Raw genomic sequence first — 55,846 nt, forward strand, 5'->3', positions numbered from 1 at the left:
CGAGTGCTTCGGCCAGCTTCATGATGGCTTCTTCGCCCAGAGGACCCTTGTCGCCTTCCATGGCCAGCTTAGCCGAGCCGTGGATGATGGGGGTGGAGTCGCCAGGGAAATCGTATTTGTCGAGCAGCTCGCGGACTTCCATTTCAACGAGTTCGAGCAGTTCGGCGTCGTCGACCATGTCGCACTTGTTCAGGAACACGATGATGTAAGGCACGCCAACTTGGCGGGCCAACAGGATGTGTTCGCGGGTTTGTGGCATAGGGCCGTCAGCAGCGGAACACACCAGAATAGCGCCGTCCATTTGGGCTGCGCCGGTGATCATGTTCTTTACATAGTCGGCGTGGCCTGGGCAGTCCACGTGGGCATAGTGGCGGTTGGCGGTTTCGTATTCGACGTGGGCGGTATTGATGGTAATACCGCGGGCCTTTTCTTCAGGTGCCGCGTCGATTTGGTCGTAGGCCTTGGCCGAACCGCCGAACTTGGCTGCCAGCACGGTGGTGATGGCGGCGGTCAGCGTGGTCTTGCCATGGTCAACGTGGCCGATCGTGCCCACATTGACGTGGGGCTTGGTACGTGTGAACTTTTCTTTTCCCATTTTTCAATTCTCCAAAGAGCTATTTCCCGTGTCAGGTTTAATGTCTGCACAGTGTTGCTGGATCACCTCGCACGGGCACAAGGTGGCACACCATCGCAGACAGGGGGAACATGAGAGCAGACCCGGCCGCTTACGCAACCGAGCCCGCTTTGCAAACTTTTACTTGGCGCGGGAAGCCATGATGGCTTCGGACACGTTACGTGGCGCTTCCGAGTAGTGCTTGAACTCCATCGTGTACGTTGCACGTCCTTGGGACATGGAACGCAGCGTGGTGGAGTAGCCAAACATTTCCGACAGCGGCACTTCGGCCTTGATGGCCTTGCCGCCACCAACCATGTCTTCCATACCCTGGACCATGCCGCGGCGGCTGGACAAGTCGCCCATCACGCTACCGGCGTAGTCTTCGGGGGTTTCGACTTCCACGGCCATCATGGGCTCCAGAATCACGGGACCGGCCTTGCGGCAGCCTTCCTTGAAACCGAAGATCGCAGCCATCTTGAACGCCAATTCGTTCGAGTCCACATCGTGGTACGAACCGAAGTGCAGGGTGACCTTGACGTCGACGACGGGGTACCCAGCCAGCACGCCTTGCGTGACGGCTTCATGGATGCCCTTTTCAACCGCAGGGATGTATTCGCGAGGAACCACACCGCCCTTGATAGCGTCGACGAATTCGATGCCCTTGCCCATTTCATTGGGTTCGATCTTCAGCACCACATGGCCGTACTGGCCCTTACCGCCGGATTGACGCACGAACTTGCCTTCGGCATCTTCGATGGTCTTGCGGATGGTTTCGCGGTACGCAACCTGGGGCTTGCCCACGTTGGCTTCCACGCCAAACTCGCGCTTCATGCGGTCGACAATAATTTCCAGATGCAACTCGCCCATACCGGCGATCAGGGTCTGGCCTGATTCTTCGTCGGTCTTGACGCGGAACGAAGGATCTTCCTGGGCCAGACGCTGCAAAGCGATACCCATTTTTTCCTGGTCGGCCTTGGTCTTGGGTTCCACGGCCTGGGTAATCACAGGCTCAGGGAACACCATGCGCTCCAGGGTCACCACGGCGGAAGGATCGCACAGGGTTTCGCCCGTGGTCACGTCTTTCAGGCCCACGCAAGCAGCGATGTCGCCGGCGCGGATTTCGCTGACTTCTTCGCGATTGTTGGCGTGCATTTGCACGATACGGCCGATACGCTCTTTCTTGCCGCGGATCGGGTTGAACACGCTGTCACCCTTTTGCAGCACGCCGGAATAGACGCGCACAAAGGTCAGTTGGCCCACAAACGGGTCGGTCATCAGCTTGAATGCCAGAGCCGAGAACTTCTCGCTGTCGTCCGCTTTACGCACAACGGGAGCATCATCTTCGTCCAGGCCGCCCACCGGTGGGATGTCCACGGGCGATGGCATGAATTCGATCACGGCGTCCAACATACGCTGCACGCCCTTGTTCTTGAAGGCGGAACCGCAGTACATAGGCTGAATTTCGCTGGCGATGGTACGCGTGCGGATGCCCAGCTTGATTTCTTCTTCGGACAAGTCGCCTTCTTCGAGGTACTTGTTCATGAACTCTTCGGATGCTTCAGCAGCCGCTTCGACCATCTTCTCGCGCCATTCCTTGGCCAATTCGACCAGTTCAGCGGGGATTTCACGGTAGTCGAACTTCATGCCTTGCGAAGCTTCGTCCCAGATGATGGCTTTCATCTTGAGCAAGTCGACCACGCCGGTGAAGTTTTCTTCGGCACCGATTGGGATCACCATCGGCACGGGGCTGGCCTTCAGGCGCAGCTTCATCTGGTCCACGACCTTGAAGAAGTTGGCACCGGTACGGTCCATCTTGTTCACAAAGGCCAAACGTGGCACTTTGTACTTGTTGGCCTGGCGCCACACGGTTTCGGACTGGGGCTGCACGCCACCCACAGCGCAGTACACCATGCACGCACCGTCCAGCACGCGCATCGAGCGCTCGACTTCAATCGTGAAGTCCACGTGGCCGGGGGTATCAATGATGTTGATGCGGTGTTCAGGCAAGGACGTGTCCATACCCTTCCAGAAGCAGGTGGTAGCCGCCGAGGTGATCGTGATGCCACGCTCTTGCTCTTGCTCCATCCAGTCCATGGTGGCAGCACCGTCGTGCACTTCACCAATCTTGTGGTTCACGCCGGTGTAAAACAGAATGCGCTCGGTCGTGGTGGTCTTGCCGGCATCGATGTGCGCGGAGATACCAATATTGCGATAGCGCTCAATGGGGGTATGGCGAGCCATAGTTCTCTTTCGTTAAAGCCACAAGCCCGCCATCCGCCAAAAGGGTGGAGCGGGCTTGTGAACTTGAGGGGCCTAGGGGGATTAGGACGGTTCTTAGAAACGGAAGTGCGAGAAGGCCTTGTTGGCTTCAGCCATACGGTGCACTTCGTCACGCTTCTTCATCGCGCCGCCACGGCCTTCGGTGGCTTCCATCAACTCATTGGCCAAACGCAGGGACATGGACTTTTCGCCACGTTTACGAGCGGCTTCCTTCAACCAGCGCATGGACAGCGCCAGGCGACGCACAGGGCGCACTTCGACAGGCACTTGGTAGTTGGCACCACCGACGCGGCGGGACTTCACTTCGACCATGGGCTTGACGTTGTTGATCGCCAGGGTGAAGGCTTCCAGCGGGTCTTTGCCTGGGTTCTTCTTTTCGATGAAATCGAGAGCGCCATAAATGATGCGCTCAGCGATCGCTTTCTTGCCGCCTTCCATGATCACGTTCATGAATTTGGACAGCTCAACATTGCCGTACTTGGGATCCGGCAGGATTTCACGTTTAGGGACTTCGCGACGACGTGGCATTTTTCACCTCTTAATTGCTTCAGTTGGCGTCTTGGCAGACACCGCAAAAACCATTTTGGTTTTCACTTACTCGACCCACAGCGGGTCACTACGCTGCATCACCGCGCCACGCGGGAAACAGCACCGATATATCCTAAAAACCGAGGGCTTACTTAGCCTTTGGCTTCTTCGCACCGTACTTGGAACGCGATTGCTTGCGGTCTTTCACGCCTTGCAAATCGAGCGAACCGCGCACGATGTGGTAACGCACACCGGGCAAATCCTTGACCCGGCCGCCGCGAACCAGCACAACACTGTGTTCTTGCAGGTTGTGGCCTTCGCCGCCGATGTAGGAAATGACCTCAAAACCGTTGGTCAGGCGCACTTTGGCAACCTTACGCAAAGCGGAGTTAGGCTTTTTAGGCGTCGTGGTGTAGACGCGGGTGCAAACGCCACGGCGTTGCGGAGAATTTTGCATCGCAGGGCTCTTGGACTTGATCGTTTCGACCTCGCGTCCCTGACGTACTAGCTGGTTAATGGTTGGCACTAAAGCCTCCTTGACAAAGAAAACGTCCCTAAACGTTTAAAACTAACAGAAAACGTGAATCCCTTCGGAAATTTCCGAAAAGCCTTCAAGTATAGCTTTTTGGTTAGGTGCTTGCAAACATTAAACGATGTGTCGATGTTTGCAGGCACTCACTTCTTGAAATTACTTGATCCACAAACGGATGGAATCCCAGGCCCGGCCCAGGATGCCGGCTTGTTCGACACCGTCCAGCGCCACCAGGGGCACGGTCAGCAGGGTTTGTTCGCCCAAAGTGACCTTCAAAGCACCCACAGCCTGGCCTTTGGTGAAGGGTGCGACCAGGGGATCGGGGCGCTGGATTTCGGTCTTGACCTTGGCTGCATTGCCGGCCGGCACCGCCACCACGATGGCATCGGGGCGACCCAGCTTCATGGTGGGAGTCGTGCCCTTCCAGACATTCGGCGTGACCACCGCTTGGTTGGCATCGAACAGTTTCACGCCTTCGTAGGCGGTATAGCCCCAGTTCAGCAGCTTCTGCGATTCGTTCAGGCGGGCGTTCTCGCTGGCGGCGCCGAGCAGGATGGTCAGGATGCGGCGGCTGCCGACATTCGGAAAGTCGCGCTTGGCGGTGGCGATCAGGCAGTAGCCGGCGGCGTCCGTATGGCCGGTCTTCAGGCCGTCGACCGTAGGGTCGCGGAACAGCAGACCGTTGCGGTTGTTTTCATTGCTGACCGGGGTACCGGGGTAGTGGTACTTCTTCATGCCGTCGTAGTGCGCGTACTCGGGGAAGTCGCGCATCAAACGGGTGGCCAGGATGCTCAGGTCGCGCGCCGTGGTGGTGTGACCGGCTTCGGTCAGGCCTTCGGGGTTGCGGTAGCCGGTGGACTTCATGCCCAGGGCCTTGGCCTGCGCGTTCATCATTTCCACAAAGCGCTCGGACGTGCCGCCCACGCCTTCGGCCAGGGCCATGGTGGCGTCGTTGCCCGACTGGACGATCATGCCCTTGATCAGGTCTTCCACCGGCACCTGCATCTTGGGGTCGATGAACATGCGCGAACCCGGCATCTTCCAGGCCTTGAGGCTCACCGGCAGGGTTTGCGTCAGGGTGATCTTCTTGCTGCGCAGCGCGTCGAACACCAGGTAGGCGGTCATCAGCTTGGTTAGCGATGCAGGTTCGACGGCCATGTCGATGTCTTTTTCCAGCAAGACCTGGTTGGCCGTCACGTCCACCACCATATAGGCTTTGGCGGCGATTTCAGGGCCGGCGACGGGCTGGGCAGCGGCGATCAGGGAGACGGAAGCCAGCAAAGGTGCGGCAACAGCCTGCAAAAAGTATTTCATGGATGGGATAACGAGGTAAAGAGAGAAAACAAGGCAGAGGGTGCGGCTGCCGTACAGGACAGCTGGGAGAGCGCTATGCGACCCCTGGCGAGGCCGCAAAGTTTCATGCCCCCAGGTGGCGCAGCACCAGATTCTTCAACAGTGGCAATTGTCCGTGAAAGAAGTGTCCGCCCGCCGGTACGACGGTAACAGGAAGTACCTGGGGCCGTGCCCAGTCCATCACCGAGGCCAGCGGCACGGTGTCGTCCAGCTCGCCATGGACCACCAGGGTGCGCCCGTGCGCCTCGGGCGGCAAGACGGCGGCCGGCGCGCGGGCGGTCGAGGTGCCGACCAGCACCAACTGCTCCATCGGGCGGCTGGCCCACAGCGCCTGCACCGCATGGGTGGTCACGAAGGCGCCAAACGAAAAGCCGGCCAGTGCCAGCGGCTGGCCGGCGGCCGCCGTCTGCGCCACCACGGCCAGCAGGTCTTCGCACTCGCCCCGGCCTTCATCGTGCACGCCGGCGCTGGCGCCGACACCACGGAAGTTGAAGCGCACCGCGGTCCAGCCCGACTGCACAAAGGCCCGCGCCAGGGTCTGCACCACCTTGTTGTCCATGGTGCCGGCAAACAGCGGATGCGGATGGGCGATCACGGCCACGCCGCGCGGCGTGCCGCTGGGCTGGTCGAGCGCGGCTTCGATGTTGCCCGCCGCGCCGGTCAGGCTCAGTTTCTGGGTCGATGCATTCACGGAATTACTACCAAATTGATAGCTGCCTGCGCAGACGGAATATGCGCAGGCAGCCTAAAAAGCTTGAAAAATCAACGACCCAGGTGGGCCGGCGTCACCAGGCGCTCTACCACCTGGCCGTTCTTCAAATGCGACTCGACGATCTCATCGATATCGCTTTCGTCGACAAAGCTATACCAGACAGCCTCGGGGTACACCACGGCCACCGGGCCGGCGGCGCAGCGGTCCAGGCAACCGGCCTTGTTGACCCGTACCTGTCCAGGGCCGGACAAGCCGGCCTTCTTGACCAGCGCCTTGCAGCGGTCAAAGCCAGCCTGGGCGTTGTGGTGGGCGCAGCTGTCTTCGCCGTTGGTGCGGTCGTTCAGGCAGAAGAAGATGTGGCGCCCGTAGTAAGAACCGGTAGGCGCAGCGGTTGGGGTGGTGTCGGTCATGCCGGTATTTTAGTTTTCTGGCGTCGGCCGGGCGGTGCGCCCCACCACCACGGCCAGCGCCGCGTAGGGCCAGAGCCAGCCCAGCCACTGCACCAGGCCGTGGAAACGGATGAAGCGGCCCTGCTCCCAGGTTTGCAAAGTTTGCGCAAAGTAGGCGCTGGCCGGCGCCTGGTTCAGCAGGCCCACATGCAGCGCCAGCGCCACCAGCAACAGCGCCGCGCAGACCCGGCGCGGCACCCAGACCAGCAACACCACCAGCGGCAAGGCGGCCCACAGGCCGACCCGCACCGGCAGGCTCAGCCAGTCCAGCGCATGCTGGGGCCCATAGCTCAGGCCGGCCGACAAGGCGGCGGCGCCCAGGCCGGCGGCCAGCATCACCGCAGCCAGCAGCACCCGTTGGTATTTGCGGCGCACCACACAGTAGCCCAGCAGGCAGGGAATCAGCGCGCCCAGCAGCACGCACAGCATTTCGGTGCCGGGCACCAGCGGCTGCAGCTCTACATCGCGCACCGGCAGCCAGTCGAGAAACGGGGTATCGGCCAGGGCCTCGGCCAGCCCCGCCTCGACCCGTTCCATCACCTGGCCCAAGCCCAGCGGCACGGCAGCAGGGAACAGCAAGGCCACCGGCCACAGCGCCAGCAGCACCAGCACACCGCGCGCATCGGCCACAAACCAGCGCTCGCGGAATTGGCTCCAGCGGTCGATAGCCCCCAGCCGCTCCAGCAAGGCGGCGATCACGGCACCCAGCAAGCCGCCGGCGGTGTTCAAGGCCCAATCGACGTTCGACGGCACGCGCACCGGCAGATAGCTTTGCAAGGTCTCCATGCACAGCGACAGCAGGCCGGCCACCAGCGTAGCCGCCAACACCGGCACCCGGGTCCGCCCCGAGCGCAGGCCGCTCAGGGCGAGCAAGAAGCCCAGCGGCGCGTAGCCTGCCAGGTTGGTGGCCACGTCGAAACCGGTCCAGTACTTGGGCCAGGGCGCGGTGACAAAGAACCAAGGCTCGATGCCCTGGTCGCGCCAGCCGTCGAACGGGTACAGGCTGGCATACACCACCAGCCCCGCATACAGCAGAGCCAAGGGCCAGGCCGAGGTTTTATGCATCCGTCAGACCCGCAGCCGGGCGTTAAAACGGCTTGACGACCACCAGCACCACGGCCGCCAGCAGCAGCAGAACCGGCACTTCGTTGAACCAGCGGTACCAGGTATGGCTGCGCATGGGCGCGCCGGCGCGCATCTTGCGCAGCAGCACGCCGCAGCCGTGGTGGTAGCCAATCACCAGCAGCACCACGCCCAGCTTGGCGTGCATCCAGCCGTTGCCCGGGCCGCGGCCTATGCCGTAGCCCAGCCACAGCCAGGCGCCCAAGGCGATGGCCGGCACGGCCAGGATGGTGGTGAAGCGCAGCAGCTTGCCCGCCATCAGCATCAGACGCTCGCGTTCGGCCAGCGAGCCCGGCGACACCATCGCCAGATTGACGAAGATGCGCGGCAGATAGAACAGCCCGGCGAACCAGCTGGCGACGAAGACGATGTGGAGGGATTTGATCCAGAGCATGCAGGGAGTTTAAGGCTCACCCCCGTTGCCCGCACCGCCCCGTGGGGAACACCCAAAAAAATGCCCCGGCCATCGGCCGAGGCTTTAAGCCCGCGGGTTATTAAACCGTGAGGCCCCGCTCAGGGAGGTAAAGCGGGAGAGCGGCAAGCCGCCCCGAAGCCAATCTAACAAAGCTGCAGAGCGGATTCAAGAGGGCTTATCTGGATCGGGCACAATTTTGCCCATGACCTCTTCCACACCCTACGCCCCCTACCCCGCCGGCCGGCCACGCCGTTTGCGCCGCGATGCGTTCAACCGCAACCTGGTGCGGGAAAACACCTTGACCGCGCACGACCTGATCTATCCGGTGTTTGTGCACGAGGGAGCCAACCGCCGCGAAGCCGTGGCCTCCATGCCCGGGGTGGAGCGCCTGAGCCTGGACCTGCTGCTGCCGGTGGCCGAGGAATGCGTACGCCTGCAGATCCCGGCGATGGCGCTGTTCCCGGTGATCGACCAGTCGCTGAAAACCTATGGCGGCGAAGAAGCCTTCAACCCCGACGGCCTGGTGCCGCGGGTGGTGCGCGAGCTGAAGAAACGCTTCCCGGACCTCGGCGTGATGACCGACGTGGCGCTCGACCCCTACACCAGCCACGGCCAGGACGGCCTGCCGGATGAGAACGGCTACATCGTCAACGAGCTGACGATTGAGGCCCTGGTGAAGCAGGCGCTGGCCCAGGCCGATGCCGGCGTCGACATCGTGGCGCCCAGCGACATGATGGACGGGCGCATAGGCGCGATCCGCACGGCACTGGAGGCCCACGGCCACATCCACACCCGCATCATGGCCTACAGCGCCAAGTACGCCAGCGCCTTCTACGGCCCGTTCCGCGACGCCGTGGGCTCGGCCGCCAACCTGGGCAAGAGCGACAAAAAGACCTACCAGATGGACCCGGCGAACAGCGACGAGGCGCTGCGCGAAGTGGCCATGGACATCGCCGAAGGCGCCGACATGGTGATGGTCAAGCCCGGCATGCCCTACCTGGACGTGGTGCGCCGCGTGAAAGACGAATTCCGCGTGCCGACCTTCGCCTACCAGGTATCGGGCGAATACGCGATGCTGAAAGCCGCGGCGCAAAATGGCTGGCTGGACCACGACCGTGTGATGCTGGAAAGCCTGATGGCCTTCAAGCGCGCCGGAGCCGATGGGGTGCTGACCTATTTCGCCATCGACGCCGCCCGGCTGCTGAACGCCTGACGCCCATTCACTACAAAAATAATAGCTGCTTGCGCAATATCTACCTGCGCTAACGGCATATTTTTTATACATATCCACACCCATGCGCATCTTCACCATCGTCGGCAGCAGCGTGGTGGAAACCACGGAATTGCCCACCACGCCGGTGCCCGGCGGCTACGTCTGGATCGCCTGCGCGCGGCGCGAGTTTGAAGTCCAGCAGCCGCAGCTGCAGTCCACGCTGCAACAGCTCTGCGGCCACCAGCTGGTGGACCTGCATGTGTCGGACCTGCTGAACAACCAGCTGCCATCGCACTACGACTACACCTCGCAGTACGACCTGCTGGTGTTCCGCCGCCTGGCCCCCGGCGCTGCGGAAGCCGGACCGGACGCACCGGTCGTGCCCACCGTGCCGCTAGGCCAGCCGATGAAGCGCGGCGGCCCGCCCATCCTGCACCGCATCAACACCAACCCGGTGGGCTTTGCGGTGTTCGACCAGGTGCTGCTGACCGTACACCCCGCCGACTGCGCGGTGCGCGACAGCTACGCCGAAAAGCTGCTGGCCGCCACCTCTACCGAGCTGCGGGCCACGGGCGCCCGCGTGCCCGCCAGCCCGGCGGACCTGATGCTGCGCATCGTCAACACCATGGTCGATGGCTACCTGGACCTGCGCCGCGAACTGACACGCCAGCTCGACCACTGGCAGGGCGAGCTGCTCAAGCCGGGCGCGCGCTTCAGCAACTGGAGCGCGCTGCTGGATGCGCGGCTGACCTTGCACCAACTGGACGACGTGTGCGAAGAACAGCGCTCCGCCATCCAGGACTGGATCGAGGCGGTCAAGACCTGGCCGGATGCCCAAGGCATGGCCGAGCTGCGCGAACGCGAGCTGCTGCAGGTGCGCAGCCGCGACGTGCTGGAACATATTGAACGCGTGGTGCACCACGTGCGGCGGCTGGAGCAAAGCGTCGAGACCGCGGTGCAGATGCACTTCAGCGTGCAAGGCAACCAGGCGAACAACATCATGCTGACGCTGACGGTGCTGACCGCCATCTTCCTGCCGCTGAACCTGATTGCCGGCATCTTCGGCATGAACTTCGAGGTGATCCCGCTGCTGCACCGCCAAGGCGGTTTCTGGTGGGCGCTGGGCGCGATGGTGGTCATCGCGCTGGGCATGGTGCTGCTGTTCTGGCGCAACCGGTATCTGGCCCGCACAGGCCGCTGAAGGCCATCCCCACGGTGGCCGGCTAGCGCAGCTTCAGCGCTTCCTTCGGCACCGGCCGGGAGAAGTAATAGCCCTGCGCCTGGCCGGCGCCCATGTCGCGCAGCAAGGCCAGGGTTTCGGCGTCTTCCACCCCTTCGGCCACCACGCTCAGGTCCAGCGACTCGGCCATGCGCACGATGGCCCGCACGATGGCGCGGCTGCGCGGGCTGGTGGTCAGCTCCAGAATGAAAGACTTGTCGATCTTCAAACCGCTGAAGTGGTACTGGTGCACATAGCTCAGCGATGAGAAGCCGGCGCCGAAATCGTCCAGCACCACCGACACGCCGTTGTCCGCCAGGTGCTTCATGGCCTGGCGCGCCAGCTCGGGTTCGGCCACCAGCGCACCTTCGGTGAGCTCCAGGCAAATGCGCGATGGCGCCACGCCATACTCTTCCAACAGGCTGAGCACTTCGCTGGCGAATTCGGTGCGGGTGATGCTGTAGCTGGAGCAGTTCACATGCACGGTGGGCCAGTGCGCATGCTCGGGCTGGGCCAGGATCGCCACCACGCTTTGCAGCATGTAGAAGTCCAGCCGACCGATCAGCCGAAAACCTTCCAGTGCCGGCAGGAACTGGCCCGGTGCAACAACATTGCCGTCCGGCTGGTGCCAGCGTATCAAGGCCTCCAGCGCCAGGATGGCACCGCTCTCCACGTCGATGATGGGCTGGAAATACGGCAGCAGTTCATCGTTGCGCTTGAGCGCATTGCGCAGCGCGTTCTCCTGCTCCATCTGGTCGGACACTTCGCGCCGCACTTCCTGGCTGAACAGCGCATAGCTGTCGCGCCCGGCGTTCTTCACCCGGTACATGGCGGTGTCGGCATCTCGCAGCAGGTCGGCCGGCTCCTGGTGGAACTGGCTGTCGGCACCGACCACGCCGACGCTGCAGGATGAAAACACGGTGTGCCCATCGATCTGGAACGGGAGGTCGAAGGCCTCCAGAATCCGCTCGGCGATGGCCTCCGTCACGTCCGGCGGCGCACCAAAGGCCAGCACCGCGAATTCGTCGCCGCCCAGGCGGGCCAGCAGATCGCTGTCGCGCATGCAGCGGCGCAGGCGGTCGGCAACCTGGACCAGCAGCAAATCGCCGAAGTGGTGGCCCAGGCTGTCGTTGACCATCTTGAAGCGGTCGAGGTCGATGAACATCACCACCAGCTCCTGGCCATGGGTGCAGAAAGCCTGCCAGGCGCTGTGAAGGCGTTGCTGCAGGTGCGCGCGGTTCGGCAGGCCGGTCAGCGAGTCATGGGCGTTCTCGTGTTGCAGCTGGGCGTTGGCGTAGTCCAGCGCGCGGGTGCGGTCCTGCACCCTGGCTTCCAGCTGCATATTGGCGGCGTGGATGGCTTCGGCGGCGCTGCGCCGCGACAAGGCCGTGTCGATATGCCGGGACACAAAGGTCAGCAGTTCCTGGTCGCGCAGCGAATAGTGGATGTCGGCCGAATAGCTTTGCACCGCCAGCACGCCACGCACCACGTCGCCGTCGAACAGCGGAATGCCCAGCCAGGAATACGAGGGGTTGGCGGCCCGGTGAATGGAAATCTCGCCAAGGCCTTCCAGTCGCAAGGCTTCCTCGCGGCTGATCAGGCAAGGCCGGCGCTGGCGGATGACGTATTCGGTCACGCCCCGCTCGCCGCGCCGGGACTTGGGCGCGTTGTCCAGAAATTCGTCCACGTAGTAGGGAAAGGTCACCTCGGTGGTCGCATCGTCGAACAGCGCGATATAGAAGTTATGGGCAAACAGCAGCTCGCCCACGATGCCGTGCAGGCCGCGGAACAGCTCGGCCATGTCGCCCGGCTGGCTGGCCAGCTCGGTGATCTGGAACAAGGCGCGCTGTAGGTGCTCGGCACGCTCGCGGTCGCCCACCTCGTGCCGCAGCGCGTCGTTGAGGGTAGACAGCTCCAGGGTGCGCCGGGCCACGGTTTCTTCGAGGTGGGCGCGGTGCAGAATCCGGTCCAGCGCCATGGCCACGTGGCGCGCCACCACCATGAACAGCTCGCGGTCCTCGACGCTGTAGATACGCGACGCGTCGTAGACCTGCATGGCCAGCATGCCGAACACTTCGTCGGAGGCGTTTTTCAGCGGCACCCCCATCCAGAATTCCGGGCGATGGCCCACGCAGTAAAAGCGCGCTTCGTCCTGGGCTGCGGCAATGTCCGCGGCGTTGACGAACAAGGCCTGGCCGGTGGTCAGCACATAGTGGGTCATGGACATGCGCTGGCGGTCGATGATCTCGTATTCCTCGGTCTCAAACGCATCGGCGTTGTCGATGTAGTACGGATAGGCGACCTTGTCGGTCTGGCTGTCGTACAGCGCCAGATAGAAGTTTTCGGCATCGATCAGGGTCGACAGGTGGCGGTGCACACCTTGCAGGAAGGCCCGACGCTCGCGGGTGGAACTGGCCAGGTAGGTGATCTCGAACAGCACGCGCTGGCTGGCCTGGGCCCGGGCCAGGGCGTCGATCTGCAGGCGCAGGCCCAGTTTGCGCGCTAGATCGGCCACCACCGGGTTGCCGGCTTCGCTCTGCGGCGCCAGCACCCAACCCAGCGCGCTTTCGCCCTGGCCAGAAGCCCAACGGTGCAGACCCTGCGCGCGGCAGAACGCTGCAAATGCGTCTTTGGCAATGGCGACAGGCCAGCTTCCAGCCGCGCCGCCCTGGCCGATCAGATGCAGTTTTTCACCGGCCCGGTAAGCCGCCCATGGCAGGGCTGGCGCATTCTGCGCAACCTCGGCCAGCAAGGCTTGCAGGCTGTCCTGCGGAAAAGCGGTTTCCTCCAGAGGGGCATGCGCGGGCGCGCCCCCATCCACAGCGGGGCTAGCTTCGTGCGCTGGCGCTGGGTAGGGAAGGGGGAAACGGGAAGACATCGGCGCTCCATGGCAGCTAGCAACCCGCTATCTTCGGTGCTGGCGACTGCGCATTGCAAGTGCCCGTGGTGTTTTTTCGCGCCCGAAACGTTGGAAATCGTGGTTTTCCAACGTTTTGCAAGGGGGACGGAGGTATGCAAGCCCTCAGACTCGAATACTCCTAAATTTGCAGCTACTTGTGCAGGATGTATATGCGCTGGTGGCCAGTTTTATGCATGGACTCAGCGCTGCTGCACATCTTCACTGCCGGGAGCGCAGCGGGATCTGGCCCGCTGCGTCCTGCGTAGACCATGGATTAACCGTGGTAGTCGCCGCGGATGTCCAGGGTGCCGGCCTTGGCGGCAGCAGCCACTTCGGCGCGCACTTCGGCACGGGTCTTGGCCGGGCCGGTGCTTTGGACGACCGGGTAGTTGTTGTCACTGATCGCAGCCAAGCTGCCATCTTTTTCAGCCTGGATCAGCTCGGCCCGGACTTGGGCGCGGGTGACCGTGCTGCTACCGGCAGTCGCGGCGATCACCGGATAGTTGTGGTCGTAACCGTCTTCGGCAAAAGCACTACTGGCAGCCACGGAAGCCAGGGCGATCAGGGAAGTGGCGAAAAGTTTGCGCGTGTTCATGATGAGCTCCTTCAATGAATAAGGGGAACATGCCGGGCACATGCCCGGCAAAGTGATGGATTAGCTACGGACAACCGGAATGCTGCCGTCCTTGATGGCCTGGACCAGCTCGGCCTGCACTTCAGCACGGGTCTTGGGCGTGCCGACGGGGGCGATTACCGGGTAGTTCTGGTCGTCGTTGTAGGCAGCCAAACTGCCGTCTTGGCGGGCCTGGGCCAGCTCGGCCTGCACTTGCGCGCGGGTCAAGCCGGTGGAGCCGGGGGCCGCTACCACGACCGGGTAGTTGCGGTCGTAAGAGTCGGCAAAGGCGCTAGTAGCGGCCACGGAGGCCAGGGCGATCAGGCTGGAGGCGAGGAGTTTCGACGTCTTCATATTATTTTTCCTTCAAAGTTAGTAACAGTTCTACGGAACCAGGAACCCTGGACGGAGCAAACCACTCTTGTAGGGCTTGCTGCGCCGGATTCGCAGTTCACAGGGTTTGTGACCTTGCACTACCTGTGAATAGCAGATAGGCGTTAAGTTGCAGCTTTAAACAGGTCAAAGCGGAACAAGTCTGTTTCGACCATGGAAACAATGGACACACTCGAACTCATACGCACCTTCCGAGAAGTCGCCGCCCGCGGCGGTTTCTCACGCGCCGCCAAGTCTCTGGACGTGTCCAAAGCCAATGTCAGCAAGTACATCGCGGAACTGGAGAGCCGGCTCGGCACCCGCCTGCTGAACCGCAGCACCCGCACCATCAGCCTGACCGACGCGGGCGACCTGCTGCTGGAACGCAGCACGCCCTTGTTGGAAATGATGGCGCTGACCCAGGAAGAGCTGCTGCACCGCTCCCAGGAACCCAGTGGCCGCCTGCGCATGACAGCGCCGCAAGGCATTGGCAGCGTCGAGCTACCCGGCCTGCTGGCCGATTTCATGCGCCGCTACCCCGAGGTGCACGTCAGCCTGGACCTGAGCAACCGCGTGCTCGACATGGTGGAAGAAGGCCTGGACCTGTCGCTGCGCGTGGGCGTCGCGGCCGACCCGAACCTCATCGTGCGCAAGCTGCGGCGCATCGACCTGGTGGTCTGTGCCACGCCCACCTACTGGCAGCAACGCGGCATTCCCCAGCACCCGGACGACCTGGCCGGGCATGACGCGCTGACGCTGTCCTTGTCGGGCACCAGCCCCTCGTGGCGCTTCAAGGTCAACGGCAAGTCGCACAGCGTCGCCCTGCGCAGCCGCATGGACGCCAGCGATCCCGTGCCCTTGATGCACATGGCCTTGCTCGGCATGGGAGTGGCGCGTTTGCCGCGTTTGCTGGTGCGCAACCTGCTGGAGCAAGGCAGCTTGCAGGCGGTACTGCCCGAATACAGCCCCGACGACCTGTGGCTGTTTGCCGGCTACGTGCACCGCAGGCACAACAGCGCGGCTTTGAAGGCTTTGCTGGCCTTCATGGAAGAGCGTTGGAAGGTGGAATAAGCCGGCCGCAGCCTCACACCAGCGGCTGGCCGATCTTTTCGGTGGCAAATACGCGCTGCACGGCGGGGCGCGCCAGCATGCGCTGCAGATAAACCCCTAGTTGCGGCAGGCTGCGTGCGGGCCGGGCGAAGCCGCGGGTCCAGCGGCACAACATCAACGCATAGGCGTCAACCGCGCTGTACTGCGTGCCCAGCATCCAGGGGCCGCCGTGGCGCGCCAGCTCGGCTTCCAGCTGGTCCAGCAAGCTGCCGACGCGGGCCTCGGCATGGGCTTTGACGCTGGCCGTACCGGCGGTATCGTCGGCCCAGCGGTCCGGGTAGAAGTACAGGATCAAACTCGCCTGCAAGGTATTGGTCAGCCAGACCATCCATTTGTAATACTGCGCGCGTTCGGCCGTGCCCAGCGGTGGTGCCAGCCCGGCCTGCGGATGCGCGTCCGCCAGGTGCAGGCAGATAGCGGCGGCCTCGTATAGCACCGCCTCGCCATCGGCCAGCACCGGGATCAGGCCGTTAGGGTTTAGCTGCAGGTAGGCGGCCGACTTGTGGCCGTCGTGCTCGCGGTCCACCCAGACCAGCTCGAACGGCAGGCCCAGCTCTTCCAGCAGGATATGCGGCGCCATGCTGGCGGTGCCGGGAAAGTAGTGCAGTTGGAGCATGCTCAGGCCAGGTGCTGCGCAAAGAATGCCAGCGAACGCTCGCGCGCCAGCGCGGCCGATGGGCCGTCGTAGGCACCGCGTTGGTCGCAGTTGAAGCCATGGTCAGCCGGGTACAAGCGCGCATCCACCTCGGGGTGCGCCAGGCCGAAGTTGGTCACCGAATCCAGCACGATGCTGTGGTCGCGCTCGCCGAAGTGCGACAGCACCGGCGCACGCGGCTTGCGCGCCACCTCGGCGGCCACCGTCATGCCGCCGCCGTAGTAAGTGACCGCCGCGTCCAGGCCGTCGACCAGGCTGGCCGCGCGCCAGGTCAGCAGGCCGCCCCAGCAGTAGCCCACCATGCCAACCTTGCCCGCCTGGTGGGCGTAGTCCACCGCAGCCTGCAGGCTTTGCATCAGTGTGGGCACACCCAGCGCCTCGGCGGCCGCCTTCAGCGCCACACCGGCCTGGATGTCGTCGGGCGTATAGCCCAGGTTCACGCCGGGCTGCAGGCGGTGGAACATGTCCGGCGCCACCGCCAGATAGCCATCGGCCGCGTAGCCGTCGGCCACCGAACGGATATGGCTGTTCACGCCAAAAATCTCCTGCACCACCACCACGGCGCCCTTGGGCTTGCCAGCAGGTTGGGCTACATAGGCAGGGAACACGAAGCCGTCGGCGGCGGTGAGGTCAACATATGAAGACATACGGGCAGCTCCTGAGAATGGGGAAATGGATTCGGAGCGCATGGTACTGGTATCGTTTCATTTCCACCTACACGCTCTTCTATGACCCCTACTTCCGATCATCCTGTATTGCTGGTCACCGGCGGCGGCCGCGGCATCGGCGCCGCCACCGCGCAGCTGGCGGCCCAGCGCGGCTATGCGGTAGCAATCAACTACGCGCACAACGCCGGCGCCGCCGAGCAGCTGGTGGCCGAGATCCAGGCCCAGGGCGGCCAGGCCATCGCGCTGCAGGCCGATATTGCCGACGAAGCCCAGGTGCTGCGCCTGTTTGCCGCGGTGGACGCGCAGCTGGGCCCGCTGTACGGCCTGGTCAACAACGCCGGCGTGGTGGACGCGCCGTGCCGGGTTGAGCACATGGACCTGGCGCGGCTGCAGCGCATGTTCAACATCAATGTGATCGGCAGCTTTCTGTGCGCGCGCGAAGCCGTGCGGCGCATGGGCACAAGCCAGGGCGAACGCAACTTTGGCGCCGGCTACGGCCGCGGCGGCGCCATCGTCAATGTGTCCAGCGCGGCCTCGCGCCTGGGCTCGCCCGGCCAGTATGTGGACTACGCGGCCGCCAAGGGCGCGATCGACAGCATGACACTGGGCCTGGCCAAGGAGGTGGCGGCCGACGGCATCCGCGTCAACGCCGTGCGCCCCGGCCTGATCGAGACCGACATCCATGCCTCGGGCGGCCTGCCCGACCGGGTGCGCGACCTGGCCAGCAGCGTGCCCCTGCAGCGCGGCGGCACGGCCGAAGAAGTGGCCCATGCCATCCTCTGGCTGCTGAGCCCCGAAGCCAGCTATACGACGGCGGCACTGGTGGATGTCAGCGGCGGGCGTTAAGCTCCGGCGTTATGGATTTCAAACCCCTCATCACCCTGCTGGCCATCGTCAACCCGCTGGCTATCGTGCCGTTCTTCATCCACTACACGCAAAGCTTTTCTGAAGCGCAGCGCCGGCGCACGATCATGGTGTCGTCGTTCAGCGCGTTTGTGGTGATCGCCATCAGCGCCTTGCTGGGCCTGCAGATCCTGGACTTCTTCAACATCTCGCTGGCCAGCTTCCAGGTCGGCGGCGGCCTGCTGCTGATGACCTCGTCGCTGAACATGCTGAACGCCCAGCCGGCCGAATCCAAATCCACCTCGGTGGAACTGCAGGACGCATCGGAACGCGCCGCCGTCGGCTCCAGCATCGCCGTGGTGCCGCTGGCCATCCCTTTGCTGACCGGCCCGGCCAGCATGTCCACCGTGGTGATTTATGCGGACAAGGCCAAGACCCTCTTGCAGCTGGTGACCCTGGTGGGCTACGGCGTGGTCATCGGCCTGGCCACCGCGCTGTGCTTTTCGCTGGCCGGCCCCATCGCCCGGGTGCTGGGCAAGACCGGCATCAATGTGATGACCCGGCTGATGGGCCTGATCCTGGCCGCGCTGTCGGTCGAAGTGATGGCCGACGGCCTGCACAAGCTGTTCCCGGTGCTGGGCGGTTGATGCTTCCATAAACATAGCAGCTTGCGCTGGTAGAACCTGCGCTACAGCCACTTTCTATATAAATTCATCCCATGCCCCTAGCCCCCCTTTCCCGACGCAGCGTGGTACTGGCCGGCGTACTGGCGCTGGCCGGCTGCTCCACCGCCGTGCCCGAGGGCATCACCGCCGTCACCCCGTTCGATGCCACCCGCTACGCGGGCAAGTGGTTCGAGATCGCCCGGCTCGACCATTCCTTCGAACGCGGCCTGGGCAACGTCAGCGCCACCTACACGCTGCAAGCCGACGGCAGCGTCCAAGTGCTGAACCGCGGCTACAACAATGAGAAGAAGGAATGGAAGCAGGCCGAGGGCCGCGCCCTGTTCACCGGCAGCCCGCAGGTGGCCTCGCTGAAGGTGTCGTTCTTCGGTCCGTTCTACGGCGGCTACCACGTGGTGCAGCTGGACGCCGACTACCGCTGGGCCCTGGTGGTCGGCGCCGACCGCAGCTACGCCTGGATTCTGGCGCGCGACAAGCAATTGCCCGCCGCCGTGCGCAGCCAGTTGCTGGCCAAGGCCCAGGAGATTGGCATTGCGGTGGACCAGCTGGTCTGGGTGGACCAATCGCGCAGCGATTCCTAGACTTTAGCCCCCATCCGCCCGACCAGGCGGAACGCCACCAGCATCGCCAGCGAGCCAAAGATGGCGCTGCCCACCGCCGCCCCGGCCAGCACGCCCACCGGGCCATACTGCGCGCCCCACCAGGCGAACGGAATCGTACCCAGGGTGGCGCGCGCCCAGTTGAAGCCGGTGGACCACAGCGGCCGGCCCAGGTTGTTGAAGGCCGCGTTGGCCACGAACAGCGCGCCGGCAAACAAGAAGCTGGCCGCCAGCCACGAACAGAACATGCGGATCAGGTGCGCCGCATCGCCCTCGGCGCTGAAGGCCTGCACCAGCAGATGCTGGCCCAGCGCCAGCAGCAGCCAGGCGCTGCCGACCGCGATCAGCATGAACAGCAGGCTGGCGCGCAGGCCCTCGCGCACCCGGTCGAACTGGCCGGCACCCAGGTTCTGCGCCAGGATGGGGCCGACCGCGCCGCTCAGCGCGTAGATGGTGCCGAAGGCCACCGGCGTGACCCGGTCGATGATGGCCTGGCCGGCCACGGCCGAGGCGCCGAACTGGGCGATCGCATGGGTGACGAAAGCCGCTCCCACCGGCGTGGCCAGGTTGGTCAGTACCGCCGGGCCGGCCACCACGGCCAGCAGCTTGGCGTCGGGCCACAGGCTGGCGCGGTCCAGCCGGCCCAGCATGCGGTGCCGCAGCACGCCGCGCAGGCCCACATAGGCCATCAGGCTGCGCGACACCACGGCGGTGGCGGCCGCACCGTCCAGCCCCATGTGCAGGCCGAAGATCAGGATCGGGTCCAGCACCGCGGTCACCAGCGCGGCGCCCAGGGTCACGGCCATGGCGCCGCGCGCATCGCCGACCGAACGCAGCAGCGCCGAGCTGGCCATGCCGATGCCCAGCAGCGGCAGCGCATGCACCGTCACCGCCAGGTAGCGCGCGGCCAGGCGCTCGGTTTCGCCGGTGGCGCCCAGGGCGCGCAGCAAGGGGTGGAGAAACGGCGCCGTGCCGCTGCCGATCAGCATCGCCAGCAGCAGCATCCAGAACAGGCTGGACATGGCCAGGCGCTGCGCGTCCAGCACCCGGCCCGCGCCCACGGTGCGCGCCACAACGGCGGTGATGCCGATGGTCAAACCTATGCATAGCGAGGTATGGAAGAAGCCCACCACGCCGGCAAAGCCGACGGCCGCGGCAATCGACTGCTCGCCCAGGCGCGAGATGTAGAACAGGTTGATCAGGTCCACCACGAACACCGCCACCAGACCGATGGCCGAGGTGGTGGACATCACCGCCACATGGCGGAACAATGGGCCGGTGACGAAGCGGGGCGTGGAGGGTGTGGGCATGGGGCGGACCGAGGAACAGTGCGCGATGGTACAGCCCGAGTTACTATTAAATAGATAGCTGCTTGCGCTCTAACTGTCTGCGCAAAGTGGCAATTCAACTTATAAAAAGGCAAGCGGTATGCAAGACAGCCCCCCAGAACTTCTGGTCGAAACCCGTGGCCCGGTGCTCTGGCTCACGCTGCAGCGCGAGGCCCGGCGCAACGCCCTGACCCACGGCCTGCTGGCGGCGCTGGACCAAGCGATAGACGCGGCGCAAAGCCAGGACGGCATCCGCGCCATCGTGCTCACCGGCGCCGGCCAAAAAGCCTTTTGCGCGGGCATGGACCTGCAGTCCGGCCCGGCCTTCACCACCAACTACGCCGACCCGCACGGCCACCTGGCCCAGCTGCTGCGCCGCGCCCGCGCCAGCCAGCTGCCGCTGATCGCCCGGGTCAACGGTGCCTGCATGGCCGGCGGCATGGGCCTGCTGGCGATGTGCGACATGGCGGTGGCCAGCCCGCAAGCCATCTTCGGCCTGCCCGAGGTCAAGGTCGGCGTGTTCCCGGCCCAGGTGCTGAGCGTGCTGCAGCCGCTGGTGCCGCGCCGCATCCTCAACGAGATGTGCCTGACCGGCGAACCCATCAACGCCGCCCAGGCGCTGGAGATCGGCCTGCTGAACTACGTGGACGCGGACCTGGACGGCCGGCTGGATTGGCTGCTGCAGCGCCTGCTGGACAAATCGCCGGCCGCCATCCGCCGCGGCCTGTACACGCTGAAGACGGTGGAGCCCATGCCGTTTGACCAGGCAGTAGCGTTTACCGAGAGCCAGATCGCCCTGTTCGCGCTGACCGAAGACGCCCGCGAAGGCCAAAAAGCCTTCCAGGAAAAGCGCCCACCGCAGTGGCTGGGCCGCTGAGCTTGTTCAACACCTTATCGGCCTCCAGCGCTTATTCCATCAGCGCCAACAGCTACATAAAGAGTAGCGCCGCATGAGTACGGCCCGGATCCGCCAGCAATCCCAGGACGCTTTGCTGCAGCGGCACCTGCACGCCTTCTTCGGCGCGCTCGAACACGGCGCCATGGACATGCTGCGCGACAGCCTGCAGTGGCAGGAGATCAGCGGCGGCGAGACCCTGATGGCCCAGGGCGACGCGGGCGACGCCATGTACCTGGTGGTCAGCGGCAGGTTGCGCGCCTATGTGCAGGCCCCCGACGGCAGCCTGCGCAAGGTGGCCGAGATCACCCGCGGCCAGGTGGTGGGCGAAATGAGCCTGTACACCGGCGCACCCCGCGCAGCCACGGTGGTGGCGGTGCGCGACACGGTGCTGGCCCGGCTCGACCAGCCGGCCTTTCGCCGGCTGCTGGCGCGCAGCGCCCAGGTGTCGCTGGCGCTGACCCGGCAGATCATCCGCCAGCTGAAGGACGACCAGCCCCAGGCGTCGAAGGACACCCTGGTCACCATGGGCCTGCTGCCGATCACCAGCGACCTGGGCGGCGTGGCACTCGCCGACTTTGCCGAACGGCTGGCCGCCCAGCTGGCGCCCAAGGGCCGGGTTTGCGTGGTCAGCCGGCACGACATCGACCAGCAGCTGGAAGCCATAGGCCTGGGCCCCAGCGACAACACCGACAAGGAAACCCAGCGCCGCATCGCCATGCTGCTGGACGCCATCGAGGCCGAGCATGACTTCGTGCTGCTGCTGGCCGACGCCGGCCCCACGGCCTGGACCCAGCGCTGCTGCCGCCACTGCGACGAGCTGCTGCTGCTGGCCGATGCCACCCAGCCGCCGGCGCTGCACCCCATCGAAACCCAGTTCCTGATGCGCCGCCCGGCGCTGACCGAGGCCGCCGAAATCCTGGTGCTGCTGCACCCGGCCGACCAGCATGCGCCGCGCGGCACCCGGGACTGGCTGGCCCGCCGCCCGCTGGCCGGGCACTTCCACATCCGCCCGGCGCTGGAGCGCGACATGGCGCGGCTGGCCCGCATCCAGAGCCGCACCGCGGTAGGCTTGGTACTGGCCGGCGGCGGCGCGCGCGGCCTGGCGCACCTGGGCGTGTACCGCGCGCTGCTGGAGCGCAAAACCGAGATCGACTGGGTCGGCGGCACCAGCATAGGCGCGGTGATGGCCACCTATGTGGCCTCCGACCAGCCGCTGGACAGCATCATGGCAAACGCCCGGCGCGCGTTTGCCACCAACCCCACGGGCGACTTCAACCTGTTCCCGGTACTGTCGCTGATCAAGGGCCTGCGGCTGCACCGCATCCTTTCGCGCGCGGTAGAGGAGCTGCTGGGCTTCGATGCCGACGTGGAAGACCTGTGGAAGAACTTCTACTGCGTGGCGACCAATTTCTCCACCGCCAGCGAACAGCGCATCGCCAGCGGCAACCTGGTGCACGCCCTGCTGGCCAGCACCTCGATCCCCGGCGCGCTGCCGCCGGTGATCCACGGCAACGACTTGCTGTGCGACGGCGGCAGCTTCAACAACTTCCCGGTGAACGTGATGCGCGGCATGCGCGGCGTGGGCCGAGTGATCGGCGTAGACCTGAACATCCGCACCCCGGTGCGGGTCGACCACGCCGAGATGCCGGGCACCTGGGCCCTGCTGCGCGACCGGCTGCGCCCGCACAGCCAGCGCCGCTACCGCCTGCCCTCCCTGCCCTCGTACCTGATGACGGTGACCATTCTGTACAGCATGTCGCGCCAGGCCAGCGCCCAGCAGCAGTGCGACCTGTACTTCAACCCGCCGCTGACCCGAGTCGGCATCCTGCAGTGGCGGCGCTTCGAGAACATCGTCCAGCGCGGCTATGCGCATGCGGTGCAGGTGCTGGGCAAGGCCTAGCACACCCCCTAGCAAAAACCCGCTGCCATCTGAGCGGCATCGGCCTATAGTGGGCTGATCTGCAGCACCCCGGGGAACCGCACCATGCGTATGACCGACGAAGAGTACTTCCGCAGCTGTGTCGCAAAAGAGCGGCAACTGGCCCATCTGCTGGGCCACCACCAGATCGAAGAATGCTACGAATCCGCCGGCACGCTGTGGGAAGGCCGAGACAAGCTGCCGCAGTGGACCCGCCAGTGGAGCGCCTGCGGGCCGCTGCTGGTGCAGCACCGCATCGGCCTGGTGTTCGGCTCGGATGCGGCGGGCGGCTTCGTGGTCGCCGGCCACACCACCCAGCACTTCGCCGACCACCCGAACCCCGACCGCGCAGTGATGCTGGCGGTGGTGAAGGAAGTGATTCACCGGCTCGAACACCCGAAGGCCGTGCGCGCCGCCTGAAGACGTGTTCAGTGAGCGGTTTTGGAAGGCGCTAATTGCTATGGTTTTCAGCCGCTTAGCGGGGCTTCATTCGGGGGGCAATGGCTAGAATTTCTAGCCATGAACCTCCCTCAATTGCGCCTGGATACACCGTGGAATACCGAGTTCATGCTGCCTCGGGTAACCGACAACGCCCAGCTGCTGGAACTGCAAATCCTGCTCGGCGGCCTGCAGCTGGTGCTGAGCCGGGTGCACCCGGCTTTTGCGGCCAGCCGCTTCACCGCTACCCGGCAACTGGCGGCGCGGATTACCCGGGCGATTGAATACCAGGACGCGCACAAAGCCCACATGGGCAGCGCCGACCTGCAGCGCTCGCTGAACGAAACCGAGCGTGCGCTCGACCCCGGCAGCCTGATGGTGCTGCGCAAGCTGCTGACCCAGACCCTGAAGGAAGAGCAGGAACAAGCCGATACTGGCCATGCCGAGTTCACCTACAGCGACTTCATCGCCGAAGAACGCCTGGCCGGGCAGCAGCTGGCCGCGCATTGAACTTTGTGCGGCGGGCGCACCAAGTAAGGGCGCGGACAAACCCCAAAAGGGTTAATCCCAATACGGATTGGCAGACGAAGGGATAAAGTCTCGCCAACTTGCAAAGAGGCCCAGCGCTTCTTTCCGCGAGGGTCCGGGGAGACACCCAGCCAGAATGATCACAATATTTAATTAGGCATCCGAACGAGATGTTTTTTGAAAAGCGCCGCTAACCCCGGCGCTTTTTTCTTTTCTGGCTCACCCCCAGGCTCCACACTTCGTGTTTCCGCCAACCCCCTTGCAGGGGGCGATACCAGTGGCCCGGCAGAGCCGGTCCCACGGTATCTCTGGAAGGGGTGTCATTGCGCCGGGTATAGACGTTTTTGGCTGCTGGCGCTTATATAGCTTACGCTAGCCGCTACTCAATCTATAGCATTTTCGGATGCGACAATCTTGGCCATGGAACTCTTGTTTGTGTCGCTGGCCTCGCTGCTGGCCGGTTTTGTCGATGCGATTGTGGGCGGCGGCGGCTTGATCATGGTGCCCGCTTTGTTCACGGCCTTTCCCACCACCCACCCGGCAACGCTGTTTGGCGTGAACAAGGGCGCCTCAATTTGGGGCACGGGCTTTGCCACCTGGCAGTACAGCCGGCGGGTGCAGCTGCGTTGGCAGTCGCTGCTGCCGGCGGCCGGTGCGGGCTTTGCCGGGGCCTTTGCCGGCGCCTGGCTGGTAACGGTAGTGCCGAGCGACTTTCTGCGCAAGCTGCTGCCGGTGGTGCTGCTGGCGGTGCTGGTCTACACCCTTGTGAAGAAAGACCTGGGCCGGGTGCATGCGCCACGCTTCAACGGCCTGCAGGAGACCCTGATCGCCAGCGCTGTCGGCCTGACCATCGGCTTCTACGACGGCTTCTTCGGCCCGGGCACGGGCAGCTTCTTCGTGTTTCTACTGGTGCGCTGGCTGGGCTACGACTTCCTGCACGCCTCGGCCTCGGCCAAGCTGCTGAACACCGCCACCAACCTGGCAGCGCTGATCCTGTTTGTCTCCACCGGCCACATCTGGTGGCATTTCGTGCTGCCCATGGCGATTGCCAATGTACTGGGCAGCGTGCTGGGCTCGCGCCTGGCGCTGAAGCACGGCACGGGCTTTGTGCGCGGCGTGTTCATCGTGGTGGTGGGTGCGCTGATCCTGAAGACCAGCTACGCCGCCTTCGCGGCCTGACGGCTCAGGGGCGGCGGGCCGCAGACGCCGCCGAAACCGGTACAGCCGAGGCCGCAGCCACCGGCCGGGACGCCGCCGCCACGGGCGCCGATGCCGCCAGCGCGGCGGCAGACAGGCTGGGCAGGCCCGGCACATCGGCCACCGCCCGCGGCTGGCCGATGGGGGTTTGCGCCTGGCCCTGGCGCACCGCGGCCAGGTCTTGCTCGCTCGGGTATTGCTGCAGCAGCCAGTAGTCGAACACCCGGCGGGCGATAGGCGCGGCCGCGGCGCCGCCGAAGCCAGCGTTTTCCACCACCATGGCCAGGGCGATCTTCGGGTCGTCGGCCGGTGCAAAGGCCATGTACAGGGCGTGGTCGCGGAAGCGTTCGGGCGTGGTGGCGGCGTTGTACTTCTCGTTCTTGCCGATCGACACCACCTGGGCGGTACCGGTCTTGCCAGCTGCCACATAGGGCGCGCCGCGGAACGCCGTGGCGCCCGTGCCCTCGATATTCACGCCGACCAGGGCCCTCTTGATGACCTGGATGTTCTCCGGCTTGGCGCTGATCTCGGCCTTGATCTCGCGCAGGGTCTGCTGCGAGGTATGGGTCACCACGTCGGTGATTTCCTTCACCAGGTGCGGCTTCATCTTCACGCCGTCATTGGCGATCACGCCGGTGGCCAGGGCCAGCTGCAGCATGGTGAAATTGTTGTAGCCCTGGCCAATGCCCAGCGAAATGGTTTCGCCCGCGTACCACTTCTGCTGCTCGGGGCGCTTGTAGGCGCGGCGCTTCCAGGCGGTGGACGGCAGCACGCCGCGCACCTCGCCAAAGATGTCGATGCCGGTGAGCGCGCCAAAGCCGAACTTGCTGATCTCGTCGTGCATCAGGTCCACGCCCATGTCGTTGGCCAGGATGTAGTAGTAGGTGTCGCAGGACTGGACGATGGATTTGTACATGTCGACCACGCCGTGGCCGCCTTCCTTGTCGTCGCGGAAGCGGTGGTTGCCGAGTACGAAGAAGCCGGGGTCCAGAATGGTTTGCTGCGGCGTGCGCTTGCCGGTTTCCAGCGCAGCCAGCGCCATGAAGGGCTTATAGGTGGAGCCCGGCGGGTAGGTGCCGCGCAGCGCCCGGTTCAGCAGCGGCTTGTCGGGCGACTCGTTCAGCGCCTGCCAGTTTTCGGCATCGATGCCTTCAACAAACAGATTCGGGTCAAAGGTGGGCTTGCTGACGAAGGCCAGCACCTCGCCGGTCTTAGGGTCCAGCGCCACCATGGCGCCGCGGCGGTCGCCGTACAGGTCTTCGATCAGCTTTTGCAGCTTGATGTCGATGGACATGACCACGGTGTTGCCCGGCGTGGCAGGGTTGCTGGCCAGGCGGCGCACGGCACGGCCGCCGGCCGAGGTTTCGATTTCTTCCACTCCGGTCAGGCCGTGCAGCTGGCTCTCGTAGCTTTGCTCCACGCCGAGCTTGCCTATGTATTCGGTGCCACGGTAGTTGTCGGCGTCGTCAGACTCGTCGATGCGGGCTTTTTCCGCCTGGTTGATGCGGCCGATGTAGCCGATCACATGGCTGGCCAGCTCGCCATACGGGTAGGTGCGGAACAGCCGGGCCTTGATGTCCACGCCAGGAAAGCGGTAGCGCTGGGCGGCGAAGCGGGCCACCTCGACATCGGTCAAACGGGTGCGGATCGGCAGGGATTCGAAGTTGCGCGACTCTTCGACCAGCTTCTTGAAGCGGCGCCGGTCGCGCAGTTGGATGTCCACCACCTCGGCCAGCTCGTCTATGGTCTGGGCCAGATCCGGCACCTTGCTGGGGGTGATCTCCAGGGTGTAGGCCGAGTAGTTACTGGCCAGCACCACACCATTGCGGTCCAGGATCAGGCCGCGGTTCGGTACCACCGGCACGATGGCGGTGCGGTTGTTTTCGGCGCGCTCCAGCAAGTCGTCATGCCGCACGATCTGCAGATAGGCCAGGCGCGTCGCCAGCCCGCAGAAAGCCAGCACCACCACCACACCCGCCGCCAGCAGCCGCATCCGAAAACGCGAGACCTCGACCCCTACATCGCGGAGTTCGGTCATAGAGGACGGGTCTTGTCGGGGTCAGGCGCCATCCGTTGTGGGGCTAGCAGGACAATGCTGACCAGCGGCCACAGCGCAGATTCCAGCAGCGGCGCAACCAGCAGCGACCAGCCCGGGAAGGTGCCGCCACCGGCCATGCGCAGCAGCAGCTCGATCAAATGGGCGGCGCCAAACAGCGGCAGCACCTGCATGGCCTGCGAGGGCACGGTAAACCACAGCAGGCGCCGGTGCATGGCGATGGCCAGAAAGCTCAACACCGAATAACCCAGCGCATGCTGGCCGAGCAGGCTGGTCTGGTGCACGTCCATGCACAGACCGAACACAAAGGCAGTGCCAATGGCCACGCGCTGCGGCTGGTGCACGCTCCAGAACACCAGCAGCACCGCCAGCAGGTCCGGCACCCAGGGCGCGCGGCCCCACAGCCCGATGTTCTCGGCCATGTTGACCAGCAGCGCCAGCACCAGGCTGGCGCCAATGAACACCGGGTTCGCAGGCAGCAGCAGCTGCTGGCCGGGGCGCATGATCATATGGAGCTCCTGCGCTTATGTAGCATCACTTTTTAGCTCCTTTTTTTGGAGCAACTGGCGGCAAGGCGGCAGGAATTTCGGGCAGCTGTGAGCCCACCGGCTGCAGCACCATCACATGGCGTGCCGCAGCCACCTGGGCGACCGGCGTGCAATAGATGCGGGCAAAAGCCGAATCGGCGCGGCGCTCGATCTTGGCGATCTTGGCGACCTGCAGGCCGACCGGGTAGACACCGTCGACGCCGCTGGTGGTCAGCACATCGCCCACCTGCACGTCGGAGTTGCCGGCCATGAAACGCAGCTCCAGCTGACCGCCAAACGACGAAGGGTCGCCATAGGCCACGCTGCGCGCGCCGGTGCGGGTGTTCAGTACGGGAATCGCCTGGTCGCGGTCGATCAGAAGGGTGACTTCGCTGACCATCGGATAGGCGCGGGTGACCTGGCCGAGCACGCCCAGACCGTCTAGCACCGGCGATCCGGCCACCACGCCCTGGGCCGTTCCCCGGTCGATCACTACCTTGCGGGTGTAGGCGTCGGCGGCGTCGTACAGCACTTCGGCACTTTGCGACGGAGTGGTGATGTGGGCGCGCAGCTCCAGCAGTTGGCGCAGGCGCTGGTTTTCCAGGGTCAGCTGTTCCACTTGGCCGGAGCGCAGAGACTGGGCCGCCAGCTGGCGCTCGGCGTTATCGGCCTTGGCCTGCAACGCGCCCATGCCCTCGAAATAGGCGCCACCGCCCTGCAGCAGCCGCAGCGGCTCCAGCACCATCCACTGCACCGGGTACAGCGCGATCGCAAGACCAGCACGCAGCGGCCGCATCAGCGCAAAGCGCGAATCGGCCACCATCAGGAACAGAGACAGCGCGCTGAAGAAAACCAGTTTGGTCAGGGCCGAAGGACCCTGTTTGAAGAACGGGGGCGGGGTCCTGTCCAGCGTACCGAGTGGCATCGCCGCAAGCTCCTACAACGCTTATTCGCTGGTGAAGATCGAGCCCAGGCGCTCCATCCGCTCCAGTGCAATACCGCAGCCGCGCACCACGCAGGTCAGCGGCTCTTCGGCCACCAGCACCGGCAGGCCGGTTTCTTCGGCCAGCAGGCGGTCCAGGTCGCGCAGCAGTGCGCCACCGCCGGTCAGCATCATGCCGCGGTCGGCAATGTCGGCCCCGAGCTCGGGCGGGGTTTGTTCCAGCGCGTTCTTGACGGCCGCCACGATGTTGTTCAGAGGGTCGGTCAACGCTTCCAAAATCTCGTTGCTGGAGATGGTGAAGCTGCGCGGCACGCCTTCGGACAGATTGCGGCCCTTGACTTCCATCTCCTTGACTTCGGAGCCGGGGAAGGCCGAGCCGATGTTCTTCTTGATGGCTTCGGCGGTGGGCTCGCCGATCAGCATGCCGTAGTTACGGCGGATGTAGTTGATGATGGCGTCGTCGAAACGGTCGCCGCCGACGCGCACGCTGCCCTTGTAGACCATGCCGCCCAGCGAGATCACGCCGACTTCGGTGGTACCGCCGCCGATGTCGACCACCATGGAGCCGCTGGCCTCCGACACTGGCAGGCCAGCACCGATGGCCGCTGCCATGGGTTCTTCGATCAGATACACCTCGGAAGCACCGGCACCGAGTGCCGATTCACGGATGGCGCGGCGTTCCACTTGGGTAGAACCGCAGGGCACGCAGATGATGATGCGCGGGCTGGGGCGGAATACGCCGCGCGGGTGCACCATCTTGATGAACTGCTTGAGCATCTGCTCGGTGACGGTGAAGTCGGCAATCACGCCGTCCTTCATCGGGCGGATGGCCTCGATGTTGCCGGGCACTTTGCCCAGCATGGCCTTGGCTTCCTTGCCGACGGCCTGGATGGTTTTTTTACCCTGGGGTCCGCCTTCATGGCGGATGGCGACTACGGACGGTTCGTCGAGCACAATGCCCTTGCCGCGTACGTAAATCAGGGTGTTGGCGGTGCCAAGGTCAATGGCCAGGTCGGTCGAAAAATACCGACGAAAAGTCCCAAACATGCAAAATCCTCTCGGGCATGGCCTGCGCGTCGGCCTGCCATCGCCGTGTAAATACGGGTCGAAATAGGGGTTTTCGGTGCAAATGACGGCAAACGGGTAACCGCCACACCAAAGGCGGGATAATACCGCATCCCCTGTAGCGAACCACCGCCTACAGAGCGCAAAGTCCACTTTACATTCGTTTTCAACCCTGTTTCTGACATGGCACTGACACCTCCCGAAATCGACCGCATCGCCAATCTGGCCCGGCTGGAACTCCAACCTTCTGAGCGTGACCGCCTGCTGACCCAGCTCAATGGCTTCTTCGGCATCGTCGAAGCCATGCGCGCGGTAGACACCACCGGCATCGAGCCGCTGGCCCATCCGGTGGCCGCCATGCAGGACATCGTGCTGCGCCTGCGCGACGATGTGGTGAGCGAGCCCAACCAGCGCGAAGCCAACCAGCAGACCGCCCCGGCCGTCGAGCGCGGTCTGTTCCTGGTTCCCAAAGTCATTGAATAAAGCGCCATGAGTCTCCCCACACAGCTACACGACCTGACGCTGGTCGAACTGGCGCAGCAATTGCGCGCCCGCAAAGTCTCCGCCGTCGAAACCACCCAGCATTTCCTGGCCCGCGCCCAGGCCCATAGCGGGCTCGGCAGCTACCTGGCGATGGATGAAGCCGTCAGCCTGCGCCAGGCCCAGGCCGCCGATGCCCGCTTAGCCAATGGCACGGCCGGCACGCTGGAAGGCGTGCCGATGGCGCACAAGGACATCTTTGTGACCAAAGACTTCCCGACCACCGCCGGCTCCAAGATGCTAGACGGCTATCGCTCATCTTTTGATAGCACAGTCGTGAACCAGCTGGCGCAGCAGGGCGTGGTTACGCTGGGAAAATTGAACTGCGACGAATTCGCCATGGGCTCGGCCAACGAGAACTCGGCCTTTCAGCCGGTACTGAACCCCTGGGACCGCACGCGGATTCCCGGCGGCTCGTCGGGCGGCAGCGCCGCAGCGGTGGCCGCGCGCCTGCTGCCGGCAGCCACCGGCACCGACACCGGCGGCTCGATCCGCCAGCCGGCCTCGTTCTGCGGCATCACCGGCATCAAGCCCACCTACGGCCGGGCCTCGCGCTACGGCATGGTGGCATTTGCCTCCAGCCTGGACCAGGCCGGCCCGATGGCACGCAGCGCCGAAGACTGTGCGCTGCTGCTGAGCGCCATCTGCGGCCCCGATCTGGACCGCGACTCGACATCGCTGGATATTCCCGCCGAAGACTACAGCCGTCAGCTGAACGACTCGATCGACGGCCTGCGCATCGGCGTGCCCGCCGAGTTCTTCGGCGAAGGCCTGGCGCCTGACGTGCGCGCCGCTGTCGACGCCGCTCTGCAGCAGTACCAGAAGCTGGGCGCCAAGCTGGTGCCCATCAGCCTGCCGCGCACCGAGCTGTCGATCCCGGTCTACTACATCATTGCGCCGGCCGAGGCCTCGAGCAACCTGAGCCGCTTCGACGGCGTGAAGTTCGGCCACCGCGCCGACAAGTACACCGACCTGGTCGACATGTACAAAAAGACCCGTTCTGAGGGCTTTGGCGACGAGGTGAAGCGCCGCATCATGATCGGCACCTATGTGCTGAGCCACGGCTACTACGACGCCTACTACCTGCAGGCGCAAAAAATCCGCCGCATGATCGCCAACGACTTCCAGCAGGCGTTCCAGCAATGCGACGTGATTGCCGGCCCGGTAGCGCCCACCGTAGCCTGGAAGCTAGGCGACAAATCCGCCGACCCGGTGGCCGCCTACCTGGCCGACATCTTCACGCTGTCGTCCTCGCTGGCCGGCCTGCCCGGCATGAGCGTGCCCGCCGGTTTTGGCGAAGCCAGCATGCCCGTCGGCCTGCAGCTGATCGGCAACTACCTGCAAGAAGCCAAGCTGCTGAACGTGGCCCACCGCTTCCAGCAGGCCACCGACTTCCACACACGCCAACCCGCGGGCTTCTGATATGAGCAAAGCAACCCCTTCCCTGCTGGTGCAGGGCTATGAAGTCGTCATCGGCTTCGAAACCCATACCCAGCTGTCAACCCAGAGCAAGATCTTCAGCCGCGCCTCCACGGCCTTCGGCGCCGAGCCGAACACCCAGGCCTGCGCTGTCGACCTGGCCCTGCCCGGCACCCTGCCGGTGATGAACAAGGGCGCAGTCGAGCGCGCCATCCAGCTCGGCCTGGCGCTGGGTTCGCACATCGCGCCGCGCAGCGTATTTGCGCGCAAGAACTACTTCTACCCCGATCTGCCCAAGGGCTACCAGATCAGCCAGTTCGAGATCCCGGTGGTGCAAGGCGGCAGCGTCGAGTTCTTCCTGGGCGACGAGAAGAAGAGCGTGCGCCTGGTGCGCGCGCATCTGGAAGAAGATGCGGGCAAATCGCTGCACGAAGACTTCATCGGCCAGACCGGCATCGACCTGAACCGCGCGGGCACGCCGCTGCTGGAGATCGTCACCGAGCCCGATATGCGCTCCAGCGCCGAGGCCGTGGCCTACGCCAAAGAGCTGCACAAGATCGTCACCTGGATCGGCATCTGCGACGGCAATATGCAGGAAGGTTCGTTCCGCTGCGACGCCAACGTGTCGGTGCGCAAGCCCGGCGGCCCATTGGGCACGCGCCGCGAAATCAAGAACCTGAACAGCTTCAAGTTCATGCAGCAGGCCATCGACTATGAAGTCCGCTGGCAGATCGAGCAGATCGAAGACGGCCTGGAGATCCAGCAGGCCACCGTGCTGTTCAACCCCGACACCGGCGAAACCCGCGCCATGCGGACCAAGGAAGACGCGGCCGACTACCGCTACTTCCCCGACCCGGATCTGCCGCCGCTGGTGGTGGCGCCCGAGTGGGTGGAGCGCGTGCGCTCCGAGATGGCCGAGCTGCCGCGCGTGATGGCGGCGCGCTTTGCCGCGGACTACGGCCTGTCCGAGTACGACGCCAGCGCGCTGACCCAAAGCAAGGAAATCGCCCGCTATTTCGAGGCCGCCATCGACGCCAGCGCGCCGCCCAAGCTGGCCGCCAACTGGATCATGGGCGAGCTGGCCCGGCGCCTCAACACCCAGGACCTGGGCATCGAGCACGCCCCGCTGCCCGCCGAAAAGCTGACCCAGATACTGGCCCGTATCGCCGACAACACCATCTCCAACAACGCCGCCAAGCAGGTGTTCGATGCGCTGTGGACCGATACCGAAGCGCAGGTCGATGCAGTGATCGAGGCCAAGGGCCTGAAGCAGATGAACGACACCGGCGCGCTGGAAGCCATCGTCGACACCGTGATCGCCGCCAACGCCAAGAATGTGGCCGAGTTCAAGGCTGGCAACGAGAAAGCGCTGAACGCGCTGGTCGGCCAGATCATGAAGGCCAGCGCCGGCAAGGCCAACCCGGGCCAGGTCAACGCACTGCTCAAAGCCAAGCTGGCAGCGCAATAGGGTTCACTCCATCGGTTCGCGCAACCGGAGGAGTAGCAAGAATATTTTTAAGCCTTTCAGGGCTCTAGCGCTTATAGCGCGTGCGGCAGAAGCTACAAAATAAGTAGCGCGCTATTTTGCCGTTCCAGCCCATAGCGGCTTGAGCCGGGCCAGCTCTTCGTCGAACCGGTCGTTCACGCGCTTCTTCTCCAACTGCTGGTTGGCGATGAAGCGCTGCTGGGCAACCAGGTTTTCCTCGAACTCGTTGACCCGGCGGCGCAAGTGGGCCGGGATTTTGGAGGGGTCGCTCTTGTAGAACTCGAGCTCGCTGTCCAGCGTCTTGCGCTGCTGGGCCAGCTCTTCCATGCGCTTGTTGGCGGTCTGGATCACGGCGTCTACCTGGGTCAGGGCGCTGGCCCGTTCGGCATCGTGGGCCGCCTGGTCTTTGTAGCGCAGCAGCATGGCGCGGTTGCGGCGGCGCTCGTCGTTGATGCGGGCCCGTTCTTCGGCGGCTTTCTTGTCGCGGATTTCCTGCTCGTTGGCTTCCTGGGCTGTCAGTATGGGGCCCATGCTGCGCTTGACGGTGCCGCTGGCATTGAGCTCTTTTTGCTCCCGGTCCAGGCATTCGGGAATCGGCCGGTCCGAGGTGATTTTCTTGCCGCGGCTATCCGTACAGGTAAAGATGCCTTGCGCACTGGCAGCGCCGAGCAGACCGCCACATACAGCCGCCACCCCCCACCATCTTGCCCAAGCCATCACATGGTTCATGCATTTACGCCATAACGCTGCCGGTAATCCAGCACCCGAAGGTGGTGGGCGCGCATGGCGTCCGTGCCATTGCTTTCCAAGTATTGCAGCAAATCCGCCAGCTTGGCGATCGCGCAGACCTGCAATCCGAGCTGATCGCGCACATATTGCACCGCACTGTGCGGTACATCACGGCCGTCCTCGGTGGCCATCTCCTGCCGGTCCAGCGCAATCGCCACCGCATAGGGCGTGGCACCAGCGGCCTGGATCATGGCGATGGATTCGCGCACCGCCGTGCCGGCCGACATCACGTCGTCGACGATCAGCACCCGCCCCTTGAGCGGTGCGCCTACCAGGGTGCCGCCTTCGCCGTGGTCCTTGGCTTCTTTGCGGTTGTAGGCAAACGGCAGATTGCGGCCTTGCCGCGCCAGCTCGACCGCTACCGTGGCCGCCAGCGGAATGCCCTTGTAGGCCGGGCCAAAAATCATGTCAAACTCGATGCCGCTGTGCAGCAGAGCCTGTGCATAGAATTCGGCCAGGCGCTGCATGCGGGCGCCGTCGTCAAACAGCCCGGCATTGAAGAAATAGGGGCTCATGCGGCCGGCTTTGGTTTTGAATTCACCAAACCGCAGCACCCCTGCATCGACTGCAAACTGCACAAAATCCTGCGCTAAGCTGTCTGGCGCTTTGCTAATCACCATGGGGGAAATCCTTGTTCAAATTAACCAGCCTGAATCTCAACGGCATCCGCTCGGCCAGCAGCAAGGGCGTAGAGGCCTGGATCGCTGCCACCGCGCCGGATTGTATTTGTGTCCAAGAAGTAAAGGCCCAAGCCGCCGATGTGCAGGGCAAGTTCGAGCAACTTGCGGGACTGCAAGGATACTTTCACTTTGCAGAAAAGAAGGGCTATTCCGGCGTCGGCGTGTACTCGCGGCATACGCCCAGCGAGGTGGTGACGGGCTATGGTTCGCACGAGTTCGATGCCGAAGGCCGCTATGTCGAACTGCGCTTTGACACACCGAAACGCAAGCTGTCCATCATCAGCTGCTACTTCCCCAGCGGCTCGTCTGGCGAAGAACGGCAACTGGCCAAATTCCGGTTTCTGGCCGAGATGGGTCCCTACCTGGCCAGCCTGCGCAAAACCCGCGAGTTCATCCTCTGCGGCGACGTCAATATCGCCCACCAGCAGATCGACCTGAAAAACTGGCGTAGCAACCAGAAGAACAGCGGCTTCCTGCCCGAAGAGCGCGCCTGGATGAGCTATGTGCTGGCCCACCCCGAGGCCGCCGAAGCCGCCGGCCTGGGCCTGGTCGATGTCTACCGCCTGCTGCAGCCCACCGCCACCGACACCGCCTACACCTGGTGGAGCAACCGCGGCCAAGCCTATGCGAACAACGTCGGATGGCGGCTCGACTACCACCTGGCCACACCCGCGCTGGCGGCACTGGCGCGCAGCGAGCACATCTACAAAGACGTGAAGTTCTCCGACCACGCGCCGATCACCGTGGACTACGAGTTGACGCTGTAAGCCCCCACTCCCCACCATGAGCACAGACCACCCCAGCGGCTGGATTACCGCCGCCGACGTCGCCCGCAAGGCCGGTGTTTCTCGCTCCGCGGTGTCGCGCACCTTCACCGAGGGGGCCAGCGTATCGCCCGAGACCCGCGAGAAGGTGCAGCGTGCGGCCGAGGCCCTGGGCTACCAGGTCAACATGCTGGCGCGCAGCATGATCCAGCGCCAGAGCAACCTGGTGGGCGTGGTGGTCAAGGGTTTTGACGACCCGTTTCTGCAAAGCCTGCTCGGCCCCATCACCCACCACCTGGCTCTGCGCTCGCTGGCCCCGCTGCTGATGGACGCCAGCGAACCAGCGCAGCTGGCCAAGTCGTTGCGGCATCTGCTGCAGTACCGGATCGCGGGCGTGATCCTGACCTCGGGCACACCGCCCATCCAGCTGGCCCAGGAATACCTGCGGCTGCGCGTGCCGGTGGCCATGATCAACCGCGCCCCGGATCTGGAAGGCGTGGACGTGGTCAACAGCGACCACTTCGAAGGCGGTGCACTGGCGGCCCGTACCCTGCTGGCCAGTGGTGCGCGCAAGCTGGTGTTTTTAAGCTCCTCCCGCACCACCTACAGCGCCCGCGTGCGGGGCGAAGGCTTCGTCCAGGCCCTGGCCGCCGCGGTGCAACGCGGCGAGGCCAGCCTGCGCCACTTTGACGCCAGCGGGGCCACCTATGCGGGCGGATTTGAAGCCGCGCAAACCCTGCTGGCCGACGCACAGAACCGGCCGGACGGCGTGTTCTGCGCCAACGACGTGCTCGCCTGCGGCTTGGTCGACGGTGCGCGCCGCCAGTACGGCTTGCAGGTGCCGGCGGATTTTCAGGTGATCGGATTTGACGACATTCCCATGGCCGGCCTGTCCGCCTATGGGCTCACCACCCTGCGCCAGAACGTCGATGCGCTGGCCGAGAGCGCGGTCGCCTGCCTGGCCGAGCGCATGGCCGAACCCGACATGCCCAGCCGCACACTGCAGCTGCCAGTCGCGCTGGTCACGCGCGCCACCTCCCGCAAATAAGTAGCGGCTCAGGGAAGACCCTAGAGCGCAAACAAGCACGTTTGGCCTACATTGCACACGTGTGCAACGCGTTTGCACAAGTCCAAGAACACACCCTGGAGACAAACATGAAGCGCAAACTCAGCCCAAAACTTATCCTGTCCTCGCTGCTCCTGCTACCGCTGGCCGGCCAGGCCGCCGACCGCCTCAACGTGCTGTGCGCCGCCGACAACGACTGGTGCGAGGTGATGCGCAATGCGTTTGAAAAAGAAACCCAGGTCGAAGTCTCCATGGTGCGAAAGAGCGCAGGGGAAATCTTTGCCCAGATCCGCGCGGAAGCCAGCAACCCCAAGACCGACATCTGGTGGGCCGGTACCGGCGATCCGCATCTGCAGGCCGCCGCCGACGGCTTTACCGAGGTCTACAAATCGCCGCAGCTCGACAAGCTGCATCCCTGGGCGCAAAAGCAGGCCGAAATTTCCGGCTTCCGCACCGTCGGCATCTACGCGGGCCTGCTGGGTATTGGCTACAACCCCGAAGTGTTGAAGCAAAAGAAGATCGCACCGCCCCAGTGCTGGAAGGACCTGCTGAACCCGGCCCTGAAGGGCGAGGTGCAGATCGCCAACCCCAATTCCTCGGGCACGGCCTACGCCACCATCGCCACCCTGGTGCAGTTGCAGGGCGAGAACGAAGCCTTTGCCTTCATGAAGAAGATGAACGACAACGTCAGCCAGTACACCAAGAGCGGCTCGGCCCCGGCCAAGGCGCTGGCGCGCGGTGAGACCGCCATCGGCATCACCTTCCAGCACGACTTGCTGAAAGAAACCGTGGCCGGCTTCCCGGTCGAAGTGGTGTCGCCCTGCGAAGGCACGGGCTACGAGATCGGCTCCATGAGTCTGATCAAGGGCGCGAAGAACATGGCGGTGGCCAAGCGCTTCTACGAATTTGCGCTGCGCGCCGATGTTCAGTCCCTGGGCGCCAAGGCCAGCGCCTTCCAGGTGCCGTCGAACAAGACCGCCACCATCCCGGCCAAGGCGCCCCGGCTGGAAAGCGTGAAAACCATCAACTACGACTTTGCCAAGTACGGCAGTGACGAGGTGCGCAAGCGCCTGCTGAAACGCTGGGACGACGATATCTTCTCGCTGCCCCGCTAAGCCGCCGAAACACCACCCAACAGAGAGATATGGCTTGTGAATAAGTCTTTACGTGGCTGGCTGATGCTGGCCTTGACCGCCAGCGTGCTGCTGCCCTGGCATGCCCAGGAAGCCGGGTTCTGGGGCGGCGAATGGCTGCATGCCGGCTGGCCCGGCAACGACACCACCGCCGCCGCGCTCTGGCAGGTACTGGGCCTGCAGCGTTTCGGCCTGCTGCCGCTGCTGCTCTGGCCGGTTGCTGTGGGCCTGGTCTGCCTGGCGCCACTGCCACGCCGCACCCAGGGTGCCGCCTTGTGTGGGCTGGCCCTGGCGGCCCTGGGCTGGCTGGCCTGGCTGGGCTGGGGCCCTGCGGGCACCGGCCTGCCCGGCCTCGGCTGGGGCGCGCTGCTGTTCAGCGCCAGCGCGGTATTTGTGCTGACCACCGGTGCCGCCTGGATGGGCGCCTGCCGCGGTGATGTCTTCGTCTGCGGCGTAATCGGCATGCTGGTTGCGCTGGTCGGGCTGTTTGTGATGTTCCCGGTACTGCGGGTCTTGGCCAGCGCCTTCGAGCAGGGCACGGGCTTCAGCCTGCAAGCCGCCTGGGCCCGGGTCGCCGACGGCCGCATCTGGTCGCTGGGCTGCATCAGCGGAACCCGGCGTTGCGGCGTGGCCTGGAACACCATGTTCCTGGCGCTCTGCACCGCCGCCGGCGCAACCCTGCTGGGCCTGTGCTTTGCGCTGGTGGTCACACGCACCAGCTTCCGCTTCAAACGCATCCTGCGCGCGCTGACGGTGCTGCCCATCATCACCCCACCCTTCGTCATCGGCCTGGCGCTGATCCTGCTATTTGGCCGCAGCGGCGTGGTCTCGGCCTGGGTATCGCAAGCCTTTGACGTGCCCGCCGGGCGCGGCCTGTACGGCTTTTACGGCGTCTGGCTGGCACAGCTGCTGTCGTTCACACCCATCGCCTTCATGGTGCTGATCGGCGTGGTCGAAGGCGTGAGCCCATCGGTGGAAGAAGCCTCGCAAACCCTGGGCGGCGACCGCTGGACCACCTTCTGGCGCGTCTCGCTGCCGCTGATGCGGCCAGGCCTGGCCAATGCCTTCCTGGTGGCCTTCATCGAGAGCATGGCCGACTTCGGCAACCCCATGGTGCTGGGCGGCAACTACGGCGTGCTGTCCACCGAGATCTATTTCGCTATCGTCGGTGCGCAGAACGACGGCGGCCGCGCGGCCGGGCTCGGGCTGATCCTGCTGGTGTTCGCCGTCAGCGCCTTCCTGGCCCAGCGCCACTGGTTGGGCAACAAGTCCTACACCACAGTCACCGGCAAGGCCGACAACGGCCAGCATGTGGGGCTGGACCGGCGCCTGTCCGCCGTGCTGGCGGTCATCGCCACGCTGTGGACCAGCTTCACCCTGGTGCTGTACGGCATGATCCTGGCCGGCGGCTTCGTCAACCAATGGGGCCGCGACAACAGCTTCACGCTGCGCCACTACGCCAGCGCCTTCGGCATCGAAGCCGGCGAGCACGGCCTGCGCTGGGTCGGCACCGCCTGGGATTCGCTGTTCACCAGCCTGATGATTGCCGGCGTCTCGGCACCGCTGACCGCCGCCCTGGGTCTGACGGCTGCCTGGCTGCTGGTGCGCCAGCGCTTTGCCGGCAAGGCAGCGTTCGAGTTCGCCACCATGCTGAGCTTTGCCATCCCCGGCACCGTCATCGGCATCAGCTACATCCTGGCATTCAACATGCCGCCGATCGAACTTACCGGTACCGCCGCCATCCTGGTGCTGTGCTTTGTGTTCCGCAACATGCCGGTCGGCCTGCGCGGCGGCATGGCGGCCATGAGCCAACTGGACCGCAGCCTGGACGAAGCATCCACCATGCTGGGCGCCAACAGCTTCACCACCGCCCGCCGCGTGATCCTGCCGCTGATGCGGCCGGCGCTGAGCGCGGCCCTGGTGTACAGCTTTGTGCGCTCCATCACCTCCATCAGCGCGGTGGTGTTCCTGGTCAGCGCCAAGTACAACATGGCCACGGCCTACATCGTCGGCCTGGTGGAGAACGGTTCGTATGGCATCGCCATCGCCTACTCCAGCGCCCTCATCGTGGTGATGCTGGTGATCGTGTTGGCCGCACAGAGTTTGGTTGGCAAACGGCGGCTGCGCCGGGTCGAACGCGTCGAAGGGGCGGCACCCGCCCCCGTCTTTTCCTTAAAGGTTGAATCATGAGTACTGCCAACACGCAGGGCGCGCTGGTCTTCGAGCGCGTCACCAAACAATACGGCAAGGTCGTTGCCGTCAACGACGTGTCCTTCAGCATTCCGCAGGGCACGCTGGTCACCCTGCTCGGCCCCAGCGGCTGCGGCAAGACCTCGACGCTGCGGCTGATTGCCGGGCTCGAACACGTGAGCCAGGGCCGGATCTTCATAGGCGGCCAGGACGTGACCCAGCAGTCGGCCATTGAGCGCAATGTCAGCATGGTGTTCCAGTCGTATGCGCTGTTCCCGCACATGACGGTGCTGGAAAACGTGGCCTATGGCCTGGAAGTCGGCGGCGCCCGCAAGGCCGATGCCCGCGAGCAAGCCCTTGAAGGCCTGCGCCTGGTCGGCCTCACCGACTACGGCCCGCGCCTGCCCAGCGAACTTTCGGGCGGCCAGCAGCAACGCGTGGCCGTGGCCCGGGCCCTGGTGCTCAAGCCCCAGGTGCTGCTGCTCGACGAGCCGCTGTCCAACCTGGACACCAAGCTGCGCCGCCGCGTGCGCGAAGAAATCCGCGAGATCCAACAGCGCCTGCAACTCACCGCGGTCTATGTAACCCACGACCAGGAGGAAGCCCTGGCCGTGTCCGACCAGATCATCGTGATGAACAACCAGCGCATCGCCCAGCAGGGCACACCGCGTGAATTGTTCGACACCCCGGCCGACGAGTTCGTGGCCGACTTCATCTGCGACGCCAACCGCGTCAGCGGCGAAATCCTCGGCCAGGTCGCCGCAGGCAAGGCCGACTGCAGGGTCGGCGGCCTGTTGGTACAGCTGGCGAACCCACGTGCCTACCGCGGCGAAATCCGCATTGCGGTACGGCCCGACGCGGTGAACCTGACCCCTGCCAATAGCCAGCACATCCTGGTCGGCCAGGTACGCCATGCAGCCTTTCTGGGCACCGAAATGCAGTACGCGGTGGAGTCTCCACTGGGCGAGCTGTTTGTGCGCCAAACCGATGTGCAGCGGCCGCTGGCCGTCGGCTCATCGGTAGGCATAGGCTTCGCCGACCACGGCGTCTGCATCGTCGGAGGCCGCGCATGAGCAGCACCACGATTGAAGCGCGCTACGCGCTGGCCCAGAGCATCGCCCGCCAGGCCGGGCTGCAGGCCCTGGCCTGGTTCCGCAAGCGCGACGAGTTGGTGATCGAATCCAAGGGCTTGCAGGACATGGTCAGCGCCGCCGACAAGGACACCGAGCTGTACATCCGCGCCCAGGTGCTGGCGCGCTTTGCCGACGACGGCTTCCTGGGCGAAGAAGGCGGGCTAGCCCATGCCGATGCCGACTACCTGTGGGTGATCGACCCTATCGACGGCACGGCCTGCTTTGTCAACGGCATGCACGCCTGGTGCCTGTCCATCGCCGTCACCTACCAGGGCAAGCCGGTGATCGGCGTGGTCTATGACCCGAACAGCGACGAGATGTTCCACGCCTGCGCGGGCCAGGGCGCCTACGTGAACCAGCAAGCCATGCGCGCGCACGGCGCCAGCAGCATTACCGAAGGCGTGCTGGGCGTGGGCTTCTCGCACCGCGTGCCGGTCAGCGCCTTTGTGCCGTTTCTGGACCGCGTGCTGTCCAACGGCGGCATGTTCATCCGCAACGGCTCGGGCGCGCTGATGCTGTCTTACGTGGCCGCCGGCCGGCTGATTGGCTACTACGAGCCGCACATCAACTCCTGGGACTGCCTGGCCGCCATCGTGCTGGTGCAGGAAGCCGGCGGCACGGTGAACGATTTTCTGGCCGACAACGGCCTGCACGACGGCAACCCCATCATCGCCGCCGGCGCCCAGTTGTATGGGCCGCTGCTGGCGCTGATCCAGCCGACCTGAATCGCTACGCACTACCCAAAAACCTCGCTCCTTCACAAGGTGTCCTATGTTGCATTTCCCGTTCTCCGCTTGCGCGTCTGCCGTGGCTTTGACCCTGGCCATAGGCGCTGCCCAGGCCCAAACCGAAGTCACGGCCGTGCTGGCCGGGCATGCCGCCCTGCCCGCCAGCACCAGCGTCGCAGCCCCCGAAAATGCCGGTCCGCTATTTGCCACCTCGGGCAAATTCACCGCCGGTAATCGCTTGCGCAGCGACACCCTGGGTAGCGTGCCCGGCATCAGCTTTGTGGGCGACCCCAAGTACCCGCGCAAGTCGGGCGGTAGCTTGCCGATGCAAGGGCAGTCGGTACAGGGCTTTTCTGGCATCGTGTCCCTAGGCAAGAACCAGTTTCTGACCCTGACCGACAACGGCTTTGGCAACAAGATCAACTCGCAGGACGCCTTGCTGATGGTCCACCAGGTCAAGGCCGACTGGGCCCAAGGAACGGTGACGCGCGACAACACCATCTTCTTGCACGACCCGGACCGCAAGGTGCCGTTTTTCATCCAGAACGAAAACACCACTGCGCGCTACCTGACCGGCTCGGACTTCGATCCCGAATCGATCCAGGTGGTGGGCGGCGAATGGTGGCTCGGCGACGAGTTCGGTCCCTACGTGCTGCGCGTCACGCCGCAGGGCAAGGTGCTGGGCGTGCTGGAAACCACGGTGGCCGGCAAGACCTACCGCGGCCCCGACCACTACCTGAACGGCCGCCTGCCCAACTACCCGGGCGACGCGGTTTTTGAAGTGCGCCGCTCGGGTGGTTTCGAGACCATGGCCCAGTCGCCAGATGGCAAGACCGTGTACCCGATGTTCGAATGGCCGCTGTGGGACGCGCAGGCCAAGGCCCCGGAAAGCCTCAACGGCAAGCCCTACGCGCGGATTCTGGAGCTGGATGTGGCCAGCCAACGCTACAGCGAGCGCCAATGGAAATACGCGCTCGAAGAAACCGGCAATGTGGCTGCCGACTTCCAGATGCTGAATGCCACCACCGGCCTGGTCATAGAACGCGACGACACCACAGAAGGCGCGGGCCCGAACTGCCCGAACGAGCCCCGGGTGGACTGCTTCACCCGCCCCGCCAAGTTCAAGCGCATCTACAAGATCGACTTCAGCCAGCTGGATGCCAATGGCTTTGTGAAAAAGGTGGCCTTCATCGACCTGACCAAGATCAGCAACCCCCAGCGGCTGGCCAAGCGCGGCCCGAACGAAGCCAATTTCGCCCTGCCGCATCTGGGCCTGGAGGGCTTTGCCATCGTCGATTCCCACCATATCGTGGTGGTCAACGATGACAACTTCCCCTTCTCCTCGGGCCGCACCATCGGCCAGCCGGATGACAACGAGCTGACCCTGCTCGACATCCAGGCACTGGTCGATGCCAAGTAAGCCCCCCGCCCCCTGACCATCTAGGAGACCCCTCCATGCGCATGCTTTTCCGCCCTTCGGCACTGGCGGCCGCCGCCCTGTTGCTGACCGCCTGCAGCACCCCCACCCGCCAGGCCAGCGCGCCCGACCCGCAGCTGGCGCAGATCGGCCAGATCGTGGTGGTCTACCTGGAGAACCGCAGCTTCGACCATTTGTTCGGCCTGTACCCGGGTGCCAACGGTGTGCCGAACGCGCTGGCCCAGGGCCTGGGCGTGCAGGTCGATGCCAACAACCAGCCGTATGCTGTGCTGCCCCCGCCGCTGGCCGACAAGACCGGCAAGCCCGATGCGCGCCTGGCCGGGCCGATCCCCAACGGCCCGTTCCGGCTTGACCCGAAGATCGGCCTCGGCGACACCTTGTTCAGCCCCATCCATGCGTTCTGGGCCAACCAGCGTCAGATCAACGGCGGCCGCAACGACCGCTTCGTGGCCGACGGCAACAGCGGTGGCCTGCTGATGGGTACCTACGACGGCAGCTCGCTAGGCCTGTGGAAGCTGGCCCAGCGCTTCACCCTGGCCGACAACTTCTTCCAGTCGGCGTTTGGCGGCTCCTTCCTGAACCACTTCTGGCTGGTCTGCGCCTGCACCCCGGTGTATGCCAACGCGCCCCACCACATCGTGGCGCTGGACGCCCAGGGCCGCTCGGCCGAACCCGACGAGCCCGAGGCCTATGTGACGCAGGACGGCTTTGCGGTCAACACCATGCAGGGCAGCTGGCTGTTTGATCCGACCAAGAAGCAGGCCCTGCTACCGCCGCAGACCGCGCCCACCATTGGCGACCGGCTCAGCGACAAAGGCATCCCCTGGGCCTACTACGGCCAGGACTTCAACCGCGCGGTGGCCGCCACCCAGGCGGGCAAGGGCTTGTCCACCTTCTCCTACCACCACCAGCCCTTCATCGCCTTCAAGCGCTTCATCGACAGCGAGGCCCAGCGCAAGGCGCACCTGAAGGACCGCGCCGACTTCATGGCCGATGCCCAGGGCGGCACCCTGCCCCCGGTGTCGTTCTACAAACCCACGGGCGGCAAGAACATGCACCCGGGCCGCGGCAGCGTGGCCGAGGGCGATGCCGAAGCCATCGAAATCGTCAATGCGGTAATGGCCGGCCCGCAGTGGAAGAACACCGTGGTCATCGTCACCACCGACGAAAACGGCGGCTTCTGGGACCACGCCGCGCCGCCCAAGGGCGACCGCTGGGGACCCGGCTCGCGCATCCCTGCCATCATCGTCTCGCCCTTCAGCGAGGGCGGGCGCATCGACCACACGCAGTACGAAACCGTCTCCATCCTCAAGCTGATCGAAGACCGCTTCGGCCTGGCACCGCTGGGCAGCCGCGACGCCAAGGCCAACAGCCTGGCCAAGGCCTTGAAGTTCTGAACCCGGCAATGCGCACTACCTGGCTGGCGCTGCTCTGCTGCCTGGCAGCGCCCCCAGCGGCAGCCGCCGACCAGCCGTTTGAAGCCTATGCCGGCTTGGTGCGCGGTGTCCACGCCCAGTGGTATCTGCCGGGCGCGCAAGACTTCGCGGCGCAAAGCCAGGCACTGGTTGGCAGCCTGCAGCAGTTCTGCGCGGCCGATCCAGCGGCGCCCATAGAGCCGCCGCGCCAGCAGTGGCTGCGCAGCGTCTCGGCGTGGGAGCGTTTTTCGGCGGTGCGTGGTGGCGCCCTGCTGGCACGGCGTTCACCGCGCGCTATCGACTTCATGCCGACCCGACCCGAAGCGATTGCCGAGGCCGTGCGCAGCGCCCCAAGCGATGCCGCCGCCATGGACGCGATCCGCGCGCCGGCCAAGGGCTTGCCGGCACTCGAATGGCTGCTCTGGCCTGGCCAGCTGCGCCCGCAAACCCCCGCCTGCCGCTACGCCGAACAGGTGGCCGCCGACATCCTGGCCGAAGCGCTGGCCCTGCAAACCGCCTATGCCAGCGCGCTGCAGGCAGGCTGGGATGACAAGGAAGCCGAGTACGCGATGTACGAGTTCCTGAACCTGTGGAACAGCGCACTGCAAAAGCTCTGGCGCGAAGACATGGACAGCGTGCTGCAAAAGCTGCAAGCCGGGCGCTTCGCCAGCTTCAGCCGCAGCAGCAGCGGCCACAGCGCCGAGGCCTGGCGCATCCACTGGCAGGCCTTGCGCGAATTGGCCATGGGCAGTGGCGGCAATGTGTCACTGCACGCCTACCTGCTGGCGCAAAACCATGGCGCGCAGGCCGAGCAACTGGCCCAGGCCGTGGCCGGGGTCGACCAGGCCCTGGGCCGGCTGCTGGCCCAGCGCCAGCCCACCGCCGCCAGCGTGCCCATGGCCGAAACCATACGCGCGCTGAAGGCCTTGCAGCACTTCACCGAGACTGAGCTCGGCCACACCCTGCAGTTCACCATCAACTTCTTCGACGAAGACGGCGATTGAGTACGCTATTTATTTAATAGCTGCTTGCGCAGGTACTACCTGCGCTACAGGCATTTTTTATCTAAATCCCGGCTCAGCCGTTGCCTTCGGGCTTGATCTGGGCGCGGGCGATCACCGGCTTCCAGCGCGCCTGCTCGGTCTTGATGAAGGCATCGAACTCGGCGCTGGTGCTGCCCACGGCCAGTGCGGTCTCGTGCGACAGCTTTTCCATCACCACCGGGCCGCGCGCGGCCTTGATGGCTTCGGCTTCCAGCTTGGCAAGGTTCGCCTTGGGCCATTTGCTGGGGGCCATCAGGCCGTACCACTGGGTCATCTCGAAACCCTTGAAGCCTTGTTCGGCGACGGTCGGCACATCCGGCAGCTGGGGCAGGCGCTGGGCCGTGCCGGTGGCAATGCAGCGCAGTTTGCCGGCCTTGATGAAGGCCAGCAGCGCGGGCGCGCCCACCGAGGCGGCCTGCAGGCGGCCGGCCATCAGGTCGGTCAGCATCGGGCCGGTGCCGCGGTAGGGCACGTGCAGCAAGAAGGTGTTGCTGACCATCTTCAGGTACTCGAACGCCAGATGGCCGGCGCTGCCATTGCCGGCCGAACCGTAGTTCAGCTGGCCGGGCTTGGACTTGGCGTAGGCGATGAACTCGGCCAGGTTCTTCACCGGCAGGTCGGGGTGCACCACGTACAGGCTGGGCACCTTGGACACCAGGGTGATGGGTGCGAAGTCGCGCGCCGCGTCATACGGCAGCTTGGCGAAGATGTAGGGGTTCACCGCCAGGGTGCCGATGTGGCCGAGTACCAGGGTGTGGTCGTCGGTGCTGTTGGCGACTTCCTGCATGGCGATATTGCCGGCCGCGCCCGGCTTGTTGTCGACGAACACGTTCTGCCCAATGGTCTTGGCCATCTCGCCAGCAATCGCGCGGGCCACGATCTCCGAGCTGCCGCCCGGGGCAAAGGGCACGACCAGGCGCAGCGGCTTGCTCGGCCAGGCGGCCTGCGCGCGGGCCGGCGGCAGCATCAGGGTGGATGCCGCGGCGGTGGCGGCCAGCAGCACGCGGCGGCGCGCCAGGGTGGGGTTCTGTAATTGCGTCATGGCTTGTCTCTTGTTGTGGAACAGATGGACCGCCATCATGCACGGGCCAATCTATCAAACACCTTTCAGCCCGCCCCGCCCGGATAATGGCCGGCATGCACATCCTGTTGGCAGAAGACGAACACGCACTCGGCGAATGGCTGGCCAAGGCCCTGGAGCAAAGCGGCCACCGGGTCGACTGGCGCGACGACGGCCGGCTGGTGGAAAGCGCGCTGGCCGACTGCGACTACGACGTGCTGGTGCTCGACCTGGGCCTGCCGGGCCGCAGCGGCAGCGACATCTTGCGCCGCCTGCGCGCCCAGGACCGGCGCCTACCGGTGCTGATACTCACCGCCCGCGACTCGCTGGCCGAACGCGTAGACACCCTGAACCAGGGCGCCGACGACTTCCTGGCCAAGCCGTTTGCGCTGGCCGAGCTGGAGGCCCGGCTCACCGCGCTGGTGCGCCGCGCGCGTGGCAGCGAACACCCGCGCTTTGCCTGCGGCCCGCTGGCCTTCGATGCGGTGACGCGCCAGTTCACCCTGGGTGCCGACAGTCTGCTGCTGTCGCCACGCGAACACGCGCTACTGAAAGCCCTGGTACAGCGCAGCGGCGAACCGCTGTCGCGCCAGCAGGCGATCCACCGCGTTTTCACCGACGACGAGGAAGTCCAGGCCAGCGCCATCGACGTGCTGGTGCACCGCCTGCGCAAGCGGCTGGAGCACAGCGGCGTCAGCATCCACACCTACCGAGGCCTAGGCTATGTTCTGGAAGCGGATTCGCCAAGCCAGCCTTAAGCTGCGGCTGCTGGCCCTGCTGCTGCCGACCATGGCCGTGGCCACGGCCACCAGCCTGTGGCTGACCCGGGTCGATGCCGTGGCCTCGGCGAATGCGGCCTACGACCGCTCGCTGCTGGGCGCGATCAAGGCGCTGGACCTGAACGTGTCCACCGCCTCGGGTGGCCTGGCGGTGGAGCTGCCCTACCGATTGTTCGAATTCTTCCAGCTCACCGCCACCGGCAATGTCTACTTCCGCGTGGCCACGGCCGACGGCCGGGTGGAGATCGGCCATACCGACCTGCCGCCGCCACCCAGCCAGTTGAAGGTGGGACAGCCACTGTTCTACGATGCCACCTACTTCCAGGAATCGGTGCGCGTGGGTGCCTTCATGCGGCCCTTCGAGGCCTCGCAGCCGGCCAGCGGCCAGCCGCTGCTGGTGATCCAGGTGGCCGAAAGCACCGCCTCGCGCGAGCAGTTCACCGCCAGCTTTGTGCGCCGCGCGGCCCAGCGCGATGCGCTGTTCGTGCTGCTCATGGGCATCGCCGTGGTGCTGGGCCTGAGCTTGGCCCTGCGCCCCATGGCCCGGCTGGCGCGCCAGACCCGGGACCGCGAGCCCGACGACCTGCGCCCGCTGCACGCCGAAGACCTGCCGCGCGACATCCAGCCGCTGGTGGACGCGGTGAACCAGCAGATCGCCCGCACCGAGGCCCTGGTGGCCCAGCGGCGCGGCTTTATCGACGATGCCTCGCACCAGCTGCGCACCCCGCTGGCGGTGCTGCGCGCCCAGCTCGACTACCTGCTGCGCGAAACCGACCCGGTGCGGCACCAACAGGCCTTGCAAGCCCTGTCGGATGCGCTGGGCCATGCAATCCGCGCCACCAACCAGCTGCTGACCCTGGCCCGCAGCGATGCGGCCCAGCCGCAGTGGGAGCCATTCGACCTGGGCGCACTGGCGCGCGAAGTGGCTATGGAGTTGCTGCCCGTGGCCCGGGCGCGCGGCATCGACCTGGGCGTCGACGCCCCCACCGAGCCGGTGCAGGCCGAGGGCGACCGCGGCCTGCTGCAGCAGGCGCTGCTGAACATCGCCCACAACGCCTTGCAGCACGGCCGGGCCCAGGGTGTGGTGACGCTGCAGGTGGTCGCCGATCCGCAGGCCTACCGCCTGCAGGTCAGCGACGACGGCCCGGGCCTGGACCCTGCCGTGGCGCAAAAGCTCGGCCAGCGCTTCGTCAAAAGCCGGGGCAGCCACGGCTCAGGCCTGGGCCTGGCGATTGCGCGCTCGGTGTTGGAGCGGCATGGCGGGCAACTGCGGCTGGAGCCCCAGCCACAGGGCACGGGCGTCTGCGCCGTTTTATCCTGGCCCAAACCATGAGCCGGCTACACCGCTGGCTGCTGCTGGCCTGTCTGCTGACCGGCACTGTCCAGGCCGGCCTGCCCGAGGGCGCGCGCTGCATTGCCCCGGCCAAGGGCGGCGGCGGCTTTGACCTGACCTGCCAGCTGGTGCGCGACATGCTGCAGGCCGCGGGCCAGACCCGCGTGCCGCTGGCGATTGCCTACCAGCCGGGCGGCATAGGCGCACTGGCCTTCCACAGCACGGTGAGCCAGCGGCCGGCCGAGGGCCAGACCATCGTGGCGTTTTCTTCGGGTTCGCTGCTGAACCTGGCGCAGGGCCGGTTTGGCCCCTACAGCGCGCGCGATGTGCGCTGGTTGGCCGCCCTGGGTATGGACTACGGCGTGGTGGCGGTGCGCCAGGACGCGCCCTACCGCAGCCTGCGCCAGCTGCTGGACGCGCTGCGCAGCGACCCGAACCGGATTGTGTTTGGCGCGGGCGGTGCCATCGGCAGCCAGGACTGGATGAAGGCCGCGCTGCTGGCCCGGGCCGCTGGCGTCAGCCACAAGTCCATGCGCTTCGTGGCTTTTGAGGGCGGCGGCGAGGCATTGACCGCCTTGCGCGGCGACCACGTGCAGGTGCTGGCCGGAGATGCCGCCGAGGTCGGGCGGCAAATCGACCAGGGCGTGCCCGTGCGGGTGCTGGCCGTGCTGTCCAGCCAGCGCCTGCCCGGGCGCTGGGCCCAGGTGCCGACCGCCAAGGAGCAGGGTTTCGACATCCAGTGGCCCATCGTGCGCGGCGTCTACCTCGGCCCCCAGGTCAGCGAGCGCGAGGTGCGCGACTGGAACGATGCGCTGGCCCGGGCCGCTGCGCACCCGGCCCTGGCCCAGCAGCTGGTGCAGGCCGGCCTGCAACCCGGCTGGGTCAGCGGCCCGGCGCTGGACGCGCTGGTGGCGCGCCAGACCGCTGAATACCAGCGGCTGGCGGCCGAGTTCGGTCTGGCCCGCCGGGTGCCGTGATTGCTATCTAATCAGTAGCTGCTTGCGGTGATGGAATATGCGCCAGAGGCCGATTTCATGCCAAGGCCGAGGCCAGCACCTTGCCGCCGGCGTAAAAGGCCCGCAGGTTGTCCACGGTCAAGACCTCCATGGCCTGGCGGGTTTCGCGGGTGGCGCTGGCGATGTGCGGCAGCAACACCACGTTGTCCAGCGCCATCAGCTCGGCCGGCACGTTCGGTTCGTCGGCGTACACATCCAGCCCGGCACCGGCGATGCGGCCCTGCTTCAGGGCCTGCACCAGCGCCGCCTGGTCGACCACCGAGCCGCGCGCCACGTTGACCAGGAAGCCGTCCGGCCCCAGCGCCTCCAGCACCTCGGCGTTCACCAGGTGCCGGGTGGCGGCGCCACCGGCGGTGATGACCACCAGGGTGTCGGCCCAGCGGGCGAGTTCGACCAGCGCGGGCTCGAAGGTCCAGGGCACGTCGGCCACCGGATTGCGGTTGGTATAGCGGATCTGCATCTCGAAGCCGGCGGCCCGCTGGGCGATGGCCCGGCCGATGCGGCCCAGGCCCAGAATGCCCAGGCGCTGGCCGGTGACCTTGCGCGCCAGGCGGAACTTGGCCTTGGGCCAGTCGCCGCGGCGCACAAAGCGGTCGGCGGCACTGGCGCCGCGCGCCACGTCGAGCAGCAAGGCCATGGCCAGGTCGGCCACGCAGTCATTCAGCACCTCGGGCGTGTAGCCCACGGCAATGCCGCGCTGGGCGGCACCGGCCACGTCGATCTGGTCCAGGCCGACGCCGTGGCTGGAGACCACGCGCAGCGCCGGCAGGGCCGCAAGCAACGCCGCCGACGCACCGGCCGGGGCCGAGGTCACCAGGCCGGTGAAGCTGGCGCCGTGGGCGGCCAGAAAGACCTGGGGATCGGCCTGGTCGGCCAGGCGCTGGACATCGAATTCGGCCGCCAGCGCGGCCTCCAGGGCGGGGGTCAAGGCGCCGTTTTGCAGGATGCGGGGGCGGGTGCTCATGGGGTGGGTTCCTTGTTCAGTCGATGCCGATTTTCTTATCCAGGATGATCTGCGTGTAGCGCTTGCGGTCGTTGGCAATCAGCTGCTGGAACTGCGCGGGCGTGCTGCCCTTGGGCAGAGCGCCCAGGTCGGTGAGCTTGCGCTGGGTTTCGTCGGCGGCCAGCACCTCGCGCACATCGGCGGAGATCTTGTCCACGATGTCCTTGGGCGTGCCGGCGGGCGCCAGGATGCCGATCCAGGAGATGGAATTGAAGCCCGGCAGCGCGGCCTCGGCCAGCGTGGGCACGTCGGGCAGCGCCGGCACGCGTTTGTCGCCGGTGACGGCCAAGGCCCGCACCGTGCCCGATTTGATGTGGCCGCTGGATTCCAGCACGGTGGCAAACGACAGCTGCACGTGGCCGGCGATCAGGTCGGCAATCGCCGGGCCGCCACCGCGGTAGGGCACGTGCAGCACAAAGGTGCTGGAGCCGCTCTTGAACATCTCGGCCGCCAGGTGCATGGAGCCGCCCGCGCCCGAGCTGCTGTAGCTGAGCCTGCCAGGCTGGGTCTTGGCATAGGCGATGAATTCCTTCACCGTCTTGGCCGGCACCTGCGGGTTCACCATCATCACCAGCGGCAGCTCGGCCACCAGGGATACGGGCTCGAACGCGTGGTCGGCGTCGTAGGGCATCTTCTTGTACAGCGCCGGATTAATCGCCTGGGTGCCGATGTTGCCCATCAGCAAGGTGTAGCCATCGGCCTTGGCCTTGGCCACCAGGTCGGCGCCAATCATGCCGGCCGCACCGCCCTTGTTGTCGATCACCACCGGCTGGCCCCACTTCAGGGACAGCTTCTGCGCCACCAGCCGGGCCCCGGTGTCGGTGCCGCCACCCGGGGCGAAGGGCACGACCAGGGTGACCGGCCGGCTGGGAAATGCGCCTTGCGCCAGCGCCAGGCTGGCGGACAAAGCCGTGAGAGTGGCAAGCGCCAGGTGGGTGAATCGCATGGTTTGTCTCCGTTGATTTTTGAATGCAATCAGTCTGCAGAAATTTTTCGCGTCTCGATCAGCTTCTTCCAGCGTGCCGATTCGCTGGCCTGGTAGCTGCTGAACTGATCCGGCGTATTGCCCACCAGCTCAAAGCCCATGTCGACAAACTTCTGCTTGACCTGCGGGTCGGCCAGGGCTTCCATCAGGGCCGCATGGATCTGGGCCTTGACCTCGGGCGGCAAGCCCTTGGGAGCCACCACGCCTTGCCAGGAGTTGACTTCGGCATCCTTGACACCGGACTCTGCCAGCGTGGGCGTGCCGGGCAGCAGCGGCGAACGCTTGGCGCTGGCGATGGCCAGCACCCGCAGCTTGCCGGCGTGGATGTACTGGATCACGTTGTTGATGTTCTGGAAAGCCGCGTCGATCTGCCCGCCCAGCAGGTCGGTGATGGCCGGGGCCGCGCCTTTGTAGGGCACGTGCAGGCCCGAGGTGCCGGACTGCAGCCAGAACAGCTCGGCGCTCAGGTGGTCGGAGGTGCCGTTGCCGGCCGAGGCAAAGGTCAGCTTGCCGGGCTGGGCCTTCTCGGCGGCGATCAGCTCGGCCACCGACTTGTAGGGCGAGGAAGCCGGCACCACCAGCACATTCGGCGCCTGCACAGCAACCGTCAGGTAGTCGAAGTCCTTGCCCGCGTCATAGGCCACTTTGGACAGCAGATGCGGTGCCATGACCAGCGGGCCGAGCGAGGTGACCAGCAAGGTATAGCCGTCGGCCGGTGCGCGCTTCACAAAGGTGGCGCCTATGGTGCCGGTGGCGCCTGCCTTGTTGTCGACGATGACGGTTTGCTTGAAGCGCTCCTGCAGCTTGGGCGTGAGGGTGCGGGCCAGGGTGTCGGTAGCGCCGCCGGGCGGGAATGGCACCACCAGGGTGACGGTCTTGTCGGGCCACGCGAATGCGCTGGTCGAGAGTGCCAAGGCGGCGGCCGTGCAGGCCAGGCGGAATTTCATGGGGGTCTCCGAATCGTTGTCGTGGGGATTGCCGCCGGCGTGCATTGCAGGCAACACGGGCGGCCTTGGTTGTCAGGCATTCTATTTAATAACGCTTGTATGTCAAACAACTTTAGAAAAATCAACGCAATCTGCTAAACAAGCCAAGGCGGACCTGTCAGAATCCAGCATCCTCGCACTGTCCCATCCGCCCCGGCCCTCCATGAACGAATCCCTGTTGCACAACGTCGGCGTGGGCTCCCTGCCCGACCGCATCTACGCCCATGTGGTCGAGTCCATCCTGCGGGGCGACTTTGCGCCGTCCAACAAGCTGCCCACCGAGGGCGCGCTGGCCAGCCAGTTCGGCGTGTCGCGGCCCACGGTGCGCGAGGCGCTGGCCCGGCTGCGCTCGGACGGCATCATTGATTCCAAGCGCGGCGCCGGCAGCACGGTGATACGCGCGCCCGGCTCGCCGGTGGTGGTGGCCACGCCGATCAAGAGCCTGGCCGACATCGAGCGCTACTACGCCTTCCGCAGCTGCATAGAGATGGGCGCTGCCGCCGGGGCCGCCGAGTTCCGCGAAGAGGCCGACCTGGAGGCGCTGCGCCAAGCCTTCGACGCGCTGAACACCGCCATGGAAGCCGGCCACTCGGGTGCCGACGAGGACGTGCGCTTCCACCTGGCGATCGCCCGGGCCTCGCACAACCCGTTCTTCGTCACCACCATAGACACCAGCGTGGCGCCGATCCGGCAGTTCATCGAATTGGCCCGCAATATCACCGACAAGAAGAGCCTGGAGCGGGTGCGTACCACGCAGGCCGAGCACCAGGCCATCGTCGACGCCATCACCCGGCGCTCGCCCGGCGACGCGGCCGAGGCCATCCGCATCCACATCCTGAACGCCAAACGGCGGATCTTCGAGAGCACACAGCTGCCCTGAGAACAGCTTAGTTTGCTTGACAACTTTTCAAGTTGTCAGATAATTGCGGCCATAAGGAGACATCCATGTCCGACGCCGCCCCACTTTCCGCCAGCGCGCCTGCCCAGGCCCCGCTCACCATCCGCATGCATGTGCGCGACAACGTGGCCATCGTGGCCAACGACGGTGGCTTGCCGCCTGGCAGCATCCTGCCCAGCGGCTTGGTGCTGCGGGACCGGGTGCCGCAAGGCCACAAGGTGGCGCTGGTCGATCTGGCCGCCCAGGCGCCGGTGCTGCGCTACGGCATTCCCATCGGCTACGCGCTGCAGGAGATTCCGGCCGGCAGCTGGGTGCACGAGCGCCTGCTGCAAATGCCCGACGCGCGCGGGCTGGACAACCTGCCCATCGCCACCGTCAAGCCCGAACCCCTGCCGCCGCTGGAGGGCTACAGCTTTGAAGGCTTTCGCAACGCCGACGGCTCGGTGGGCACGCGCAACATCTTGGCCATCACCCAGACCGTGCAGTGCGTGGCCGGCGTGACCGACTTTGCGGTGCAGCGCATCAAGGCCGAGCTGCTGCCCAAGTTCCCCAACGTGGACGACGTGGTAGCGCTGGAGCACGGTTACGGCTGCGGCGTGGCCATCGACGCGCCCGACGCCATCATCCCCATCCGCACCCTGCGCAACATCAGCCTGAACCCGAACTTCGGCGGCGAGGTGATGGTGGTCAGCCTGGGCTGCGAAAAACTGCAACCCGAGCGCCTGCTGCCGCCCGGCAGCATCCCGCTGATCGACGAGCGCAATGTGGCCGATGTGGGCAACACCGCCGAGGCCAAGCTCGACGTGGTCTGCCTGCAGGACGACGCCCATGTGGGCTTCATGTCCATGGTCGAATCCATCATGCGCCAGGCCGAAGAGCACCTGGAACGCCTGAACGCGCGCCAGCGCGAAACCGTACCCGCCAGCGAGCTGGTGGTCGGCGTGCAGTGCGGCGGCAGCGACGCGTTCTCGGGCGTCACCGCCAACCCGGCGGTGGGCTTTTGCACCGACCTGCTGGTGCGCGCCGGCGCCAGCGTGATGTTCTCGGAAACCACCGAGGTGCGCGACGGCATCGACCAGCTGACCTCCCGTGCGTCCACGCCCGAAGTGGCCGCAGCCATGATCAAGGAAATGGCCTGGTACGACGCCTACCTGCAGCGCGGCCAGGTGGACCGCAGCGCCAACACCACGCCCGGCAACAAGAAGGGCGGCCTGTCGAACATTGTCGAGAAGGCCATGGGCTCCATCGTCAAGTCCGGCTCGGTGCCCATCACCGGCGTGCTGGCCCCGGGCGAAAAACTCAAGCAAAAGGGTTTGACCTACGCGGCCACCCCAGCCAGCGACTTCATCTGCGGCACGCTACAACTGGCCGCCGGCATGAACCTGCATGTGTTCACCACCGGCCGCGGCACGCCCTACGGCCTGGCCCAGGTGCCCGTCATCAAGGTGGCGACGCGCAGCGACCTGGCACGCCGCTGGCACGACCTGATGGACGTGAACGCCGGCACCATCGCCGACGGCAGTTGCAGCATTGAAGACGTGGGCTGGGAGCTGTTCCAGCTGATGCTCGACGTGGCCAGTGGTCGCAAGAAAACCTGGGCCGAGCACTGGAAGCTGCACAACGCCCTGGTGCTGTTCAACCCGGCGCCGGTGACCTGAGGCGCGGCGGGGTCGTAGCTACAAAGCGCAGCACGGCGTCTACCATTTCACCCGCGACGGGCAGCGACGGGTCGACATACGCAGCCTGCTGCAAAGCCGGGTCAGCCGGCACCATCTTCAATACATGGTTCATGCCCTGGACAACACAGAGCTTGGCATCTGGCTTGGCCCTCCGCAGAGCCAACGCATCGGGCACGCCTACCTGCAAGTCGGTCGTGCCCTGCACCACCAAGGCAGGCAGGCCCAGAACGGCAAAAGCCTGCGCAGGATCATGCGCAAACCACGACCGTAAATAAGGCAGCACGCTGGGCCGGTACAAAGACGCCAGTGCGGTTGGAATCGCAGGGACTTCCTGCCCCTGCTCCAACGCCGACAAAATCGCTTCGTTCGCCTGCACCAGCCCAGGCTCTGGCAGCCCTGCCAGCTGTTGCCGCAGCACATCCGATCCTCGCCGGCCCGGCCCGGCAACCGAGATGAACGCCCGCGCCGAGCTTTCTTTGGCTGCCAGCATGCCAACCAGCGAGC

Annotated in this window: 54 protein-coding genes (1 of these 54 cut by a window edge); 28 read left to right on the plus strand and 26 right to left on the minus strand. The window is 65.4% G+C overall.

What is annotated here, in order from left to right:
• The 9 genes from BLT66_RS23815 to BLT66_RS23855 all read right to left on the minus strand — a co-directional run.
• A partial coding sequence (locus BLT66_RS23815) for a GTP-binding protein (protein ID WP_143029280.1) occupies nucleotides 1-595 on the minus strand: 595 nt, incomplete at its 3' end.
• Between the two features lie 159 nt (nucleotides 596-754).
• Complete coding sequence (fusA, locus tag BLT66_RS23820; protein ID WP_092761970.1) at nucleotides 755-2,857, minus strand: elongation factor G; 2,103 nt, start codon at nucleotides 2,855-2,857, stop codon at nucleotides 755-757.
• Between the two features lie 93 nt (nucleotides 2,858-2,950).
• Entirely contained in the window at nucleotides 2,951-3,424 is a 474-nt protein-coding gene (rpsG, locus tag BLT66_RS23825) for a 30S ribosomal protein S7 (RefSeq protein ID WP_092761972.1), read from the minus strand.
• A 148-nt stretch (nucleotides 3,425-3,572) separates the two neighbouring features.
• Nucleotides 3,573-3,950: a 30S ribosomal protein S12 gene (gene rpsL, locus BLT66_RS23830; protein WP_011466063.1), complete on the minus strand. Its 378-nt coding sequence runs from the start codon at nucleotides 3,948-3,950 to the stop codon at nucleotides 3,573-3,575.
• Nucleotides 3,951-4,112: 162 nt separating this feature from the next.
• Nucleotides 4,113-5,270, minus strand: coding sequence for a D-alanyl-D-alanine carboxypeptidase family protein (locus tag BLT66_RS23835; protein WP_092761974.1), 1,158 nt, complete (start codon nucleotides 5,268-5,270; stop codon nucleotides 4,113-4,115).
• 103 nt (nucleotides 5,271-5,373) lie between these two features.
• Entirely contained in the window at nucleotides 5,374-6,000 is a 627-nt protein-coding gene (locus tag BLT66_RS23840) for an alpha/beta hydrolase (protein WP_092761976.1), read from the minus strand.
• 71 nt (nucleotides 6,001-6,071) lie between these two features.
• On the minus strand, nucleotides 6,072-6,431 hold the full coding sequence (locus tag BLT66_RS23845) for a (2Fe-2S) ferredoxin domain-containing protein (RefSeq protein WP_092761978.1): 360 nt from the start codon (nucleotides 6,429-6,431) through the stop codon (nucleotides 6,072-6,074).
• Nucleotides 6,432-6,440: 9 nt separating this feature from the next.
• Nucleotides 6,441-7,535, minus strand: a complete 1,095-nt coding sequence (locus tag BLT66_RS23850; RefSeq protein ID WP_092761980.1) for a VanZ family protein — start codon at nucleotides 7,533-7,535, stop codon at nucleotides 6,441-6,443.
• Between the two features lie 22 nt (nucleotides 7,536-7,557).
• Nucleotides 7,558-7,986 carry a CopD family protein gene (locus tag BLT66_RS23855; protein WP_092761982.1) on the minus strand — a complete coding sequence of 143 codons (429 nt, stop codon included), beginning with the start codon at nucleotides 7,984-7,986 and terminating at the stop codon, nucleotides 7,558-7,560.
• Nucleotides 7,987-8,209: 223 nt separating this feature from the next.
• Between BLT66_RS23855 and hemB the strand changes: the two genes are divergently transcribed.
• The gene (hemB, locus tag BLT66_RS23860) at nucleotides 8,210-9,220 is read left to right on the plus strand and encodes a porphobilinogen synthase (protein ID WP_092761984.1); all 1,011 of its coding nucleotides are present in this window, start codon (nucleotides 8,210-8,212) and stop codon (nucleotides 9,218-9,220) included.
• 82 nt (nucleotides 9,221-9,302) lie between these two features.
• Nucleotides 9,303-10,421, plus strand: a complete 1,119-nt coding sequence (locus tag BLT66_RS23865; RefSeq protein ID WP_092761986.1) for a magnesium transporter CorA family protein — start codon at nucleotides 9,303-9,305, stop codon at nucleotides 10,419-10,421.
• Between the two features lie 22 nt (nucleotides 10,422-10,443).
• On the opposite strand, the gene BLT66_RS23870 is transcribed toward BLT66_RS23865, so the two are convergent.
• From BLT66_RS23870 to BLT66_RS23880, 3 genes are all read right to left on the minus strand, one after another.
• Nucleotides 10,444-13,317, minus strand: coding sequence for a sensor domain-containing phosphodiesterase (locus BLT66_RS23870; RefSeq protein ID WP_092761988.1), 2,874 nt, complete (start codon nucleotides 13,315-13,317; stop codon nucleotides 10,444-10,446).
• Nucleotides 13,318-13,612: 295 nt separating this feature from the next.
• Nucleotides 13,613-13,933, minus strand: coding sequence for a DUF4148 domain-containing protein (locus BLT66_RS23875; protein WP_176955153.1), 321 nt, complete (start codon nucleotides 13,931-13,933; stop codon nucleotides 13,613-13,615).
• Between the two features lie 60 nt (nucleotides 13,934-13,993).
• Complete coding sequence (locus tag BLT66_RS23880) at nucleotides 13,994-14,305, minus strand: DUF4148 domain-containing protein (protein WP_092762189.1); 312 nt, start codon at nucleotides 14,303-14,305, stop codon at nucleotides 13,994-13,996.
• A gap of 192 nt (nucleotides 14,306-14,497) precedes the next feature.
• Here BLT66_RS23880 and BLT66_RS23885 point away from each other — a divergent pair, with 192 nt between their 5' ends.
• Nucleotides 14,498-15,394, plus strand: a complete 897-nt coding sequence (locus BLT66_RS23885) for a LysR family transcriptional regulator (RefSeq protein WP_369821632.1) — start codon at nucleotides 14,498-14,500, stop codon at nucleotides 15,392-15,394.
• Between the two features lie 13 nt (nucleotides 15,395-15,407).
• On the opposite strand, the gene BLT66_RS23890 is transcribed toward BLT66_RS23885, so the two are convergent.
• A complete protein-coding gene (locus tag BLT66_RS23890) occupies nucleotides 15,408-16,049 on the minus strand; it encodes a glutathione S-transferase family protein (RefSeq protein ID WP_092761994.1) in 642 nt (213 codons plus the stop codon).
• A gap of 2 nt (nucleotides 16,050-16,051) precedes the next feature.
• Nucleotides 16,052-16,735 (minus strand): dienelactone hydrolase family protein, encoded by a 684-nt coding sequence (locus BLT66_RS23895; protein WP_092761996.1) that lies wholly within the window; start codon nucleotides 16,733-16,735, stop codon nucleotides 16,052-16,054.
• A gap of 81 nt (nucleotides 16,736-16,816) precedes the next feature.
• Between BLT66_RS23895 and BLT66_RS23900 the strand changes: the two genes are divergently transcribed.
• The 3 genes from BLT66_RS23900 to BLT66_RS23910 all read left to right on the plus strand — a co-directional run bounded on the left by BLT66_RS23900 (nucleotide 16,817) and on the right by BLT66_RS23910 (nucleotide 18,863).
• Nucleotides 16,817-17,602 (plus strand): SDR family oxidoreductase, encoded by a 786-nt coding sequence (locus tag BLT66_RS23900; RefSeq protein WP_092761998.1) that lies wholly within the window; start codon nucleotides 16,817-16,819, stop codon nucleotides 17,600-17,602.
• Nucleotides 17,603-17,613: 11 nt separating this feature from the next.
• On the plus strand, nucleotides 17,614-18,246 hold the full coding sequence (locus BLT66_RS23905) for a MarC family protein (RefSeq protein ID WP_092762000.1): 633 nt from the start codon (nucleotides 17,614-17,616) through the stop codon (nucleotides 18,244-18,246).
• A gap of 71 nt (nucleotides 18,247-18,317) precedes the next feature.
• Nucleotides 18,318-18,863, plus strand: a complete 546-nt coding sequence (locus tag BLT66_RS23910) for a lipocalin family protein (protein WP_092762002.1) — start codon at nucleotides 18,318-18,320, stop codon at nucleotides 18,861-18,863.
• On the opposite strand, the gene BLT66_RS23915 is transcribed toward BLT66_RS23910, so the two are convergent.
• Entirely contained in the window at nucleotides 18,860-20,191 is a 1,332-nt protein-coding gene (locus BLT66_RS23915) for an MATE family efflux transporter (protein ID WP_092762004.1), read from the minus strand. The genes BLT66_RS23910 and BLT66_RS23915 overlap by 4 nt on opposite strands.
• A 118-nt stretch (nucleotides 20,192-20,309) precedes the next feature.
• On the opposite strand from BLT66_RS23915, the gene BLT66_RS23920 reads away from it, so the two are divergent.
• The 5 genes from BLT66_RS23920 (at nucleotide 20,310) to BLT66_RS23940 (ending at nucleotide 25,170) form a co-directional block, all read left to right on the plus strand.
• Nucleotides 20,310-21,086 (plus strand): enoyl-CoA hydratase/isomerase family protein, encoded by a 777-nt coding sequence (locus BLT66_RS23920; protein WP_092762006.1) that lies wholly within the window; start codon nucleotides 20,310-20,312, stop codon nucleotides 21,084-21,086.
• Nucleotides 21,087-21,159: 73 nt separating this feature from the next.
• Nucleotides 21,160-23,007: a patatin-like phospholipase family protein gene (locus BLT66_RS23925; RefSeq protein WP_092762008.1), complete on the plus strand. Its 1,848-nt coding sequence runs from the start codon at nucleotides 21,160-21,162 to the stop codon at nucleotides 23,005-23,007.
• An 84-nt stretch (nucleotides 23,008-23,091) separates the two neighbouring features.
• Nucleotides 23,092-23,445: an aminoacyl-tRNA synthetase gene (locus BLT66_RS23930; RefSeq protein ID WP_092762010.1), complete on the plus strand. Its 354-nt coding sequence runs from the start codon at nucleotides 23,092-23,094 to the stop codon at nucleotides 23,443-23,445.
• A 99-nt stretch (nucleotides 23,446-23,544) separates the two neighbouring features.
• A complete protein-coding gene (locus BLT66_RS23935) occupies nucleotides 23,545-23,973 on the plus strand; it encodes a hypothetical protein (RefSeq protein ID WP_143029281.1) in 429 nt (142 codons plus the stop codon).
• Between the two features lie 438 nt (nucleotides 23,974-24,411).
• The gene (locus BLT66_RS23940; RefSeq protein ID WP_092762014.1) at nucleotides 24,412-25,170 is read left to right on the plus strand and encodes a sulfite exporter TauE/SafE family protein; all 759 of its coding nucleotides are present in this window, start codon (nucleotides 24,412-24,414) and stop codon (nucleotides 25,168-25,170) included.
• Between the two features lie 4 nt (nucleotides 25,171-25,174).
• Here the strand turns inward: BLT66_RS23940 and mrdA are convergent, their stop codons facing one another.
• Genes mrdA through BLT66_RS23960 form a run of 4 tightly spaced genes read right to left on the minus strand, consistent with a single transcriptional unit; the run spans nucleotide 25,175 to nucleotide 29,761 of the window.
• The gene (mrdA, locus tag BLT66_RS23945) at nucleotides 25,175-27,226 is read right to left on the minus strand and encodes a penicillin-binding protein 2 (protein WP_092762016.1); all 2,052 of its coding nucleotides are present in this window, start codon (nucleotides 27,224-27,226) and stop codon (nucleotides 25,175-25,177) included.
• Nucleotides 27,223-27,753 (minus strand): rod shape-determining protein MreD, encoded by a 531-nt coding sequence (gene mreD, locus BLT66_RS23950; RefSeq protein WP_092762018.1) that lies wholly within the window; start codon nucleotides 27,751-27,753, stop codon nucleotides 27,223-27,225. Before mreD ends, mrdA begins: the two co-directional genes overlap by 4 nt.
• 25 nt (nucleotides 27,754-27,778) lie before the next feature.
• Nucleotides 27,779-28,696, minus strand: coding sequence for a rod shape-determining protein MreC (gene mreC / locus BLT66_RS23955; RefSeq protein WP_092762020.1), 918 nt, complete (start codon nucleotides 28,694-28,696; stop codon nucleotides 27,779-27,781).
• Nucleotides 28,697-28,717: 21 nt separating this feature from the next.
• On the minus strand, nucleotides 28,718-29,761 hold the full coding sequence (locus tag BLT66_RS23960) for a rod shape-determining protein (RefSeq protein ID WP_092762022.1): 1,044 nt from the start codon (nucleotides 29,759-29,761) through the stop codon (nucleotides 28,718-28,720).
• Between the two features lie 201 nt (nucleotides 29,762-29,962).
• Here BLT66_RS23960 and gatC point away from each other — a divergent pair, with 201 nt between their 5' ends.
• The 3 genes from gatC to gatB are packed head-to-tail and all read left to right on the plus strand — an operon-like array spanning nucleotide 29,963 to nucleotide 33,206.
• A complete protein-coding gene (gatC, locus tag BLT66_RS23965) occupies nucleotides 29,963-30,262 on the plus strand; it encodes an Asp-tRNA(Asn)/Glu-tRNA(Gln) amidotransferase subunit GatC (protein WP_092762024.1) in 300 nt (99 codons plus the stop codon).
• Nucleotides 30,263-30,268: 6 nt separating this feature from the next.
• Nucleotides 30,269-31,741, plus strand: a complete 1,473-nt coding sequence (gatA, locus tag BLT66_RS23970) for an Asp-tRNA(Asn)/Glu-tRNA(Gln) amidotransferase subunit GatA (protein WP_092762026.1) — start codon at nucleotides 30,269-30,271, stop codon at nucleotides 31,739-31,741.
• Between the two features lies 1 nt (nucleotide 31,742).
• Nucleotides 31,743-33,206, plus strand: coding sequence for an Asp-tRNA(Asn)/Glu-tRNA(Gln) amidotransferase subunit GatB (gene gatB / locus BLT66_RS23975; protein WP_092762028.1), 1,464 nt, complete (start codon nucleotides 31,743-31,745; stop codon nucleotides 33,204-33,206).
• A gap of 111 nt (nucleotides 33,207-33,317) precedes the next feature.
• On the opposite strand, the gene BLT66_RS23980 is transcribed toward gatB, so the two are convergent.
• Nucleotides 33,318-33,941, minus strand: coding sequence for a DUF4124 domain-containing protein (locus tag BLT66_RS23980; protein ID WP_092762191.1), 624 nt, complete (start codon nucleotides 33,939-33,941; stop codon nucleotides 33,318-33,320).
• Nucleotides 33,942-33,949: 8 nt separating this feature from the next.
• Complete coding sequence (pyrE, locus tag BLT66_RS23985; protein ID WP_092762030.1) at nucleotides 33,950-34,633, minus strand: orotate phosphoribosyltransferase; 684 nt, start codon at nucleotides 34,631-34,633, stop codon at nucleotides 33,950-33,952.
• Between the two features lie 11 nt (nucleotides 34,634-34,644).
• Between pyrE and BLT66_RS23990 the strand changes: the two genes are divergently transcribed.
• The 9 genes from BLT66_RS23990 (at nucleotide 34,645) to BLT66_RS24030 (ending at nucleotide 45,564) form a co-directional block, all read left to right on the plus strand.
• Entirely contained in the window at nucleotides 34,645-35,460 is an 816-nt protein-coding gene (locus BLT66_RS23990; RefSeq protein WP_092762032.1) for an exodeoxyribonuclease III, read from the plus strand.
• 16 nt (nucleotides 35,461-35,476) lie between these two features.
• Nucleotides 35,477-36,505 carry a LacI family DNA-binding transcriptional regulator gene (locus tag BLT66_RS23995; RefSeq protein WP_092762034.1) on the plus strand — a complete coding sequence of 343 codons (1,029 nt, stop codon included), beginning with the start codon at nucleotides 35,477-35,479 and terminating at the stop codon, nucleotides 36,503-36,505.
• A gap of 107 nt (nucleotides 36,506-36,612) precedes the next feature.
• Entirely contained in the window at nucleotides 36,613-37,638 is a 1,026-nt protein-coding gene (locus BLT66_RS24000) for an ABC transporter substrate-binding protein (protein ID WP_092762036.1), read from the plus strand.
• A gap of 36 nt (nucleotides 37,639-37,674) precedes the next feature.
• A complete protein-coding gene (locus BLT66_RS24005) occupies nucleotides 37,675-39,846 on the plus strand; it encodes an ABC transporter permease (protein WP_255407066.1) in 2,172 nt (723 codons plus the stop codon).
• Nucleotides 39,843-40,919 (plus strand): ABC transporter ATP-binding protein, encoded by a 1,077-nt coding sequence (locus tag BLT66_RS24010; protein WP_092762040.1) that lies wholly within the window; start codon nucleotides 39,843-39,845, stop codon nucleotides 40,917-40,919. The genes BLT66_RS24005 and BLT66_RS24010 overlap by 4 nt, the downstream gene beginning before the upstream one ends.
• A complete protein-coding gene (locus BLT66_RS24015; protein WP_092762042.1) occupies nucleotides 40,916-41,704 on the plus strand; it encodes an inositol monophosphatase family protein in 789 nt (262 codons plus the stop codon). The genes BLT66_RS24010 and BLT66_RS24015 overlap by 4 nt, the downstream gene beginning before the upstream one ends.
• Before the next feature lie 46 nt (nucleotides 41,705-41,750).
• Nucleotides 41,751-43,127 carry an esterase-like activity of phytase family protein gene (locus BLT66_RS24020; protein WP_092762045.1) on the plus strand — a complete coding sequence of 459 codons (1,377 nt, stop codon included), beginning with the start codon at nucleotides 41,751-41,753 and terminating at the stop codon, nucleotides 43,125-43,127.
• 35 nt (nucleotides 43,128-43,162) lie between these two features.
• The gene (acpA, locus tag BLT66_RS24025) at nucleotides 43,163-44,542 is read left to right on the plus strand and encodes an acid phosphatase (protein WP_092762047.1); all 1,380 of its coding nucleotides are present in this window, start codon (nucleotides 43,163-43,165) and stop codon (nucleotides 44,540-44,542) included.
• Between the two features lie 8 nt (nucleotides 44,543-44,550).
• Entirely contained in the window at nucleotides 44,551-45,564 is a 1,014-nt protein-coding gene (locus BLT66_RS24030) for an imelysin family protein (protein WP_092762048.1), read from the plus strand.
• A 73-nt stretch (nucleotides 45,565-45,637) separates the two neighbouring features.
• Here BLT66_RS24030 and BLT66_RS24035 read toward each other — a convergent pair whose 3' ends face one another.
• Nucleotides 45,638-46,645, minus strand: coding sequence for a Bug family tripartite tricarboxylate transporter substrate binding protein (locus BLT66_RS24035; RefSeq protein ID WP_092762193.1), 1,008 nt, complete (start codon nucleotides 46,643-46,645; stop codon nucleotides 45,638-45,640).
• A gap of 95 nt (nucleotides 46,646-46,740) precedes the next feature.
• Here BLT66_RS24035 and BLT66_RS24040 point away from each other — a divergent pair, with 95 nt between their 5' ends.
• The 3 genes from BLT66_RS24040 to BLT66_RS24050 are packed head-to-tail and all read left to right on the plus strand — an operon-like array spanning nucleotide 46,741 to nucleotide 49,752.
• A complete protein-coding gene (locus BLT66_RS24040; RefSeq protein ID WP_092762195.1) occupies nucleotides 46,741-47,421 on the plus strand; it encodes a response regulator transcription factor in 681 nt (226 codons plus the stop codon).
• Nucleotides 47,387-48,775: a sensor histidine kinase gene (locus BLT66_RS24045; RefSeq protein ID WP_092762049.1), complete on the plus strand. Its 1,389-nt coding sequence runs from the start codon at nucleotides 47,387-47,389 to the stop codon at nucleotides 48,773-48,775. The genes BLT66_RS24040 and BLT66_RS24045 overlap by 35 nt, the downstream gene beginning before the upstream one ends.
• Nucleotides 48,772-49,752, plus strand: coding sequence for a tripartite tricarboxylate transporter substrate binding protein (locus tag BLT66_RS24050; protein ID WP_092762050.1), 981 nt, complete (start codon nucleotides 48,772-48,774; stop codon nucleotides 49,750-49,752). Before BLT66_RS24045 ends, BLT66_RS24050 begins: the two co-directional genes overlap by 4 nt.
• 55 nt (nucleotides 49,753-49,807) lie before the next feature.
• Here BLT66_RS24050 and BLT66_RS24055 read toward each other — a convergent pair whose 3' ends face one another.
• The 3 genes from BLT66_RS24055 to BLT66_RS24065 are packed head-to-tail and all read right to left on the minus strand — an operon-like array spanning nucleotide 49,808 to nucleotide 52,726.
• On the minus strand, nucleotides 49,808-50,755 hold the full coding sequence (locus BLT66_RS24055; protein WP_092762052.1) for a 2-hydroxyacid dehydrogenase: 948 nt from the start codon (nucleotides 50,753-50,755) through the stop codon (nucleotides 49,808-49,810).
• A gap of 16 nt (nucleotides 50,756-50,771) precedes the next feature.
• Entirely contained in the window at nucleotides 50,772-51,740 is a 969-nt protein-coding gene (locus tag BLT66_RS24060) for a Bug family tripartite tricarboxylate transporter substrate binding protein (RefSeq protein ID WP_092762054.1), read from the minus strand.
• A gap of 29 nt (nucleotides 51,741-51,769) precedes the next feature.
• Nucleotides 51,770-52,726, minus strand: a complete 957-nt coding sequence (locus BLT66_RS24065; protein ID WP_092762197.1) for a Bug family tripartite tricarboxylate transporter substrate binding protein — start codon at nucleotides 52,724-52,726, stop codon at nucleotides 51,770-51,772.
• A gap of 202 nt (nucleotides 52,727-52,928) precedes the next feature.
• On the opposite strand from BLT66_RS24065, the gene BLT66_RS24070 reads away from it, so the two are divergent.
• Together BLT66_RS24070 and garD are read left to right on the plus strand one after the other, a co-directional pair.
• Entirely contained in the window at nucleotides 52,929-53,645 is a 717-nt protein-coding gene (locus BLT66_RS24070) for a FadR/GntR family transcriptional regulator (protein ID WP_092762056.1), read from the plus strand.
• 65 nt (nucleotides 53,646-53,710) lie between these two features.
• Nucleotides 53,711-55,321 (plus strand): galactarate dehydratase, encoded by a 1,611-nt coding sequence (garD, locus tag BLT66_RS24075; protein WP_092762058.1) that lies wholly within the window; start codon nucleotides 53,711-53,713, stop codon nucleotides 55,319-55,321.
• On the opposite strand, the gene BLT66_RS24080 is transcribed toward garD, so the two are convergent.
• Nucleotides 55,299-55,846: the 3' portion of an alpha/beta hydrolase gene (locus BLT66_RS24080; RefSeq protein ID WP_218922655.1), read on the minus strand. It continues 397 nt past the right edge of the window; only the last 548 of its 945 coding nucleotides appear in the window; its start codon lies off the right edge, out of view — the gene reads right to left on this strand; it ends in the stop codon at nucleotides 55,299-55,301. The two genes, garD and BLT66_RS24080, sit on opposite strands and share 23 nt — an antisense overlap.

Source organism: Rhodoferax sp. OV413 (genome assembly GCF_900104385.1).
Taxonomy (GTDB): domain Bacteria; phylum Pseudomonadota; class Gammaproteobacteria; order Burkholderiales; family Burkholderiaceae_C; genus Rhodoferax_B.

Coding starts and splice junctions, on each gene's coding strand:
- BLT66_RS24065 (WP_092762197.1), bottom strand. CDS start 52,726: ATGAAATTCCGCCTGGCCTGCACGGCCGCCGCCTTGGCACTCTCGACC.
- BLT66_RS24035 (WP_092762193.1), bottom strand. CDS start 46,645: ATGACGCAATTACAGAACCCCACCCTGGCGCGCCGCCGCGTGCTGCTG.
- BLT66_RS23885 (WP_369821632.1), top strand. CDS start 14,498: ATGGAAACAATGGACACACTCGAACTCATACGCACCTTCCGAGAAGTC.
- mrdA (WP_092762016.1), bottom strand. CDS start 27,226: ATGACCGAACTCCGCGATGTAGGGGTCGAGGTCTCGCGTTTTCGGATG.
- BLT66_RS23880 (WP_092762189.1), bottom strand. CDS start 14,305: ATGAAGACGTCGAAACTCCTCGCCTCCAGCCTGATCGCCCTGGCCTCC.
- hemB (WP_092761984.1), top strand. CDS start 8,210: ATGACCTCTTCCACACCCTACGCCCCCTACCCCGCCGGCCGGCCACGC.
- BLT66_RS23845 (WP_092761978.1), bottom strand. CDS start 6,431: ATGACCGACACCACCCCAACCGCTGCGCCTACCGGTTCTTACTACGGG.
- BLT66_RS24040 (WP_092762195.1), top strand. CDS start 46,741: ATGCACATCCTGTTGGCAGAAGACGAACACGCACTCGGCGAATGGCTG.
- BLT66_RS23925 (WP_092762008.1), top strand. CDS start 21,160: ATGAGTACGGCCCGGATCCGCCAGCAATCCCAGGACGCTTTGCTGCAG.
- BLT66_RS24000 (WP_092762036.1), top strand. CDS start 36,613: ATGAAGCGCAAACTCAGCCCAAAACTTATCCTGTCCTCGCTGCTCCTG.
- gatB (WP_092762028.1), top strand. CDS start 31,743: ATGAGCAAAGCAACCCCTTCCCTGCTGGTGCAGGGCTATGAAGTCGTC.
- BLT66_RS23875 (WP_176955153.1), bottom strand. CDS start 13,933: ATGAACACGCGCAAACTTTTCGCCACTTCCCTGATCGCCCTGGCTTCC.
- BLT66_RS23915 (WP_092762004.1), bottom strand. CDS start 20,191: ATGCCCACACCCTCCACGCCCCGCTTCGTCACCGGCCCATTGTTCCGC.
- BLT66_RS24030 (WP_092762048.1), top strand. CDS start 44,551: ATGCGCACTACCTGGCTGGCGCTGCTCTGCTGCCTGGCAGCGCCCCCA.
- BLT66_RS23870 (WP_092761988.1), bottom strand. CDS start 13,317: ATGTCTTCCCGTTTCCCCCTTCCCTACCCAGCGCCAGCGCACGAAGCT.
- BLT66_RS23960 (WP_092762022.1), bottom strand. CDS start 29,761: ATGTTTGGGACTTTTCGTCGGTATTTTTCGACCGACCTGGCCATTGAC.
- BLT66_RS24015 (WP_092762042.1), top strand. CDS start 40,916: ATGAGCAGCACCACGATTGAAGCGCGCTACGCGCTGGCCCAGAGCATC.
- BLT66_RS23865 (WP_092761986.1), top strand. CDS start 9,303: ATGCGCATCTTCACCATCGTCGGCAGCAGCGTGGTGGAAACCACGGAA.
- rpsG (WP_092761972.1), bottom strand. CDS start 3,424: ATGCCACGTCGTCGCGAAGTCCCTAAACGTGAAATCCTGCCGGATCCC.
- BLT66_RS24055 (WP_092762052.1), bottom strand. CDS start 50,755: ATGAGCACCCGCCCCCGCATCCTGCAAAACGGCGCCTTGACCCCCGCC.
- BLT66_RS23890 (WP_092761994.1), bottom strand. CDS start 16,049: ATGCTCCAACTGCACTACTTTCCCGGCACCGCCAGCATGGCGCCGCAT.
- gatC (WP_092762024.1), top strand. CDS start 29,963: ATGGCACTGACACCTCCCGAAATCGACCGCATCGCCAATCTGGCCCGG.
- BLT66_RS23850 (WP_092761980.1), bottom strand. CDS start 7,535: ATGCATAAAACCTCGGCCTGGCCCTTGGCTCTGCTGTATGCGGGGCTG.
- BLT66_RS23980 (WP_092762191.1), bottom strand. CDS start 33,941: ATGGCTTGGGCAAGATGGTGGGGGGTGGCGGCTGTATGTGGCGGTCTG.
- garD (WP_092762058.1), top strand. CDS start 53,711: ATGTCCGACGCCGCCCCACTTTCCGCCAGCGCGCCTGCCCAGGCCCCG.
- BLT66_RS23995 (WP_092762034.1), top strand. CDS start 35,477: ATGAGCACAGACCACCCCAGCGGCTGGATTACCGCCGCCGACGTCGCC.
- BLT66_RS23910 (WP_092762002.1), top strand. CDS start 18,318: ATGCCCCTAGCCCCCCTTTCCCGACGCAGCGTGGTACTGGCCGGCGTA.
- pyrE (WP_092762030.1), bottom strand. CDS start 34,633: ATGGTGATTAGCAAAGCGCCAGACAGCTTAGCGCAGGATTTTGTGCAG.
- gatA (WP_092762026.1), top strand. CDS start 30,269: ATGAGTCTCCCCACACAGCTACACGACCTGACGCTGGTCGAACTGGCG.
- BLT66_RS23930 (WP_092762010.1), top strand. CDS start 23,092: ATGCGTATGACCGACGAAGAGTACTTCCGCAGCTGTGTCGCAAAAGAG.
- mreC (WP_092762020.1), bottom strand. CDS start 28,696: ATGCCACTCGGTACGCTGGACAGGACCCCGCCCCCGTTCTTCAAACAG.
- BLT66_RS24020 (WP_092762045.1), top strand. CDS start 41,751: ATGTTGCATTTCCCGTTCTCCGCTTGCGCGTCTGCCGTGGCTTTGACC.
- BLT66_RS23855 (WP_092761982.1), bottom strand. CDS start 7,986: ATGCTCTGGATCAAATCCCTCCACATCGTCTTCGTCGCCAGCTGGTTC.
- BLT66_RS23900 (WP_092761998.1), top strand. CDS start 16,817: ATGACCCCTACTTCCGATCATCCTGTATTGCTGGTCACCGGCGGCGGC.
- mreD (WP_092762018.1), bottom strand. CDS start 27,753: ATGATCATGCGCCCCGGCCAGCAGCTGCTGCTGCCTGCGAACCCGGTG.
- BLT66_RS24010 (WP_092762040.1), top strand. CDS start 39,843: ATGAGTACTGCCAACACGCAGGGCGCGCTGGTCTTCGAGCGCGTCACC.
- BLT66_RS23895 (WP_092761996.1), bottom strand. CDS start 16,735: ATGTCTTCATATGTTGACCTCACCGCCGCCGACGGCTTCGTGTTCCCT.
- BLT66_RS24060 (WP_092762054.1), bottom strand. CDS start 51,740: ATGCGATTCACCCACCTGGCGCTTGCCACTCTCACGGCTTTGTCCGCC.
- BLT66_RS23905 (WP_092762000.1), top strand. CDS start 17,614: ATGGATTTCAAACCCCTCATCACCCTGCTGGCCATCGTCAACCCGCTG.
- BLT66_RS23940 (WP_092762014.1), top strand. CDS start 24,412: ATGGAACTCTTGTTTGTGTCGCTGGCCTCGCTGCTGGCCGGTTTTGTC.
- BLT66_RS23920 (WP_092762006.1), top strand. CDS start 20,310: ATGCAAGACAGCCCCCCAGAACTTCTGGTCGAAACCCGTGGCCCGGTG.
- BLT66_RS24050 (WP_092762050.1), top strand. CDS start 48,772: ATGAGCCGGCTACACCGCTGGCTGCTGCTGGCCTGTCTGCTGACCGGC.
- acpA (WP_092762047.1), top strand. CDS start 43,163: ATGCGCATGCTTTTCCGCCCTTCGGCACTGGCGGCCGCCGCCCTGTTG.
- BLT66_RS23835 (WP_092761974.1), bottom strand. CDS start 5,270: ATGAAATACTTTTTGCAGGCTGTTGCCGCACCTTTGCTGGCTTCCGTC.
- fusA (WP_092761970.1), bottom strand. CDS start 2,857: ATGGCTCGCCATACCCCCATTGAGCGCTATCGCAATATTGGTATCTCC.
- BLT66_RS24045 (WP_092762049.1), top strand. CDS start 47,387: ATGTTCTGGAAGCGGATTCGCCAAGCCAGCCTTAAGCTGCGGCTGCTG.
- BLT66_RS24070 (WP_092762056.1), top strand. CDS start 52,929: ATGAACGAATCCCTGTTGCACAACGTCGGCGTGGGCTCCCTGCCCGAC.
- BLT66_RS23935 (WP_143029281.1), top strand. CDS start 23,545: ATGAACCTCCCTCAATTGCGCCTGGATACACCGTGGAATACCGAGTTC.